The sequence below is a fragment of the Sphingomonas sp. G5 genome (genome assembly GCF_052660795.1).
On record NZ_CP109660.1, the window covers coordinates 57,672 to 113,434 of the forward strand.

58 protein-coding genes (2 of these 58 cut by a window edge) are annotated in these 55,763 nt (G+C 70.1%); 37 read left to right on the forward strand and 21 right to left on the reverse strand.

All coding sequences use genetic code 11. The features are described 5' to 3' along the window. The 4 genes from NE358_RS00270 to argG all read right to left on the reverse strand — a co-directional run. Positions 1-181, reverse strand: partial view of a YhgE/Pip domain-containing protein gene (locus NE358_RS00270; RefSeq protein WP_289940332.1) — the start only. It extends 1,757 nt beyond the left edge of the window; only the first 181 of its 1,938 coding nucleotides appear in the window; it begins with the start codon at positions 179-181; its stop codon lies off the left edge, out of view. Then, complete coding sequence (locus tag NE358_RS00275) at positions 178-792, reverse strand: hypothetical protein (RefSeq protein WP_289940334.1); 615 nt, start codon at positions 790-792, stop codon at positions 178-180. The genes NE358_RS00270 and NE358_RS00275 overlap by 4 nt, the downstream gene beginning before the upstream one ends. After that, on the reverse strand, positions 789-1,394 hold the full coding sequence (locus tag NE358_RS00280) for a TetR/AcrR family transcriptional regulator (RefSeq protein WP_289940336.1): 606 nt from the start codon (positions 1,392-1,394) through the stop codon (positions 789-791). The genes NE358_RS00275 and NE358_RS00280 overlap by 4 nt, the downstream gene beginning before the upstream one ends. A 212-nt stretch (positions 1,395-1,606) precedes the next feature. Continuing rightward, positions 1,607-3,049 (reverse strand): argininosuccinate synthase, encoded by a 1,443-nt coding sequence (argG, locus tag NE358_RS00285; protein ID WP_289940338.1) that lies wholly within the window; start codon positions 3,047-3,049, stop codon positions 1,607-1,609. Positions 3,050-3,157: 108 nt separating this feature from the next. On the opposite strand from argG, the gene NE358_RS00290 reads away from it, so the two are divergent. Further along, the gene (locus NE358_RS00290; RefSeq protein WP_147301867.1) at positions 3,158-4,396 is read left to right on the forward strand and encodes an alpha/beta hydrolase; all 1,239 of its coding nucleotides are present in this window, start codon (positions 3,158-3,160) and stop codon (positions 4,394-4,396) included. A 65-nt stretch (positions 4,397-4,461) separates the two neighbouring features. Here the strand turns inward: NE358_RS00290 and NE358_RS00295 are convergent, their stop codons facing one another. Further along, entirely contained in the window at positions 4,462-5,214 is a 753-nt protein-coding gene (locus NE358_RS00295) for a DeoR/GlpR family DNA-binding transcription regulator (RefSeq protein ID WP_258027892.1), read from the reverse strand. Positions 5,215-5,416: 202 nt separating this feature from the next. Between NE358_RS00295 and NE358_RS00300 the strand changes: the two genes are divergently transcribed. The 6 genes from NE358_RS00300 to NE358_RS00325 all read left to right on the forward strand — a co-directional run bounded on the left by NE358_RS00300 (position 5,417) and on the right by NE358_RS00325 (position 10,954). Further along, positions 5,417-6,568 carry an extracellular solute-binding protein gene (locus NE358_RS00300; protein ID WP_103207332.1) on the forward strand — a complete coding sequence of 384 codons (1,152 nt, stop codon included), beginning with the start codon at positions 5,417-5,419 and terminating at the stop codon, positions 6,566-6,568. A gap of 106 nt (positions 6,569-6,674) precedes the next feature. Next, on the forward strand, positions 6,675-7,514 hold the full coding sequence (locus tag NE358_RS00305; RefSeq protein WP_499318120.1) for an ABC transporter permease: 840 nt from the start codon (positions 6,675-6,677) through the stop codon (positions 7,512-7,514). Continuing rightward, entirely contained in the window at positions 7,514-8,335 is an 822-nt protein-coding gene (locus tag NE358_RS00310) for an ABC transporter permease (protein WP_141376998.1), read from the forward strand. Before NE358_RS00305 ends, NE358_RS00310 begins: the two co-directional genes overlap by 1 nt. 11 nt (positions 8,336-8,346) lie before the next feature. Then, on the forward strand, positions 8,347-9,414 hold the full coding sequence (locus NE358_RS00315) for an ABC transporter ATP-binding protein (RefSeq protein ID WP_499318122.1): 1,068 nt from the start codon (positions 8,347-8,349) through the stop codon (positions 9,412-9,414). After that, positions 9,411-10,130: a glycerophosphodiester phosphodiesterase gene (locus NE358_RS00320; RefSeq protein WP_289940343.1), complete on the forward strand. Its 720-nt coding sequence runs from the start codon at positions 9,411-9,413 to the stop codon at positions 10,128-10,130. The genes NE358_RS00315 and NE358_RS00320 overlap by 4 nt, the downstream gene beginning before the upstream one ends. Next, positions 10,127-10,954, forward strand: a complete 828-nt coding sequence (locus NE358_RS00325; RefSeq protein WP_289940344.1) for an inositol monophosphatase family protein — start codon at positions 10,127-10,129, stop codon at positions 10,952-10,954. Before NE358_RS00320 ends, NE358_RS00325 begins: the two co-directional genes overlap by 4 nt. Here NE358_RS00325 and NE358_RS00330 read toward each other — a convergent pair. Next, on the reverse strand, positions 10,941-11,618 hold the full coding sequence (locus tag NE358_RS00330) for a peptidylprolyl isomerase (RefSeq protein ID WP_103207315.1): 678 nt from the start codon (positions 11,616-11,618) through the stop codon (positions 10,941-10,943). The two genes, NE358_RS00325 and NE358_RS00330, sit on opposite strands and share 14 nt — an antisense overlap. A gap of 31 nt (positions 11,619-11,649) precedes the next feature. Beyond that, positions 11,650-12,375: a Pr6Pr family membrane protein gene (locus NE358_RS00335; RefSeq protein WP_289940345.1), complete on the reverse strand. Its 726-nt coding sequence runs from the start codon at positions 12,373-12,375 to the stop codon at positions 11,650-11,652. A 216-nt stretch (positions 12,376-12,591) separates the two neighbouring features. Here NE358_RS00335 and NE358_RS00340 point away from each other — a divergent pair, with 216 nt between their 5' ends. From NE358_RS00340 to NE358_RS00370, 7 genes are all read left to right on the forward strand, one after another. Continuing rightward, positions 12,592-13,959, forward strand: coding sequence for an ABC transporter substrate-binding protein (locus tag NE358_RS00340; protein ID WP_116239633.1), 1,368 nt, complete (start codon positions 12,592-12,594; stop codon positions 13,957-13,959). A gap of 75 nt (positions 13,960-14,034) precedes the next feature. Next, entirely contained in the window at positions 14,035-14,910 is an 876-nt protein-coding gene (locus NE358_RS00345; RefSeq protein ID WP_103207312.1) for a carbohydrate ABC transporter permease, read from the forward strand. Further along, entirely contained in the window at positions 14,897-15,787 is an 891-nt protein-coding gene (locus tag NE358_RS00350) for a carbohydrate ABC transporter permease (protein WP_103207310.1), read from the forward strand. The genes NE358_RS00345 and NE358_RS00350 overlap by 14 nt, the downstream gene beginning before the upstream one ends. Before the next feature lie 31 nt (positions 15,788-15,818). After that, positions 15,819-16,982: a mandelate racemase/muconate lactonizing enzyme family protein gene (locus NE358_RS00355; protein WP_116239632.1), complete on the forward strand. Its 1,164-nt coding sequence runs from the start codon at positions 15,819-15,821 to the stop codon at positions 16,980-16,982. Positions 16,983-16,992: 10 nt separating this feature from the next. After that, on the forward strand, positions 16,993-17,751 hold the full coding sequence (locus tag NE358_RS00360; RefSeq protein WP_289940347.1) for a FadR/GntR family transcriptional regulator: 759 nt from the start codon (positions 16,993-16,995) through the stop codon (positions 17,749-17,751). A 96-nt stretch (positions 17,752-17,847) separates the two neighbouring features. Then, positions 17,848-19,134, forward strand: a complete 1,287-nt coding sequence (locus NE358_RS00365) for an adenylosuccinate synthase (RefSeq protein WP_141376983.1) — start codon at positions 17,848-17,850, stop codon at positions 19,132-19,134. Further along, entirely contained in the window at positions 19,134-20,336 is a 1,203-nt protein-coding gene (locus NE358_RS00370) for a lactonase family protein (RefSeq protein WP_289940350.1), read from the forward strand. Before NE358_RS00365 ends, NE358_RS00370 begins: the two co-directional genes overlap by 1 nt. A gap of 230 nt (positions 20,337-20,566) precedes the next feature. Here NE358_RS00370 and NE358_RS00375 read toward each other — a convergent pair whose 3' ends face one another. After that, a complete protein-coding gene (locus NE358_RS00375) occupies positions 20,567-21,691 on the reverse strand; it encodes an AI-2E family transporter (protein ID WP_289940352.1) in 1,125 nt (374 codons plus the stop codon). Positions 21,692-21,771: 80 nt separating this feature from the next. Here NE358_RS00375 and NE358_RS00380 point away from each other — a divergent pair, with 80 nt between their 5' ends. The 4 genes from NE358_RS00380 (at position 21,772) to NE358_RS00395 (ending at position 25,842) form a co-directional block, all read left to right on the forward strand. Further along, positions 21,772-22,077 carry a chorismate mutase gene (locus tag NE358_RS00380; protein WP_289940354.1) on the forward strand — a complete coding sequence of 102 codons (306 nt, stop codon included), beginning with the start codon at positions 21,772-21,774 and terminating at the stop codon, positions 22,075-22,077. A 383-nt stretch (positions 22,078-22,460) separates the two neighbouring features. Further along, positions 22,461-23,795 carry a quaternary amine ABC transporter ATP-binding protein gene (locus NE358_RS00385; RefSeq protein WP_103207294.1) on the forward strand — a complete coding sequence of 445 codons (1,335 nt, stop codon included), beginning with the start codon at positions 22,461-22,463 and terminating at the stop codon, positions 23,793-23,795. Beyond that, positions 23,795-24,799 carry an ABC transporter permease gene (locus NE358_RS00390; protein WP_289940356.1) on the forward strand — a complete coding sequence of 335 codons (1,005 nt, stop codon included), beginning with the start codon at positions 23,795-23,797 and terminating at the stop codon, positions 24,797-24,799. The genes NE358_RS00385 and NE358_RS00390 overlap by 1 nt, the downstream gene beginning before the upstream one ends. A gap of 137 nt (positions 24,800-24,936) precedes the next feature. Next, positions 24,937-25,842 carry a glycine betaine ABC transporter substrate-binding protein gene (locus NE358_RS00395; protein WP_141376973.1) on the forward strand — a complete coding sequence of 302 codons (906 nt, stop codon included), beginning with the start codon at positions 24,937-24,939 and terminating at the stop codon, positions 25,840-25,842. 118 nt (positions 25,843-25,960) lie between these two features. On the opposite strand, the gene NE358_RS00400 is transcribed toward NE358_RS00395, so the two are convergent. After that, positions 25,961-26,692, reverse strand: a complete 732-nt coding sequence (locus NE358_RS00400) for a YqjF family protein (RefSeq protein WP_289940357.1) — start codon at positions 26,690-26,692, stop codon at positions 25,961-25,963. Between the two features lie 80 nt (positions 26,693-26,772). Here NE358_RS00400 and NE358_RS00405 point away from each other — a divergent pair, with 80 nt between their 5' ends. Then, positions 26,773-27,000, forward strand: a complete 228-nt coding sequence (locus tag NE358_RS00405; RefSeq protein WP_246078151.1) for a DUF3253 domain-containing protein — start codon at positions 26,773-26,775, stop codon at positions 26,998-27,000. Positions 27,001-27,491: 491 nt separating this feature from the next. On the opposite strand, the gene NE358_RS00410 is transcribed toward NE358_RS00405, so the two are convergent. From NE358_RS00410 to purL, 4 genes are all read right to left on the reverse strand, one after another. Beyond that, on the reverse strand, positions 27,492-28,229 hold the full coding sequence (locus tag NE358_RS00410) for a hypothetical protein (RefSeq protein ID WP_258873542.1): 738 nt from the start codon (positions 28,227-28,229) through the stop codon (positions 27,492-27,494). Between the two features lie 33 nt (positions 28,230-28,262). After that, positions 28,263-29,255, reverse strand: a complete 993-nt coding sequence (locus NE358_RS00415) for a hypothetical protein (RefSeq protein ID WP_141376969.1) — start codon at positions 29,253-29,255, stop codon at positions 28,263-28,265. 144 nt (positions 29,256-29,399) lie between these two features. Then, a complete protein-coding gene (locus NE358_RS00420; protein ID WP_170210666.1) occupies positions 29,400-29,537 on the reverse strand; it encodes a hypothetical protein in 138 nt (45 codons plus the stop codon). Positions 29,538-29,595: 58 nt separating this feature from the next. Further along, complete coding sequence (gene purL / locus NE358_RS00425) at positions 29,596-31,938, reverse strand: phosphoribosylformylglycinamidine synthase subunit PurL (RefSeq protein WP_289940362.1); 2,343 nt, start codon at positions 31,936-31,938, stop codon at positions 29,596-29,598. A gap of 343 nt (positions 31,939-32,281) precedes the next feature. On the opposite strand from purL, the gene NE358_RS00430 reads away from it, so the two are divergent. Then, complete coding sequence (locus NE358_RS00430) at positions 32,282-33,271, forward strand: glycerate kinase (RefSeq protein ID WP_289940366.1); 990 nt, start codon at positions 32,282-32,284, stop codon at positions 33,269-33,271. Positions 33,272-33,485: 214 nt separating this feature from the next. Here NE358_RS00430 and NE358_RS00435 read toward each other — a convergent pair whose 3' ends face one another. Next, entirely contained in the window at positions 33,486-35,810 is a 2,325-nt protein-coding gene (locus tag NE358_RS00435) for an FdhF/YdeP family oxidoreductase (protein WP_103207267.1), read from the reverse strand. Positions 35,811-35,870: 60 nt separating this feature from the next. Next, positions 35,871-36,761: a formate dehydrogenase accessory sulfurtransferase FdhD gene (gene fdhD / locus NE358_RS00440; RefSeq protein ID WP_289940372.1), complete on the reverse strand. Its 891-nt coding sequence runs from the start codon at positions 36,759-36,761 to the stop codon at positions 35,871-35,873. Between the two features lie 310 nt (positions 36,762-37,071). Between fdhD and NE358_RS00445 the strand changes: the two genes are divergently transcribed. The 6 genes from NE358_RS00445 to NE358_RS00470 are packed head-to-tail and all read left to right on the forward strand — an operon-like array spanning position 37,072 to position 40,178. Beyond that, entirely contained in the window at positions 37,072-37,554 is a 483-nt protein-coding gene (locus NE358_RS00445; RefSeq protein ID WP_103207261.1) for an Asp23/Gls24 family envelope stress response protein, read from the forward strand. Continuing rightward, entirely contained in the window at positions 37,551-37,739 is a 189-nt protein-coding gene (locus NE358_RS00450) for a DUF2273 domain-containing protein (protein WP_103207258.1), read from the forward strand. Before NE358_RS00445 ends, NE358_RS00450 begins: the two co-directional genes overlap by 4 nt. Next, positions 37,736-38,128, forward strand: a complete 393-nt coding sequence (locus NE358_RS00455) for an Asp23/Gls24 family envelope stress response protein (RefSeq protein WP_103207256.1) — start codon at positions 37,736-37,738, stop codon at positions 38,126-38,128. The genes NE358_RS00450 and NE358_RS00455 overlap by 4 nt, the downstream gene beginning before the upstream one ends. After that, positions 38,128-38,706: an Asp23/Gls24 family envelope stress response protein gene (locus tag NE358_RS00460; protein ID WP_141376960.1), complete on the forward strand. Its 579-nt coding sequence runs from the start codon at positions 38,128-38,130 to the stop codon at positions 38,704-38,706. Before NE358_RS00455 ends, NE358_RS00460 begins: the two co-directional genes overlap by 1 nt. Then, the gene (locus NE358_RS00465) at positions 38,706-39,293 is read left to right on the forward strand and encodes a hypothetical protein (protein ID WP_103207251.1); all 588 of its coding nucleotides are present in this window, start codon (positions 38,706-38,708) and stop codon (positions 39,291-39,293) included. Before NE358_RS00460 ends, NE358_RS00465 begins: the two co-directional genes overlap by 1 nt. An 18-nt stretch (positions 39,294-39,311) precedes the next feature. Further along, positions 39,312-40,178, forward strand: a complete 867-nt coding sequence (locus NE358_RS00470; RefSeq protein ID WP_289940381.1) for an Asp23/Gls24 family envelope stress response protein — start codon at positions 39,312-39,314, stop codon at positions 40,176-40,178. Positions 40,179-40,247: 69 nt separating this feature from the next. Here NE358_RS00470 and NE358_RS00475 read toward each other — a convergent pair whose 3' ends face one another. Both NE358_RS00475 and NE358_RS00480 read right to left on the reverse strand, forming a co-directional pair. Next, on the reverse strand, positions 40,248-41,462 hold the full coding sequence (locus NE358_RS00475; RefSeq protein WP_289940383.1) for a ricin-type beta-trefoil lectin domain protein: 1,215 nt from the start codon (positions 41,460-41,462) through the stop codon (positions 40,248-40,250). Positions 41,463-41,679: 217 nt separating this feature from the next. Further along, a complete protein-coding gene (locus NE358_RS00480; RefSeq protein WP_289940385.1) occupies positions 41,680-42,174 on the reverse strand; it encodes a DUF1990 domain-containing protein in 495 nt (164 codons plus the stop codon). Positions 42,175-42,256: 82 nt separating this feature from the next. On the opposite strand from NE358_RS00480, the gene NE358_RS00485 reads away from it, so the two are divergent. From NE358_RS00485 to mobA, 3 genes are read left to right on the forward strand one after another with little or no spacing between them, the layout of a single operon-like run. Beyond that, a complete protein-coding gene (locus NE358_RS00485) occupies positions 42,257-42,715 on the forward strand; it encodes a GNAT family N-acetyltransferase (protein WP_103207239.1) in 459 nt (152 codons plus the stop codon). Between the two features lie 49 nt (positions 42,716-42,764). Further along, positions 42,765-43,952 (forward strand): molybdopterin molybdotransferase MoeA, encoded by a 1,188-nt coding sequence (locus NE358_RS00490; RefSeq protein ID WP_116239727.1) that lies wholly within the window; start codon positions 42,765-42,767, stop codon positions 43,950-43,952. Then, positions 43,946-44,521 (forward strand): molybdenum cofactor guanylyltransferase, encoded by a 576-nt coding sequence (mobA, locus tag NE358_RS00495; RefSeq protein ID WP_141376950.1) that lies wholly within the window; start codon positions 43,946-43,948, stop codon positions 44,519-44,521. Before NE358_RS00490 ends, mobA begins: the two co-directional genes overlap by 7 nt. 12 nt (positions 44,522-44,533) lie before the next feature. Here mobA and NE358_RS00500 read toward each other — a convergent pair whose 3' ends face one another. Further along, positions 44,534-45,097 (reverse strand): TetR/AcrR family transcriptional regulator, encoded by a 564-nt coding sequence (locus tag NE358_RS00500; RefSeq protein WP_141376948.1) that lies wholly within the window; start codon positions 45,095-45,097, stop codon positions 44,534-44,536. Between the two features lie 114 nt (positions 45,098-45,211). Between NE358_RS00500 and NE358_RS00505 the strand changes: the two genes are divergently transcribed. Further along, positions 45,212-46,174, forward strand: coding sequence for an alpha/beta hydrolase (locus tag NE358_RS00505; protein ID WP_289940390.1), 963 nt, complete (start codon positions 45,212-45,214; stop codon positions 46,172-46,174). A gap of 185 nt (positions 46,175-46,359) precedes the next feature. Further along, positions 46,360-46,629, forward strand: a complete 270-nt coding sequence (locus NE358_RS00510; protein WP_103207226.1) for a DUF6457 domain-containing protein — start codon at positions 46,360-46,362, stop codon at positions 46,627-46,629. 230 nt (positions 46,630-46,859) lie between these two features. Here NE358_RS00510 and NE358_RS00515 read toward each other — a convergent pair whose 3' ends face one another. Next, complete coding sequence (locus NE358_RS00515) at positions 46,860-48,041, reverse strand: citrate synthase (protein WP_170210665.1); 1,182 nt, start codon at positions 48,039-48,041, stop codon at positions 46,860-46,862. Positions 48,042-48,093: 52 nt separating this feature from the next. Here NE358_RS00515 and NE358_RS00520 point away from each other — a divergent pair, with 52 nt between their 5' ends. The 4 genes from NE358_RS00520 to NE358_RS00535 all read left to right on the forward strand — a co-directional run bounded on the left by NE358_RS00520 (position 48,094) and on the right by NE358_RS00535 (position 52,932). Continuing rightward, positions 48,094-49,176, forward strand: coding sequence for a citrate/2-methylcitrate synthase (locus NE358_RS00520; protein WP_289940394.1), 1,083 nt, complete (start codon positions 48,094-48,096; stop codon positions 49,174-49,176). A 203-nt stretch (positions 49,177-49,379) separates the two neighbouring features. Continuing rightward, complete coding sequence (locus NE358_RS00525; protein WP_499318129.1) at positions 49,380-50,882, forward strand: tyrosine-protein phosphatase; 1,503 nt, start codon at positions 49,380-49,382, stop codon at positions 50,880-50,882. Then, a complete protein-coding gene (locus NE358_RS00530) occupies positions 50,883-51,563 on the forward strand; it encodes a class F sortase (RefSeq protein WP_289940399.1) in 681 nt (226 codons plus the stop codon). A gap of 172 nt (positions 51,564-51,735) precedes the next feature. Then, complete coding sequence (locus NE358_RS00535) at positions 51,736-52,932, forward strand: MFS transporter (RefSeq protein ID WP_141376938.1); 1,197 nt, start codon at positions 51,736-51,738, stop codon at positions 52,930-52,932. A 39-nt stretch (positions 52,933-52,971) separates the two neighbouring features. Here the strand turns inward: NE358_RS00535 and NE358_RS00540 are convergent, their stop codons facing one another. Beyond that, a complete protein-coding gene (locus NE358_RS00540) occupies positions 52,972-53,859 on the reverse strand; it encodes a helix-turn-helix transcriptional regulator (RefSeq protein ID WP_289940405.1) in 888 nt (295 codons plus the stop codon). Between the two features lie 43 nt (positions 53,860-53,902). After that, entirely contained in the window at positions 53,903-54,274 is a 372-nt protein-coding gene (locus NE358_RS00545; RefSeq protein WP_116239615.1) for a hypothetical protein, read from the reverse strand. A gap of 83 nt (positions 54,275-54,357) precedes the next feature. Between NE358_RS00545 and NE358_RS00550 the strand changes: the two genes are divergently transcribed. Together NE358_RS00550 and NE358_RS00555 are read left to right on the forward strand one after the other, a co-directional pair. Next, positions 54,358-55,107, forward strand: coding sequence for a DUF429 domain-containing protein (locus NE358_RS00550; protein ID WP_289940408.1), 750 nt, complete (start codon positions 54,358-54,360; stop codon positions 55,105-55,107). A gap of 9 nt (positions 55,108-55,116) precedes the next feature. Beyond that, positions 55,117-55,763, forward strand: the 5' portion of a protein-coding gene (locus NE358_RS00555; protein WP_289940411.1) for a DUF4241 domain-containing protein. Its footprint extends 427 nt past the window's final position; 647 of the gene's 1,074 nt are visible here — the first part of the coding sequence; its start codon is at positions 55,117-55,119; the stop codon falls past the right edge of the window.

The window sequence follows — 55,763 nt, forward strand, 5'->3', positions numbered from 1 at the left end:
GGTCGTCGACCACGAGAGCGACCGGCACGCTCGAAAGGTTGCCGTACGGGTCCTGGTTGGCCCAGAGGTACAGACCGCCGTACAGGATCGGCACGGCGAGCAGCGCGATCAACGCGATCACCGACATGCGCGTCGAGGTGAGGCGGCGCAGCTCCGCCGTGATCATCTGCGGGATCTTCATCGGGCGGCCTCCACCGTCTCGTCGAGGGCGTCGATCATGGTCCTCGAGGCGTGGCCCGCGACCACGAGCACGGCGTACCCGCGCTCGGCGAACTCCTCGGCGATACGCCACCAGGCGAGCGGTTCGCCGCCGTGGCGGTCTGGGGCGACCAGGACGAGCCCCTCGACGTCTTTGCGCAGGGCTGCGAGTTCGAGCAGCAGGCGCACCCGGGCTGCGGGCTCGACGTTGCCGATGGCCACGTTCGCGAGCGACTCGAGCCCGATGCCCTCGAGCCAGCGCGCGGCGGAGAACGGATTCGGGGCGTGGCCGGCGAACATCAGCTCCTCGGCGACGACCCCGGTGACGGTGACGTTCGACTCGGGTTCCGAGACCACGGGGGCATCGACGAGCGCGACCCGGCGGCGGATGCCCGAGGAGTCGGAGCGACCGTCGAGGGTCACGGTGCCGCTGTCGATCTTCATGCGACCGGATGCCACGAGGCCCAGCACCGTGGGGCGTTGCTCGGTCTCGGCGACGACCAGGGTCGCGCGGCCGGTCTCATACGAGGTCGACGTCTCCGGCAGGGCACTGTGCGCACGGCCCTTCGCGACGGCGTTCAGGACGACTCTCACTGCGCCTCCAGGTCGGGGTGCTGTTCCAGCAGGGCGCGCGCCTCGGTCCACGACAGACCCGCGATGCCCAGGACCGCGCACACCGCGATCGAGCGGGCCGTCGACGAGCCGGCATCCACTCGCGCGACGACCATGCGGCCGGTCTCTTCGAGCAGGCGGGCGAGGGTCGGCGCGGGAAGGTCCGTCCGCAGCTCTCCCGATTCTTGCCCGCGGCGCACGATCTGGTCGATGCGGCGGCGGAGCGGGGCGAGAGCGTCGGAGGTCTCGGCGAGGTGCGCGTCGTCGAGGGCGAGCGCGGCCGCGGCCTGTACGTGGGCGGCTTCGCGCCAGAGCTCGGATGCCAGTCGGGCGAGCGCGACGCGGGAGTCGGCGTCGTCGACGCGATCGGCGATGGCGTTGAAGCGGGTCGCTCCGGCGGCGATGACCTCGCGCACGATGGCGTTGCGGTCGTCGAAGTGCCCGTACAGGGCGCGGCGCGAGAGGCCGGCGCGACGGGCGATCGTGTCGATCGAGGCGCGCGGGTCGTGGCCGATGGCGGCCGTGGCGGCGTCGAGGATGCCGGCGCGGTTCTCGACGGCGTCGCGGCGGGTGGGGGTGCTCACAGGTCGAGTGTACTCTGAAAGTGCACAGGTGTGTGCAACTTATCCCACCCGGGTGCGCGATGCATCGCGCGTGAGGGGTCATTTTCTGTCGCCTCGCGCATCCGCAAGCGACAGTTCTTGACCCCTCACGCGAAGAGCCGCGAGCGCGTCCCGACGCGCAGAGAGCCCGCGGTGCCGAAGGGGCGCCGCGGGCTCTCGTCGAGGTGGTTTGGTCAGTCGGTGCCGGCGTCGAACGCGGCGGACTCGCCCGCCGCATCCGTCGCCTCGGCCAGGCGCTCGCCGTCGGCCGAGAGGGGAGCGGCGGGCTCGATGATCTCCTGCGCCCCGCCGACGGCGACGTCGCCGACGAGCTCGCCGGTGGGCCCTCCTAGCAGGCCCATCGCGGCGTACTGCTCGAGACGCGCGCGCGAGTCGGCGATGTCGAGGTTGCGCATCGTGAGCTGCCCGATGCGGTCGACCGGACCGAAGGCGGCATCGCCGACGCGCTCCATCGAGAGCTTCTCGGGCGAGTACGACATGCCGGATGCCACGGTGTCGAGGATCGTGTAGTCCTCGCCGCGGCGCAGGCGCACGGTGACCGAACCGGTGATGGTCGAACCGACCCACTTCTGGATCGACTCGCGCAGCATGAGCGACTGCGGCTCGAGCCAGCGGCCCTCGTACATGAGGCGACCGAGGCGACGACCCTGCTCGTGGTAGGTGGCGAGGGTGTCTTCGTTCAGGATGCTGTTGACCAGACGCTCGTAGGTCAGGAACAGCAGCGCCATGCCGGGGGCTTCGTAGATGCCGCGCGACTTGGCCTCGATGATGCGGTTCTCGATCTGGTCGCTCATGCCCAGGCCGTGGCGGCCGCCGATGGTGTTCGCCTCGCGCACGAGCTCGACCGGGTCGGCGAAGCGCGTTCCGTTGATGGCGACGGGGCGACCGGCCTCGAACTCGACGGTGACGTCTTCGGTCTCGATCTCGACCGCGGGGTCCCAGAAGCGCACGCCCATGATGGGCTCGACGATCTCGAGCGAGACGTCGAGGTGCTCGAGGGTCTTGGCCTCGTGCGTGGCGCCCCAGATGTTGGCATCCGTCGAATAGGCCTTCTCGACGCTGTCGCGGTAGGGGAAGTCGTGAGCGACGAGCCACTCGCTCATCTCTTTGCGGCCGCCGAGCTCGGTGACGAAGTCGGCGTCGAGCCACGGCTTGTAGATGCGCAGGGCGGGGTTGGCGAGCAGGCCGTAGCGGTAGAACCGCTCGATGTCGTTGCCCTTGTATGTGGAGCCGTCGCCCCAGATGTCGACACCGTCTTCTTTCATCGCGCGCACGAGCAGCGTGCCCGTGACGGCGCGACCGAGCGGCGTGGTGTTGAAGTACGTGCGTCCGCCCGAGCGGATGTGGAAGGCACCGCACGCAAGGGCGACGAAGCCCTCTTCGACCAGTGCCGTCTTGCAGTCGACGAGGCGCGAGACCTCGGCACCGTACTGCGTGGCGCGGCCGGGGATCGACGCGATGTCGTCTTCGTCGTACTGGCCGAGATCGCCGGTGTACGTGCAGGGGACGGCGCCCTTGTCGCGCATCCACGCGACGGCCACCGAGGTGTCGAGACCACCCGAGAAGGCGATGCCGACGCGCTCGCCGACGGGAAGGGACTGCAAGACCTTGGACATGCCCTCGATTCTAGAGCGGAGGGATGCCGTGCCCCGACGTCCGTCCGTGCGACGTGGTCGTCGGTCAGGTCATGGCGTCTCACCACGCGCCGCCGGTACGGTGTGACCGTGAAGACCCCCCGCGACCCGGGAGTGCGGTCCCGCACGGCCCGTGTCATCCTTACCTCTCTCGCCGTCCTCACGATCGGCTACACGGTTCTGGCTCAACTGCTCGCGATCGTCCCGGTGTCGTGGACCATGTGGCTCCTCCAGACGGAGGTGACGCAGTTCGTCGTTCTCGTGATCGGGCTGTTCCGCGACACGCTCGGCATCTGGAACCTCGTCGTCGCGGTCGTCGGTCTCGTCTGCGCGGTCCTCCTCTGGAGGCCGCGGCGCGGCATCCGGCACCTCCCGTTCTGGTTGACCGTCGGCGGGACCGCGGGCACGGTCGGTGTCGTCACCAGCACGGCGCTGCTGGTCGCCTCGATCGGCTCGCTCGGGGTCGGGGTGAGCCCGCTGCTTCCCGCGCTGCCGTTCACCGGTCTCGGCAGTGGCCCGAGCCGCACGGTCACGCTGGGCACGGCGGACACGACCACGCTCCAGGCCGATCTGTACCTGCCCTCGGGCACAGCCCCCCAGGCGGGGTGGCCCGTCGTGGTCTCGATCCACGGTGGCGGGTTCTCGACCGGCACCCGCGGGCCGAACGCGTACACGGGCTTTCTTCCCGAGCACGGTTACGCCGTCCTCGACGTCGACTACCGTCTCGCCTCGTCGACCTTTCACGCGTGGGACACGCAGGTCACCGACATCGGATGCTCTCTCGCCTGGATCGCCGACGACGGACGAGCAGAAAACCTCGATCCCGACCGCATCGCCACGCTGGGACTGTCGTCGGGCGGCAACCTCGCCGTCAACGCGGCGTACATGTCGGCGGACCGCACCCTCACGTCGAGTTGCTCCCCGTCGGGAACCCCGCTGCCCACCGTGCGCGCCGTGATCGCGGGGTACCCCGCGGTCGATTTGACGGGAATCGGGGATGCCACCGCGATCGCCCGCCAGGTCGAGCAGTGGTACATCGGAGGCACTCCCGCCCAGTACCCCGACCGCTACCGCTTCACCGACTCGGCGAACCACATCACGGCGGACTCCCCGCCCACCCTGATCTACCAGGGCACCCGCGACCACCTCGTGCTCGCCGATCGCACCCGCGGCTTCGTCGACCTGCTGACCGAACGCGGCATCGTGAACCGTTACGTCGAGTACCCGGGCATGGAGCACGGCGCCGGCGACACCAACGGCACACTGACCGCTGCCGCCGACGCGAGCCGGCAGCTCGCGCTCGACTGGCTGCAGCGCCACGACGGCTGACGAGGCCGCCGCGCGAGAGCATCGGCGCGCGACCGGCGGAGCACTCGAACCGTGCGGTCCGCGCCTCAGGCGCGGATGACCTCTACGCCTCCGCGCGCCGCTCGGGTCAGCGCCGTCGACTCGACGCGATCGGTGGTCACGATCGTGTCGAAGTCCCCGAGGGAGGCGATGCGGTAGGAACCGCTGCCGGGGAACTTCGACGTGTTCGCGACCAAGATGGAGCGGTCGGCGGCTTCGCGCATGCGGCCCTTGATGGTGGCCTCGTGGGTCAGATCGGTCACCACGGCGCCCTCGTTCTTCACTCCGGTGCTGCTGATGACCGCGATGTCGGCGTGCACGCGCCCCAGGGCCTGCTCGGTGAAGGGGCCGATGAGCGTTCGTGTCTTGCCGCCGACCATGCCGCCGAGGAGCACGAGGCTCGCCACGTCGTCGTCGCCCAGGGCGTCGAGCACGGCGAGGCTGTTGGTGATCACGGTCACCGGCCGACCGCGGAGGTGTCGAGCCAGACGCCGGGTGGTGATCCCGATGTCGAGCAGCACGACCTGACCGTCGACGATGAGGTCGGCGGTGGCTCGGGCGAGGGCTTCCTTCTCGCGCGTGTCGTCGTCGAGCTCCCCGTCCTGGCCCGATTCGGGCGTCCGGGCGATGGTCGCACCGCCGTGCACCCGCCGCAGATGCGCGCGCTGTTCGAGGCGCTCCAAATCTCGACGGATCGTCGTGCCGCTCACGCCGAGCAGACGCGACAGTTCGTCCACGGTGACGCTTCCGACGGCTTCGAGGCGTTCGACGATCGCCGCCTCGCGTTGATGGGTCAGCACGGCCGCTCCTTCAGGGGTCGAACTCAGGTTGGGGGTGCTCACTTTCGCTCAGATTAACGCTCATTGAACGGCTATAGGCGCTCATTTGAAACCTCCAGTCAGGGCTTCGTCGCAAATGAGCGCGCGAGTTAGCGTGACACCGTCGTCCTCGCGCCGCACGGGACGACGCACCCGAACCCCCTTCCTCTCACAGGAGAACCCCGTGAAAAGTCCTCGCCTGATCGCCTCCCTCGCCGCCGTCGCGGCCGTCGGGCTCGCCCTGGCCGGCTGCAGCCAGAGCGGCTCGAACGGCTCGTCGTCCGACGGGTCCGACAAGACCCTCACCGTCTTCCTCAGCGCCGACACCAACATCCAGGACCTCTGGCAGAAGACGCTCATCCCCGCGTTCGAGAAGGACAACCCCGGCTACACGGTCAAAGTCGACTTCGACCTGCACGGCGCACACGACCAGCAGACCGTGGCCAAGCTCACCGCCGCGACGGTGCAGCACCAGGACCCCGGCTACGACCTCGTCGACGCCGGCTTCGTGACCCAGGTCGCGGCATCCGGTCTGCTCACCCCCGTGACCGCCGACCAGGTGCCCGCGCTCTCCGACGTACCCGCAGCTCTCGTGCAGGCCGGCGGCAACGGCGGCGTGCCCTACCGGGGGTCGAGCGTCGTGCTCGCCTACGACACCAAGACGGTCGCCACCCCGCCGAAGACCCTCGCCGACTTGCTCGCGTGGATCACGGCCAACCCCGGTCGCTTCACCTACTGCGCGCCCAGCACGGGCGGCAGCGGCGCCTCGTTCGTGACGACCGTGCTCGACCAGAACATCTCGGCGACCGACCGCACGAAGCTCGCCACCGAGGCCGCCCCCGACCTCGAGAGCGACTGGAGCACCGGGTTCGCCACCCTCGCCGGCCTGAACGCCTCGGTGTACCAGAAGGGCGTCTACCCCAACGGCAACAGCCAGGTGCTCGACCTGCTCTCGAGCGGGCAGATCTCGATGGCGCCCGTGTGGAGCGATCAGTTCGTGACCGGCGTGAAGAACGGCCAGATCCCCTCGAACATCGCCTACACCCAGATCTCGGACCCCTCGTTCACCGGCGGCGCCAGCTACCTCGGCATCCCCGCGGCGTCGCCGCGTCAGGCCGATGCCGAGAAGCTGCTCTCGTGGGTGCTCTCGCCCACGGCCCAGGCGCTCGTCGCCGACAGCATCTCGGGCTACCCGGTGATCTCGCTCGACAAGCTGCCGGCATCGGTGCAGTCCACGTTCAAGGACGCCGACATCGCGAACCTGCGCCCCGGCTACTTCTCGGCCAACGCGGCCGACATGAACAAGGCGTGGGCCCAGAAGGTCCCCGGCAAGTGATGACCGCCGCCACCGCACCGCGGGTGGCGCGCCCGCCGTCCGCCGAGCCCACCCGGCTCGGCGGGCGGCGGCGGCCGGCTTCCTGCTCGCGCTCCCCCCGGTGCTCGTGATCGCCCTGTTCGTGGGCGTGCCGGTGGTGACGGCGCTCGCGTTCAGCGTCGGGTTCACCGGCGGCCTCAACACGGTCATCGCCGCGGTGGGGCAGAACGTCCACCGCGCCGACGGCGCCGTGCCCACGCTCGCCGCCTACGGCGACGTGTTCGGCGCCGACGACTTCTGGCAGAACCTCGGCCTGACGCTCGGCGTCACCCTGGCCAGCACCGCGATCGTGCTCGTGCTCGCCGGCGGCATCGGCCTCTTCCTGCGCCTGCACGGCGGGTTCCTGGCGCGGCTGCTCTCGGCGGTCGCGATCGTGCCACTGTTCATCCCCGTCGTCATCGCGTCGTGGGCGATCCTGACCTTTTACTCGGCCGACGGCTTCCTGACCAGCCTGTTCGCGGCGGTCGGCCTCGACGCGCCGGTGTGGGCGTTCACCCCGGTCGCCGTCGTCATCGGCTCGGCGTGGACGTCGCTGCCCTTCGCCGTGCTCATGATCACGTCGGGTCTGCAGTCGATCCCGGATGCCATGATCGAGGCGGCCCGCGACGCCGGTGCGGGAACGGTCCGCATCGTCCGGACCATCCTCGTGCCCATGAGCGCGGTGCCCATCGTCATCGCCGTGACGTTCACCGCGATCGGGGTGATCGGCTCGTACACCGTGCCGTACTTCACCGGCCCCAATGCGCCGACGATGCTCGGGGTGGCGCTGGCGAACTCGTTCACGTCGTACAACGAGCCGCAGCAGTCGATCGTCATGGCCTTCGTCGTCTTCGCCGCGGCATCCGGGATCGGCGCCCTGTACGTGTGGGCCAACTTCCGCACCGCCCGTCGCGAGGGGAGGGCCTGATGCCCCGGGCGCTCGCCACGGCCCTGCGCACCTCGGCCGCCGTGCTGTTCGCCGTCGTCCTGCTGGTCTTCGTGCTGGGGCCGCTCGTCTGGCTCGGCGCCCACGCCTTCGCCGACACGTGGACCTATCCGCACCTGCTGCCGGACTCGTGGACGCTGCGCTGGTGGTCGACCGTGCTGACCGACCCGCAGCTCGCGTCGTCGATCCAGAGCTCCCTCGCCATCACCCCGATCGTGGTCGTGGTCGCGGCGGTCGTCTGCCTGCCGGCGGCCTACGCGTTCGCGCGGTTCGAGTTCCCCGGGCGGCGAGTGTTCCTGATCGGTCTGTTCGCCACGAACGCGTTCCCCAAGATGGGGCTGTTCGCCACCCTCGCCTCGCTGTACTACGCGCTCGGGCTGATGAACACGGTGGCGGGCGTGGTGATCGTGCAGCTGCTCGGAACGATCGTCTTCATGACGTGGATTCCCGCGGCCGCCTTCGCCTCGGTGCCCCGCTCGCTCGAAGAGGCGGCGCGCGACGCGGGCGCGTCCCGCGTGCGCGTCTTCCTCACCATCACCCTGCGGCTGGCCCTCCCCGGCATCCTGGTGGGCTGCGTGATGGCCTTCCTCGCCGCCTTCGATGAAGCCCAGGGCACCTACCTGGTCGGCGCCCCCGACATCGTGACGATGCCCACCGAGATGTACTCCCTCGTCCTCAACTTCCCCAAGCAGGTCGCCGCGGTGTTCTCGATCCTGCTCGCCATTCCCTCGGTGGTGCTCCTGCTCGCCGTGCGCAAGCACGTCATGGGCGGTCAGCTCGCCGAAGGATTCCAGCTCAAATGAAGGAGCATGCTGTGACCATCGCGGCCGATCCGACCTCGCTCTCACCGTCGCCGGCGGGTTCGTCCGACCCCTCCGCGGGGCTCCGCCTGCGCTCTCTGCGCAAGACCCTGGGTGGGCGGACCATCATCGACGACCTCGACCTCACCGTGCAGCCGGGCGAGCTCGTGTCCCTGCTCGGTCCCTCGGGATGCGGCAAGACGACGACTCTGCGCATGATCGCCGGCTTCCTCGTCCCCGACGCGGGCGGCATTGAGATGGCGGGCCGCGACGTGACCCGGCTCGGGCCCGACAAGAGGCCGAGCGCGATGGTGTTCCAGAACTACGCCCTCTGGCCGCACATGACCGTGGCCAAGAACGTGGCCTACCCGCTGCGTCTGCGCCGCCTCCCGCGCGCCGAGATCGCCGAGCGGGTCGACGCCGTGCTGCAGCTGGTGAACCTGCTGCACCACCGCGACTCGCGCCCGCCGCGCATCTCGGGCGGCGAGCAGCAGCGCGTCGCTCTGGCCCGCGCGCTCGTGCAGGAGCCCGAGGTGCTGCTGCTCGACGAGCCGCTCAGCAACCTCGACGCGAAGCTGCGGGTCAGGGTGCGCGAAGAGATCCGCGACCTGCAGCAGAGGCTCGGCATCACCACGGTCGTCGTGACGCACGACCAGGAGGAGGCCCTGTCGATCTCGGATCGCGTAGCCGTGATGAACGCGGGTCGCGTCGAGCAGTTCAGCGCTCCCGGCGAGCTCTACCGGCGGCCCGAGACAGAGTTCGTGGCGACGTTCATCGGCTCGATGAACCGCCTCGAGGGCGGGTTCGACGGGACGCGCCTCGTTCCGGGCGCCGATGTCGTCGGCATCCGCCCCGAAGACGTCGTCTTCACGCTCGATTCCCGGCCCGGTGCCGTGCCGGCGCGTGTGGAGCGGGTCGTTCCGCACGGGCACTTCCACCGGGTGCGCCTGCGCCGCGAGGACGCGACCCTCGACGCCTTCGTTCCGGGGGAGCCGCCCACGGTGGGGACCAGCGGATACGCCTCGATCGCCTCGGCCCTGGTGTATCGCGACGGCCGTCTCGTCGATGCGGTGTCACGATGACGGCACGCGTCTCGCGCGCCTGCGCCCACAGGGGGGACTCCGGCAGCCTGTGCGAGAACACCCTGCCGGCGATGCGCTCGGCGCTCGCCAAAGGCGCGGCCGTCGTCGAGATCGATGTGCGTCTCACCGCCGACGGCGACGTGGTCGTCCTGCACGACGCCACGTTGGATCGGCTCTGGGGCGACCCGCGCGAGATCGAGGACGTTCGTAGCGTCGAGCTCGTCGCCTTCGGCGACGCCGATCACCGGCCGCCCCTCCTCGCCGAGGTTCTGCCGTTGTTCGCCGACACCGAGAGTCGTCTGGTGATCGACATGGATGCCGCCCGCCCGGCCGCCGCGGCCCACGCGGTCGTCGCGGCCTCGGGCGTCGTCGTCGACTGGTGCGGTCATCTCGAGGCCATGCGCGTCCTCCGTCAGCTGGACGCGGACGCGCGCATCTGGCTGCCGTGGGCGCACGAGCAGCCCCCGGTGTCACTCGACCTGGAGGAGTTGTCGCCGGTGCTGATCAACGCGCCGTTTGCCGTGGTCGACGATCGGTTCGTGAACGCCGTCCACGACCTGGGCCTGCCGGTCACCGCGTGGACGATCGACGACGAGAGCGACCTCGTCCGGGCGATCGAGCTCGGGATCGACACCATCACCACCAATCGCCTCGATCGATTGCAGGCGATGATCGCCACGCGATCGGCATCCGCAACGAAGGAGCAGAGCAGATGACCCCGACAGATCTATCCGCGGCCCGCGAACTGGCGGTGGACCTCGCGCGATGGGCGATCGACGAGACGCGCGCGTACCGGGTGACGGCGGTGCACGCCAAGGCGCATCCGGCCGACCTCGTCACCGAGCTCGATCGCGCCATCGAGAGGCGAGTGCGCGAGGTCGTGCTCGATCGCTTTCCCGACCACGCGTTCGTCGGGGAGGAGTACGGGGGCAGTGCGAGAACCGGTGTTCCGACCTGGTACCTGGATCCCGTCGATGGAACCACCAATCTCGCCAACGGCGTTCCCTGGACGGCCTTCTCGCTCGCGCTCGCCGTCGACGATCAGCCACTCGTCGGCGTCGTCGCGGAGCCCTGGCAGAACGCGGTGTTCGATGCGGTCGCCGGGCAGGGCGCTCGACACGACGGCATCCCGTTGCACCTGCCGGAGCGCGCGGGGCTGCGCGGGGGAGTGGTCGGCACCGAGCTGGCGGGCCACGAGCCCTGGCCCGGGATGGACGGCGTCGCGCTCTCGCTCACGGCGGCGTTCTGCACGCTGCGCGTCATGGGCTCGGGAACGTTGACGCTCCTCGGGCCGGCCGCGGGCCGCGGGTGCGCCGCGCTGGTGCACCGGTTCAGCCCGATCGATCACCTCGCCGCGGTGCTCATCGCCCACGAGGCCGGGGCGGAGGTGCGCGACGAAGACGGTCGCCGATCGCTCTTCCCCCGCCGCGGCGGTGTGCTCGTGGCATCCGGGCTCGTCGCCGACGAGATGTCCGCGGTGTGGTCGCGGGCTCTCGCCCGGTCGGCGTCGGATGCTCGCGCCGCGATCAGCCGATCGTGACGCCGGTGATCGTGACCGGAGTCGCCGGAGCGCCGTCGGCCGCGCCGCCGGCCGTGCCCGCCGCGGCGATCTTCTTGACGACCTCGAGTCCCTCCGGCGACATGGTGCCGAAGACCGTGTAGTTCGGCTGCAGCTTCGTGTCGGCGTAGACGAGGAAGAACTGCGAACCGTTCGTGCCGGGGCCCGCGTTGGCCATCGCGACGGTGCCCGCGGGGTAGGTCTCACTGCCGTCGAGCTCGTCGTCGAAGCGGTAGCCGGGGCCGCCGCGGCCCGTGCCGGTCGGGTCGCCGCACTGCAGGACGAAGATGCCCTGCGTGGTGAGGCGATGGCACTCGGTGTTGGTGAAGTACTGCTGCTGCGCGAGAGAGACGAAGCTCTCGACCGTGCACGGGGTGCGCTCACCGTTCAGGGTGATCGGAATGGCGCCGGCGGAGGTCTCGAGGGTCGCTTCGATCTTTCCGGTGGGGCGCTCCGTTCCCGCGGCCGGCGGGGTGACGTCCGCGGAAGGCTGACCCGATGTCGGGTAGGAGCAGTCGCCCGAAGCGGCGCTCGAGCTCGAGGCACTCGCCGCGGGGGCGGGAGCGGACGTGGTGCCTCCGGCGCAGCCGGCGAGCAGAAGCAGGGCGGAGGCGGCGAGGGCCGCGGAGATCAGTCGAGTGCGCACGCCTCCAGGGTAGGGCGTCGACCTCGACCCGTCAGTGCAGGGGCTGCTTCTGGTGCGCCGGGTCGATCGGCATCCGGATGCCGCGTGCCCGACCGATCGCGACGACACCGAGGGCGAGGGCGATGATGGACACGGCGATGACGACGATGTAGACCGCGACACTGCCCCACCCGCCGGTGTTCGGATCGAGGAAGGGGTAGGGGTACCAGAAGGGTGCGCCCGTCGTCGGGTTGGTGATGAGTGGCGCGCGCAGCAGCGTGTAGACGATCCAGGCGATGGGGAAGATCGCCGCCGCGAACGCCGCCGACCAGGGCAGTCGCCGTCGCGCGGGACCGAGGAGGACGTCGAGGAGCAGGAACAGCGGGCCCCACACGTGCAGGATCTCGTTCGACCAGCCGACCGTCTCGGGCTGCAGGGGGATGCCGCGCAACAGAAGGTTGTAGACGACGCCGGTGACGATCATGTAGGTCGACACGAACGCGAGAGCGGTCGCCAGGGCGGGCGGATCGACGTCGATACGACGACCGCGCGCGAAGAAACGGGCGCCGAGCCATGCGAGCACGACCGCCGACGAGACGTTGGAGAGGATCGTGAAGAAGCTGAAGAAGTTGGCGACCACCGTCGTGACGTCCCGGCCCCGCGCGGCGGCCTCGGCCGTCGACGACACGAACTGTGCGCCCACCGCGACGAGGACGAGTACGGCCACCGCCACGCGCGCCGTGTTCCATCCGATAGCCCACCCGCGCGATTTCTGCATCGCTCCAGGCTAGGGAGGGCCCGGACGCAGGGGGAGGGGTTGCAGCGGCCCCCGGCCATGGGGTCACGCACCGGCGGTCCGTTCCCGGAAGCCCCCGACGGCGACGCAGAAGGCGTTGCCAATTCGTGATCGGAGAGCGTTGGCGAAACATATGACGTATGTTCTATGCTAGCGTACGGTCACCCGACCTCGTCGAAGAAGACAGGAGCTTTCGCAATGCCGCAGCACTTCCCCGGCGCTCGCCGCCGCCTCGCCCTCGCCGGCGGTCTCGCCGTCGTCTCCGCTCTTGCGCTCAGCGCATGCAGCCCCGCCTCGAGCGGCAACGATTCCAGCAGCCCGTACGGCTTCACCGCCGCCGAGCAGGACCCCTCGAGCGCCATCACCGTGTGGGTAGACTCCTCGCGCGAACCCCTCGCCCAGGCTTTCGAGAAGGCCAACCCCGACGTCAAGCTCAACATCGAGACCTACGATGGCGGCTCCGGCGGATCCGGGTCGTTCCAGCAGAAGATCGCGCTGTTCGACCAGTCCGGGGAGGGCTGGCCCGACGTGGTGTTCTCGACGCAGCAGAACGACACCTCCTGGGCGTCCAAAGAGAACAACGGCGTTCAGGCCTTCGCGGCGCCGCTGAACAAGGGCCTCATGGACCAGAGCTTCCTCGACGGTTTCACCACGGGCGCACTCGGACCCATGACCGTCGACGACACGGTCTACGGCCTGCGTAACGACCTCGCACCGGTGGTGTTCTGGTACAACAAGACGCTCTTCGACCAGTTCGGCTACACGATCCCCACCACGTGGGAGGACTACAAGACGCTCAGCGACAAGGTCGCCGCCGAGCACCCCGGCTACATCCTCGGCTCGGTGGGCGACTCCTTCCAGGCGCCCTACGTGTACTACTGGGGTGGTGAGGCGCCGATCTTCCAGGCGTCGGGCGACACGTTCACCTCGAACTTCTCCGACCCGAACTCCGAGAAGGTCACCGACCTCATCGACCACATGCTCGCCAACAAGACGCTCGTCACCGACAGCGTCTTCGGCGCGGACTTCGTCACCAAGTACAAGGACAAGCTGCTCGGCATCCCCGGTCCGGCCTGGTACTCCGGGGCGTTGTTCCAGAACGACAAGAGCCTGAACTACACCGCCGGAACGGTCGGCGTGGGCCAGGCGCTCAGCTGGTCTGACGGTGAGAAGGTCACCGGCAACGTCGGCGGCGGCGTCTGGTACGGCTCGAGCCACTCGAAGAACCTCGATGCCGTCAAGAAGTTCCTCACCTACGTGACCAGCTCCGACGACGCGGTCAAGCTCGCCTCCGGCCTGCCGGCCTACCAGTCGGCGGCGGACGCGTGGCTCAAGGAGCAGGCGGCCAGCAACTTCTACGTCGGCGACTTCCAGAAGAACATCTCCGGAGCCGCGTCGTCGGTCTGGCAGGGCTGGGGTTACCCGAGCTTCAGCATCGAGGCCGCGTTCTCGAAGGTCGTCCTTCCCGCTATCACGGCGGGCAAGACGGTCGCGAGCGTGACCGACGCGTGGAAGACCGAGATGGACAACCAGGCGCAGGTGCAGGGCTACACGGTCGCCAAGTAAGGGTCCGAATCTCTCCACGGGCTGGCCGCGGCTCGACACCGCCGCGGCCAGCCCTCTCCCGAAACGGAAGTGACCATGCTCTCCCTACGTCGAGCCCAATCGACGTTCGCCTACCTGATGATCGGTGGGTACGTCCTCCTGCTCCTGGCCTTCGGGGTCTTCCCGACCCTCTACGCCGCTTTCCTCGCCTTCACCCGGGACGGCGCGTTCGTGTGGTTCGAGAACTTCCAGCGCGTCGTCGCGGACTATCGCTTCCTTCCCGCGGTCGGCCACGTCGCCGCCTTCGTGGCGATCTGGCTCACGAGCCTCATCATCATCGTCGTGATCCTCGCGGTGATCGTCCACGCGATCCGCGTCCGGTGGCTCTCGTCGGCCGCACGGTTCATCTTCTACATCCCCGGCGCGCTCGCCGGAGCCTCGAGCGTGCTGCTCTGGCTCTTCATGCTCGACCCGACGGTCAGCCCGGTCAGCGGCTTCCTCCGGGCTCTGGGCTTCAATACGTTCGTCGACGTGGTCGGAAATGAGGGGAACCTCCCGATCGTCTTCACCGTCATCGCCTTCTGGGCGGGAGCAGGCGGCTGGATCGTCATCATGTACGGCGCCCTCAACAACATCAGCGTCGAGGTCATGGAGGCCGCGCGCATCGATGGCGCCGGTCCCATTGCCACGGCCTGGCACATCCAGATCCCGCTCCTTCGCAAGTGGATCTCGTACATGGCCGTGATGTCGCTCGCCGCCGGCACGCAGCTCTTCGTCGAGCCGCGCGTGCTGTCGCAGGCCAGCAAGGGCGTCGTCGGTCTCGATTACTCGCTGAACCAGGTGGCCTATCTCTACGCCTTCCGGCAGAACGATTTCAACGGGTCGGCCGCCATCTCGCTGCTCCTGCTCGTCGTCGCCGCCGGACTCGCCGCCTTCTTCGTCTTCCGAGGGGGACTCTTTGAACGCGACTAAGCGCACCGTGACCCCGGCCCGCTTCCTGGGCCGCTCCCTGGTCACCGTCGTCATCCTCTTCTTCGCGGTGGTCTTCGGCCTGCCGATCGTGTGGCTGCTGCTCGCGCCCACGAAGTCGTCGACGGAGTTGACGGGCCAGCCGCCCTTCAGCTTCGGCTCCTTCGCGACGATCGCCGACAACTGGGCACGACTCAGTGAGTTCCAGAACGGTGTCATCTGGCAGTGGACCGGAAACGCCGCGCTGTACACCGGCGTGGCTCTCGTGCTGACGCTCCTGGTGACCATCCCCGCCGGCTATGCCCTCGCCATGACGAAGTTCCGCGGACGCGGGGTGCTGCTGATCATCACCCTCGTCGTCATGCTGATCCCGAACACCGCTCTCGTTCTCCCGGTCTTCCTCGAGATGAGCGCGCTCAAGCTGGTCGGTACCCCCTGGGCGGTGATCCTGCCGTTCTCGTTCTTCCCGTTCGGGGTGTACCTGACGTACATCTACTTCACGACGAGCGTTTCGAAGGATCTGCTGAACGCGGCCCGGATCGACGGGGCCAGCGAGCTCCGCGTCTTCACCGCGGTAGCTCTGCCGCTGGCCACCCCCGTGATCGCGCTCGTGGGGTTCTTCAACCTGGTCGGCAACTGGAACAACTACTTCCTCCCCTTCGTCATGGAGCCCGGTCGAAAAGCCCCCATCCAGGTCGGTCTCGCGGAGTTGCTCTCCAACGTGCCGCTGTTCAACCCGACCTCCGCCGCGTCGGTCACTCTCGACCTGCCGGTCATGGCGTTGGCCACCCTCGTCTCGGTCGCCCCGATCCTGATCGTCTTCCTCTTCTCGCAGAGGTTCTTGGTCGAGGGCATGACGGCCGGCGGGACGAAGGAATAAGCCCGCTTCGCGGGACGAAAGAAGTACACGCATGAAGATCACCGGCTACCGGCTCATCAATACAACCCTCGACTGGGGTCGTCCCGTGGGCGACGTCAACGGCTTCATCGACTCCGGAGTCACGGCCCTCCCGATCGTCGTCGTCGAGACCGACGAGGGCATCGAGGGCATCGGAATGGGCATGCACGACGGCATCCCGCAACTGTTCGAGGCCGTCGAGGGCGAAGATCCCCGTGCGACCTCGGCTCTGTACGACCGCATGATCGCGCGCATGTTCAAGATCGGCCACGGCGGCGCCGTGTTCGGTGGCATCGGAGCGCTCGACAGCGCCTTCTGGGACATCAAGGCGAAGGCCGCCGGCCAGCCGCTCTGGCGACTTCTGGGCGGTCGCGACCGCTTCGTTCCCGGGTACGCCTCGGGCCTGGATATCGCCCTCGACTCCGACGGTCTGACCGCCTATTACGCCGACATGAGCGATCGTGGATTCACGGCCGCGAAGCTCAAGGGCGGACGCGATGTGCGGCTCGACGCCGATCGTCTCGCGCTCACCCGCGATCTCCTCGGCCGCGCGACCGACGAACCGCTGGTCATGCTCGACGCGAACGAATCATGGAACCTGCCCCAGGCGGTGCGGTACATCCGCCACCTCGAAGAGACCGTCGAACTGTCCTGGATCGAAGAGCCGCTGCGTCGGTGGGACGCACAGGGACTCCGCCGGCTGCGCGACAGCATCGCCCCGGCGGTGGCGACCGGCGAGAACCTCACGGGACTGGAGCAGTACCGTCAGCTCTTCGACGCGCAGGCGGTCGACATCGTGCAGTCCTCGGCGGTGTGGGGCGTCACGCACGCCCTTCGCGTGGCGATCGCCTCGCACGCGAGGGATCTCCCGGTCAGCCCGATCGGCATGACGTCGAACTACGCCGTGGCGAACGTCGCGACGTCGCTGCCGAACCATCTCCTCACCGAGGTCACGACGCCTCGTGCCCCCGAGGGCGTCATCCTGGATTGCGAGATCGCCGACGGCGGACTCGTGCTCGGCGATCAGCCGGGTGGCGGTGTCGCTCTCGACACGGCGGTGCTCGACGGATCGACGGACTTCGTGTGGGGCGGTGCCGGCGGGCCGCATGTGCGCAGCAGCCGCGCAGGGCTGGAACTGGGCGTCCGGCTCCCGCCCCGGGAGCCATCGCCGGAGTAAAGTGCTCACCATGCCTTCCGCCCCCATCGACGCGCAGCTCGCGAATCCGAGAAGGGGCCAGATCGACCGCATCGGTGTGCGGGTGCTCGAAGAGCTCGTCGAGATGATCGTCACGGGCGCAGTGGCGGTCGGCGAATTCCTGCCCCCCGAGCAGGCGCTGTGCGACGAGTTCGGCGTGAGCCGCACCGTCATTCGCGAGTGCATCAAACGGATCCAGGAAAAGGGCCTGGTCGTCGTCGCCCAGGGGCGCGGCACCCAGGTGCGCCACTTCAACGACTGGAACGTGCTCGACCCCGATGTGTTCGACGCGTTGGTGCGCCATGACGAATCCCTGGGCGTGCTCGACGAGGTGAGCGTCGTCCGAGCGGCCCTCGAAGGCGTCATGGCCGGCGAAGTGGCGAGCACCGGTAGCCCCGAATCCCTGATCCTCATCCGCGGACACCTCGAGGACATGCGGCGCCTGCAGGACGACAACCCGGCCTTCCTCGAGGCCGACAAGGACTTCCATCTCGCCACCATGTCGGCCAGCCGCAACCGCATCGCGGCGACCATCGCGCGTTCGTTCTTCGTGCGACCCCGGCAGTCGCTGCGCTGGGAAGGGAACAACCCCGAAGACGCCGTCGAGCGCACGCTGGCGGAGCACGAGCGGGTGTTCGCCGCCATGGAGGAGGGAGACCCCACCGCCGCGCGCGTCGCCATGGAGGAGCACATCCTCGGTTCGTGGCGTCGACGCCGTCTCCCCGACGGCGACCACCACCTGCACCCCTGACGCGTCGCCCGCTGCGCCCCGTCCGCTCCGCGCGGGCGTGTCTCACCCGCTCGATAGGATGGGGTGTACCGCCGGAATCAGACGCGAGGAGCGCACATGCCCGGAATCGTGATCGTCGGCGTCCAGTGGGGCGACGAAGGCAAGGGCAAGGCCACCGATCTGCTCGGTGAACGAACCGACTGGGTGGTGAAGTTCAACGGCGGCAACAACGCCGGGCACACCGTCGTCATCGGCAACGAGAAGTACGCGCTGCACCTGCTGCCCAGCGGCATCCTGTCTCCGGGTGTCACCCCCGTCATCGGCAACGGTGTCGTCGTCGACCTCGAGGTGCTCTTCAACGAGCTCGAGGCTCTCAACGCGCGCGGTCTCGACACGAGCCGCCTCAAGATCAGTGCCAACGCGCACATCATCACGCAGTACCACCGCACCCTCGACAAGGTCACCGAGCGCTTCCTCGGCAAGCGCATGATCGGCACCACCGGCCGTGGAATCGGCCCGGCGTACGCCGACAAGATCAACCGCGTCGGCATCCGCGTGCAGGACCTCTTCGATGAGAACATCCTGCGGCAGAAGGTCGAGGGTGCCCTCGACCAGAAGAACCACCTGCTGGTGAAGATCTTCAACCGCCGCTCGATCACGGCCGACGAGATCGTCGAAGACCTGCTGTCGTACGCCGAGCGCGTGCGCCCCATGGTGGCCGACACGTCGCTGCTGCTGAACGACGCGCTCGAAGCGGGCGACGTCGTCGTCTTCGAGGGTGGCCAGGCCACCATGCTCGACGTCGACCACGGTACCTACCCCTTCGTCACCTCCTCCTCGGCGACCGCCGGCGGCGCGTCGACCGGCTCGGGAGTGGGCCCCAATCGGCTCGATCGGATCGTCGGCATCGTCAAGGCGTACACGACCCGCGTCGGCTCGGGTCCGTTCCCGACCGAGTTGTTCGACGAGAGCGGCGACTGGCTGCGCTCCCGTGGCTTCGAGTTCGGTACGACCACCGGTCGTCCCCGCCGAGTCGGGTGGTACGACGCACCCATCACGCGGTACGCCACGCGCATCAACGGCATCACCGATCTGGTGCTGACCAAGCTCGACATCCTCGGCGGTCTCGAACAGATCCCCGTGTGCGTCGCCTATGACGTCGACGGCGAGCGGTTCGACGATCTGCCGGTGAACCAGACCGACTTCCACCATGCGAAGCCGATCCTCGAGTACTACCCCGGCTGGAGCGAAGACATCTCCACCGCCCGCACGTTCGACGACCTGCCGCAGAACGCGCAGGACTACGTGCTGGCGCTCGAGAAGATGAGCGGCACGCGCATCTCGGTCATCGGCGTGGGCCCGGCTCGCGACCAGGTGATCGTGCGACACGACCTCATCGACTGATGCGTTTCTGGGTCGGTGCCTACGCCCCGGACAACGGGTCGGCGGAGGGCATCGGCATCCTGCAGGCGGGGGAGCGCGACGCGCTCGGCGCCGGTGGCCCCCTCGGCATGGTCGCGACCGCGGCCGAGGTGCCCGGATCGCCGTCGTGGGTGGCCGCCCATCCCTCGAACGACGACATCCTGTATGCCGCCGTGGAGTTCGACGGCACGGTCCAAGCGTTCCGCCGATCGAGTGAGACGCGGCTGTCCCCCCTCGGCCCGCCCGTCGAGGCCGGCGGAGCGGTGTGCCACGTCGCGGTCTCGCCCGACGCCTCGTTCTTGATCGCGAGCTGTTGGGGCGACGGGCGAGTCGTCCGCATGGCGCTGGATGCGCAGGGGCGGCCGTCGCGTCCGGTCGTCTCCGCCGAGGCCGACGATCCCTACGGGGCATCCTCGGAGCAGGGCAGCGTGTCTACCGGCGCCCGGGTCTCGGGCGCGGTCGTCCCCGACCTCGCCGCCGCGGCGCGTGCGCTCCGCGAGGCCGCGGGCGAGGAGTACGCGCACCTCATCCCGGCGTATGACGACGTCCCCCTCACCGATGCGGAATCGGAAGAGGCTGCGGCCGGTGCACGCGTCTCGCGCGCCCATCAGGCGGTGTTCCTGGCCAACGGCCTCGTGGCCACGACAGACATGGGGTTCGACCTCGTGCGCTTCTGGAGCGCGAACGAGGGCGGCTTGATCCTGGTGCAGGAGGTCGCGCTTCCGAAGGGCAGCGGACCCCGCCACGGACTCTGGCATCCATCGGGCCACCTCTACGTCGTCACCGAGCTGAGCTGCGAGGTCTTCGTCTTGGCGCCCGACCGTGCGGGGCGCTGGCACGTGGTCTCGGGCCAACCGCTGCTCGGCACCCTTCCCACCGACACGGCGGCGGAGCTCTCGATGAGCCGCGACGGGACGACGCTGTACGCGGGCGTCCGCGGCAGCGACACCGTGGGCGTGTTGTCCGTTCGCGGGCACGGCGAAGAGGTGCAGTTGCTCGCCCTCGCCGAGACGGGCACGCACTGGCCGCGCCACCACCTCGTCGTCGACGACACCCTCCTCGTGGCGGGTCAGCTGGCGCACGAGATCGTGTCGCTGTCGCTCGACACCCGCACCGGTGTTCCGGGCCGGGTTCGCCACCGCACCCCGTCGCCGTCGCCGACGCGCCTGCTGCCGATGCGCTGAGCGAGTGCGTGCGGCCCGCGCGCGATTGCGCCCCGCGGCGGTCTGCGTGGGATACGGCGTTCACGAGCGTGGCGTCTCCGCGTGGACCGTCACCGCCGGGGAGGGTCCGGCGGCGGTGCCCATCACGCGGGTCGAGCACGCATAAACGCGATCCGCGCTCGTAAACGCGGGGACAGCGCGTTTATGGGTGCAAAAGGCGTTTATGCGTGGGGGTGCGGCGCTGCGCCGCTCTACTTTTTGGCGTCCTGCCGCGGGATGACGATCTGCTTGACGATCAGCAGCACGGAGGCGGTCACGGGGATCGCCACGAGCGCTCCGAGCAAGCCGAGCAGCGTGCCGCCGACGAGTGCGCCGATGACGACCAGAGCGCCCGGGATCGAGATGGTGCGGTTCATCACCCGGGGGGTGAGAATATATGCCTCGATCTGCATGTACACCAGGTAGACGATGGCGAAGATGAGGCCCGCGGTCGGGCTGACGATGAGGGTGAACACGGTGGCCGTCGCCCAGAACAGCACCGAGCCGACCAGCGGGATCAGCGTGATGCCGAACGCCAGAGCGGCGAGCAGCGCCGCGAAGGGCTGACCGAGGATGGTCAGCACGATGAAGCCGAAGACGGCGTTGCACAGCGCCAGCACGACCATTCCGGCGAGGTAGCCACCGACGGAGTCGGTGATCTGACCCGTCATATCGGCGACCGTTTCCCGGCTCCGGGCGGGAGTGAGGCGTACGAGCGAGTTCTTCATCTTGGGCAGGGATGCCAGGAAGTACAGGCTCAGCACCAGCACGATGATCGCGCCCGAGACGAAGGCGCCGATGTTCACGCCGACCTGCAGGAGTCCGCCGCCGATCGCGGCGATGTTGGCGGGGTTCGTGGCGAAGCCCTGCACCTCTTTGAGGACGTCACCGAGGCTGTCGCCGAAGTTGCTCTCGACCCACCGCACGGCGTCGCTGTCGATCAGGTCGTTCACGAAGGTCGGGATGTCGCCGACGAACTGCTCGACCTGCCGGACGACCGGCGGGATGAGCAACCACAGAGCCCCGGCCAGGATGACGGCGAGCCCGCCGAACACGATCACGATCGACCAGGCCCGTGCCAGTCCACGGCGCACCAGGAAGCGCACCAGGGGATCGAGGGCGAGAGCCACGAAGAGGGCGATCGCGATGTAGACGAGCACGGTCGAGAGGCTCGAGAGCGCGAGTCCGAGAAGGATCGCGGTCAGCCCACCGAGGGTCAGGAAGAACCCGGCCGCGTAGGGGCGGGAGACGGCCGACCAGACCGGCTTGTCGCGCGAGGTGGTGGCCCCGGCATCTGCGCCTTCGGCGGTGGGGTCGGGGCGCGTGGATCGGCTCATGCTCACACTGTAGGACTCGCTGAGAGTCGTCCTCGCAGGCTGGCGCCGAACGGTAGGGTCGGAGCGATTGAGGAGGACACATGACCGAGGCCGATCCTTCGACGATTCTGCAGGGGCTGCGCGGCAGTATCGACAACATCGACGCCGCCCTGATCTTCCTGCTGGCGGAGCGCTTCCGCTGCACGAAGCAAGTCGGGGTGCTGAAAGCGAAGTACGGGATGCCGGCATCCGACCCCTCCCGTGAAGAGCAGCAGATCGCCCGGCTCATGCAGTTGGCCGAACAGGCCGACCTCGACCCCGCCTTCGCCGAGAAGTGGTTCAACTTCGTCGTGGCGGAGGTCATCCGTCACCACCGGTCGGCGGCCGCAGAGCCCGCCGCCGACTGACGCGCGGCCTCGAACCGCGCACCGGCGCGGTCGCTGCGACACGCCCGGGCTGACAACTCACGCGTGGCGGCGGAAAGGGGCAACGGTGCCTCGTCCACGCGCGCACGCGTGCCACACGGCATGCGGGATCGCAAGGCCGCGAGCGATTTGCCAGGGAATCCGTCAGCGTGAAACGTTTGTAGAGGCCCGATCACGGGCCGCCCACCCGACCAGTCCGCGGTCGCCGGTGACGACTCGGGGGAGTCGGCCCGGTGAGCGTACGGTCGGCGGCCTGAGCGCCGGATCCGATATCCGACGCTGACGTGCTCCACCCCCGGAGAGCGCCGACGGCTGCCACCCGGGCGTGACCGCTGCGGCCACCCGAGGCCGCTGAGGTGCACACAGTGACCCATCCGCCTGCCTCTGCGGCGCCCGCTTCCACGGCGCCCGCTCTCGCCGCCAAGAATCTCTTCAAGGTCTTCGGCCGCGCCCCTCAGGCCGCCGTCGACAAGCTCCGCTCCGGCGCCCGACGCGAAGACGTGGCCGACGACGGGACCGCCGCCGTCATCGACGCCAGCTTCGAGGTACAGCCGGGCGAGATCTTCGTCATCATGGGCCTCTCCGGTTCCGGCAAGTCCACGATCATCCGCATGCTCAACGGCCTGCACGAGGCCACCGCCGGAACCGTCGAGGTGAAGGGCGATGCCCTCACCGGCGTCGGCGCCTCGCGCCTGCGGTCGCTCCGGCGCGATCGCCTCGCGATGGTCTTCCAGCACTTCGCGCTCCTGCCGCACCGCACGGTCGCGGCGAATGTCGCGTACCCCCTCGAGCTCCGCGGCGTCGGCAAGACCGAGCGCCTCGCCAAGGCGAACGAGATCCTCGCGCTCGTCGGACTCGAGGGCTGGGGCGACAAGCTCCCCTCCGCACTCTCGGGCGGAATGCAGCAGCGCGTGGGCATCGCCCGTGCGCTCGCCGCCGACACCGACATCCTGCTGATGGACGAGGCGTTCAGCGCCCTCGACCCCCTCATCCGTCGAGAGATGCAGGAGCAGCTGCTCGAGCTGCAGCGGACGCTGAAGAAGACCATCGTCTTCATCACGCACGACCTCAACGAGGCGATGTTCCTCGGCGACCGCATCGCCGTCATGCGCGACGGCCGCATCGTGCAGATCGGTACGCCCGAAGACATCCTCACCGACCCGGCGAACGATTACGTCGAGCAGTTCGTGCAGGACGTCGACCGTGCCCGCGTGCTCACCGCCGGCAACGTCATGGAGCGCCCGCGTCCGCGCGTCGACGCCTCCGCCGGACCCCGCACGGCGCTGCGCCAGATGCGCGACGCCTACATGTCGGCCGTCTACGTCACCGATCGCGACCGCAAGCCGCTCGGCATCATCACCGACCGCGACGCCATCAAGCTCGTCCGCGCCGGCGAGAACTCGCTGCTCGGCAAGCTCAAGCCGCTCCCGCAGAGCGTCGGCGTCGACGACGTGCTGATGAACCTGTTCGTGCCGTCGGTCGAATCACCCCTTCCTCTCGCCGTCCTCGACGCCGACGGTCGCCTCGCCGGAGTCATCCCGCGCGTGACCCTGCTCGCCGCTCTCGGCCCCGGTCCCACCGCCACCGAGGAGCTCACCGTGCTGCCCCAGCCCCTTCCCTCCGCCGAGATCGACGCGGCGCTCGACGGGACCCCCGCCGACGCCGGGGTCACGGCATCCGAGACCGAGGGGGTGCGCTGATGAACGGTTTCCGTATCCCGGTCGGCTCCTGGGTGGATGCCGGCGTGGACTGGGTCCGCGACAACCTCTCGGGCCTGTTCGACGTCGTCGCCCTGGTCGTGCGCTTCCTCGTCGGCGGGCTCAGCGACGTACTGCTCGCCGCTCCCATCGTCGTGGTCATCGTCATCGCGGCCGCCCTCGCGTGGCTGCTGCGCTCGTGGAAGCTCGCCCTGGGAACAGTGATCGGTTTCGCCCTCATCCTCGCGATGGGCCAGTGGGTCACCGCGATGCAGACGCTGGCGCTCGTTCTCGTGGCCACCATCGTGGCCGTGGCGATCTCGGTGCCGTTGGGGATCTGGTCGGCACGCAACGCCACCGTCCGCGCGGTGCTCAAGCCGATCCTCGACTTCATGCAGACGATGCCCGCCTTCGTCTACCTGATCCCGGCGATCACGTTCTTCAGCATCGGTGTAGTACCCGGCGTGGTCTCCACCGTCATCTTCGCTCTGCCCCCGGGGGTGCGTCTGACCGAGCTCGGCATCCGCGGGGTCGACTCCGAGACCGTCGAGGCGGGACACGCGTTCGGGGCCACCCCCGGGCAGATCCTCCGCGGCATCCAGCTCCCGCTCGCGATGCCCACGATCATGGCGGGCGTCAACCAGGTCATCATGCTCGCGCTGTCGATGGCGGTCGTGGCCGGCATCGTCGGAGCCGACGGCCTGGGTAAAGAGGTCGTGCAGTCGATCTCGACCGTCAACCTGCCCAAGGGCGTCGAGGCGGGCCTGAGCGTCGTCGTCCTCGCCGTGTACCTCGACCGGCTCACCGCGGCCCTCGGCAACCGGGCCGACAACCGCGGTTCGTTGCTGGGCGTGCTGGCTCGGCGCCGGGCCGCGCGTTCCGCCGCGGCCGTCGCCGCCGGAGCCACTGCGGCGTCGCGCGTCGACACCACCTCGGCGGATGTCGCGAGCGAGGCCGAGCGTGAGAAGGCCTCGCCGCGTCGCGCGCCGGTGTCGTCGGGGCGCTGAGTCCCGGCATCCCTCCCTCGTTCTCCGGCGCGAGGGGTCGATTTCCGTCGCACAGGCGAGCTCTCGGCGACAGCGAACGACCCCTCACCCGGGGAAGCACCCACGGAATCACATACGAAACGGAAGAGAACACAGTAATGAACAAGCGACACCTCACCTCCGCCCTCGCCCTCGGCGCCGCGGGCGCCCTGCTGCTCGGCGGCTGCGCGAGCGGCAACATGGCCGAAGGCGGCTCGGGCGACGGCGGCGAGAAGGGCACGATCACCCTCGGCTTCCTGCCCTCGTGGACCGACGGGCTCAGCACCGCGTACCTGCTCGAAGACCAGCTCGGCAAGCTCGGCTACAAGGTCGAGATGCAGACCCTCACCGAGGCGGGTCCGCTCTACACCGGTCTCGCCCAGGGCGACGTCGACATCTACCCTTCGGCTTGGCCCGAGCTGACGCACAAGTCGTACATGGACCGCTACGGCGACAAGATCGAAGACCTGGGCGCGTACTACGACAACGCCAAGCTGACCATCGCGGTGCCCAGCTACGTCGACATCGACTCGATCGACCAGCTCAAGGGCAACGCCGCGCGCTTCGACGGCCGCATCTACGGCATCGAGCCGGGTGCCGGCCTCACCACCCAGACGCAGGAGACCATGCTTCCCGGCTACGGCCTCGACGGCGAGTTCGAGCTGGTGACCTCCTCGACCGCGGCGATGCTCACCGAGCTCGACAACGCGATCGCGGCGAAGAAGGACATCGCCGTGACGCTGTGGCGTCCGTTCTGGGCCAATGACGCCTACGACGTCAAAGACCTCGAAGACCCGCAGGGCCTCATGGGCGACCCCGAGGCCCTCCACTTCCTCGGCACCTCGGGCTTCGAAGAGAAGTACCCGGATGCCGCTGAGTTGATCAAGGGCATCCAGCTCGACGACGAGCAGTACGGCTCGCTCGAAGACCTCGTGGTCAACGAGTACGGCGAGGGCCGCGAGGCCGAGGCCGTGGACGCCTGGCTCGAGAAGAACCCCTCGGCGTTCTCGACGCAGCGCGACTGACCTCTCACACGACGACGCCCCCTTCGCCCTCGCGGTGGAGGGGGCGTCGTCGTGGGGCACGGGCAGGCGGTGCCGCGAACCCGTGAGGAGTCGTCGGCGAGGCCCGTTGGCCGCGGGCTCACCCGATCGCGTGAGTTCTCGTGAAACGCGTGATGAAGCCGGGGTGGTCGGCGGGCATCGCCAGCACTGAGTCGGGGGTGCGTCCGGCGAGCTGGGGGAAGCCGGAGTCGGCGACGAGGCCGTCGTCGAGGACGTCGAGCTCGGCGGTGACCAGCGGCCAGGGCTCGTGCGCGTTGGCGGCCCAGATCGTGCGGCCGAGGTGCCGCTCGTGGAAGCCCCAGCGCGCGGTGAGAAAGCGCGACAGGGGCGTGTCGACCGTGTCGGTGCCGAGTGCGGCCCGCACCCGGGTTCCCGGATGCCGACCCCCGTGACGCCGTGACCGGAACTCGATGCGAGCCCCCTCGGTACGCACTCCCGTCCGGGCCCACCGATACGGCAGGCCGAACAGGGCGCGAGCGGCGAGGACGGGAGCGAGGTGCTCGGCCTCGAGCGTGCGGAAGACGACCCCGCGGCGACCCTCGTCGTCGACGGCGTACGTGCGCACGTTGATCTCGGTGAAGGTGCCCAACAGCGGTACCGGTGGCAGCGGCAGGAACCGGAACTCGCTCAGCACGAACGGCACGAGGCCCACCCAGGCGGAGCCGTCGTGCACGTCGGGGCGGGTCCCCGGTGGGAGGAGCCGCGCCACCTCGCCCGGATCGACGCGCCAGTGCACGAAGACGGCACGGCTCCAGCGCTGCGCGATGACGGCGCGTCCGGGCAGGTCAGGGGCGTGGCGCTCGGTGATCACCGGGCCATTGTGGCCCCGTCGCCTCGGCGCGGAGGGACACTGGACAGATGGTCCCGTCATCTGGTGCAGACCCTCGGCTCGTGGCATCCATCCGCGAACTGCTCGCGGCGCGCGACGCCGGCAAGACGATCTGCCCGTCCGAGGCCGCGCGCGCGGTCGGCGGCGAGGACTGGCGCGAGCTCATGCAGCCGGCACGCGACGCCGCGCATTCGCTGGTCGAGCGGGGAGAGGTCGAGGTCACGCAGAAGGGCGAGGTGGTCGACGTGACCACCGCCCGGGGGCCGGTACGGATTCGTCGCGTGCGCTGAGACGGCTGCTGTGGCCGCCGCAGAATCGGAGATTCGTACCGGAATCGGATGCCAGCGACCTTGGCATCCGATTCTGCGGCAATTTTCCGGTTCTGCGGTGCGGTGCGGTGCGGCGGGGCGGGTGCTCGCTGAGGCGCCCGTGTTCGGCAGCTCGAGGCGGGGCCGAGTCGGGAGATGGACCCGGTGGTGGGGCGCCCCACCCATCGCAGAATCGGAGATTCGCACCGGAATCGGATGCCACGGGGTCTCGGAATCCGATTCTGGTTCGGTGTTCCGATTCTGCGGGTGGTGCGGGTGGTCGCGCGCGGGTGTCGCTGAGGGCGCGGGTTTCTCAGATCGCGACGCGTTCGTGAGGTGGTGAGGTTGCCGCGGGCGCATCGTCCGTCGTGAAATCGGATATTGTCACCGGAATCGGATGCCAGAGGGCGCGGCATCCGATTCTGCTGCGGTGTTCCGACTTCGGGGCGCATCGGCCCCGGAGGCGGGCACGGTCAGGCGGCGGAGCCGGGCGCGGTCTCGGCCGGGGGCGCGGATGCCGGGGGCGCGGTCGCTGCCCGCGGGAGTTCGAGAGCCACCTTCTTCTCGAGCACGTCGACGGCCTCGTCGGACAGCAGGATCAGCCCGTCGAGCTCCTCACGGACGCGTTTGTACGCGAGCTGGCGTTCGCTCGGTGTGGCGGCCTGGTCGGTCGCGACGGTGAGCAGCTGCTTGGCGGTGTCGAGGCGTTTGCGCTCGTCGGGGGTGAAGGCGGCGTCCTTGACACGTCGGGCGTCGCGCTCGGCGACGTCGAAGGCGACCTCGTAGTCGGTGACGGCGTCGCGATACTCTCGCAGCCGTTCGGGAGTGAGCGTCTCGCCGTCGTCGGGGCGAAGGTTGTCGGCGGCCTTCTTCGCCCGCAGGAAAGCGGCGGTGAGCGGCTGGCGTCCGTCGCTCATCGCGGGATAGGTGATGAGCTTCGACGCGTCGAGTTCGTACTCGAGCCAGCGGTGGGTGACGGCGTCCTGTGCCGCGACGACGCGCTGCTGTCCGTCGGTGGGGGCCGCAAGGGGGGTGGCGCTGGCGGCGGTCGCGCCGCCCTGTGCGCGGATCAGCTCGAGTTGTTCGCGGTGGCGTCGCCGCGCGGTGACCTCGCGGTGCTTCACCCGTGCGTTGATGGCGCCCATCGTCATTCCGAAGAGGGGGAAGACGAGCCACCAATAGCTGCCGGCGAAGGTCCAGAAGTGATCCACGGCGTCATGCTACGCCGCTCTCCCCAGCGGTTCTCACAAAGGCGATGTCGGCGGCCGATCGCGTGCGGGAGGCGGCCACACCGAGCCGTTCCGCGGCCGCGAATCACCGGCATCCGGGGTCTTCTTCTGGGCTCGTCTGGCGCCTCGCTCGCTCCAGCTGCGAGCGGCCGCTCGGCCCATCGACTCCATCGAGCGGGCGAGGGCGCGCTGAGCCGTCTCGGCCAGGTCGGATGCCACACGCGTCCACGCGTCGTCGCTCTGGGTGTTCGGCTGCTCGCGGTCGCCGCGACGGGCCGCCCGCTCGGCGCGGTCGAAGGCGTGGGCGGTGCGGCGCACGGCGTCGCGATAGGCGAGGAAGTCGGCCGGCTCGAGCCGCGTCTGCACCGAGGCCGGACGCAGCCACTGCGCCTTCTCGTGCGCGCGCAGGAAATCCGCCAGCAGGGGCGAGCGGGAGTCGCTCATCTGCGGGAAGTCGATGGCGAGGCCGGGGTCGGTCTCGTAGGCCATCCACCGGGCGAGGATCGCATCGTGCTCGGCCAGCAGACGGGCGACGGGAAGCGGTGCGCTGCCCGAGCGGATCGCCGGGAGCATGGCCTTTGCGGCTTTGACTCCCGCGCGGCGGGCACGTACCTCGGCCATCGCGGCACGCAGATCTCGTTGTGCATCGGTCAGGCGGCCGCGCGCGGCGGATACCGCGTCGGACGACACCCGGGATGCCGCCCGCTCGGCCTGGGCGCGGACTACCTCGGCGTCGGCGACCTTGACGTCGGCGCGTCCGCGGGTGACGGCGGTGCGCGCGACCTGGAGGTCGAGCACGGCGGCGTCGAGTTCGAGGCGGCGTGCGGCGGCTTTGCCGAGGGGACGCGTTGACCAGGCGCGGACGGCTCGACCGGTCGTGGTCGTCGCACCGGCGGGAAGCGCATGCTGGCGCGAACGGCGCACGCCGAGCCAACCGACGGTGCCCGCACCGGCCGCTGCCGGGCCGATCCACCACCAGTCGACCAGAAGGGCCATCAGCGGTTCCACGGTCCCCATGCTATGCCGGGCCTCCGACAGCAGGCTGGGCGTCGGGCCGGAATCCGCAGCCGTGGGCCGGGTGCGCCGGCGCCGGGGGCGCCTGTTGCCGCCCCGGCGACAGAAGGCGACCCCGACTGCCGGGGACCGAGGGACTCAGCCGAGGATCAGCGAGATCACCGTGGCACCGCCGCCGGTGAGCACGAGGGCGCCGATCACGACCCACGCGGTGATCTTGACGCGCTTCTGACGCTTGTCGCTGAACACGGTCATGTCGTCGTCGTCATCGGTCATCGCGCGTCTCCTCTCGGCGGTGCGGTGCGGTGCGGTCCGGTGCCCCGGGTCTGAGGCCTCAGGCCGCCGGCTCCGAGACGGTGGGTCCGAAGACCGCGGGGAGCGTCTCGGTCGACAGGCGACGCAGCTCCGAGACGGCGACGGTGAAGACGTCCTGGATCTCGAGGGCGGCCTCGGTGCCGGGCTCGACGTCGGTCACGCCGATGCGCAGCACCGGGTAGCCGCGGCCGTCGCACAATCCGCGGAACTTCACGTCCTCTTCGCGCGGAACGCTCACCAGCACGCGGCCGGTCGACTCGCTGAACAGGGCGGCCGTGGCATCCACGCCGTCGCGCTCCATGAGCTCGGTCAGCCAGACGCGAGCGCCGACGCCGAAGCGCAGGACGCCCTCGGCGAGGGCCTGAGCGAGACCGCCCGATGACAGGTCGTGCGCGCTCGAGACGAGCGACTGCGAGCCCGCGGCCTGCAGCAGCTCGGCGAGCTTGCGCTCCTGGGCGAGGTCGACCTTCGGCGGGCGACCGCCGAGGTGGTCGTGGATCGTGCCGGCCCACTGCGAACCGTCGAGCTCGTCGGCGGTGATGCCGAGCAGGTAGAGGTTCTCGCCGGCATCCTGCCATCCGCTCGGGATGCGCGCGGCGACGTCGTCGATGATGCCCAGGACGCCCACGACGGGGGTCGGGTGGATCGGCTGGTCGCCGGTCTGGTTGTAGAACGAGACGTTTCCGCCCGTGACCGGGATGCCGAGCTCGAGGCATCCATCGCTCAGACCCTCGACGGCCTGGCTGAACTGCCACATGACCTCGGGGTTCTCGGGGCTGCCGAAGTTGAGGCAGTCGGTGACGGCGGTGGGCACCGCACCCGTGACGGCGACGTTGCGGTACGCCTCGGCCAGCGCCAGCTTCGCGCCGTTGTAGGGGTCGAGCTGGTTGTAGCGGCCGTTGCAGTCGGTCGCGATCGCGAAGCCGAGGCCGGTCTCTTCGTCGACGCGGATCATGCCGGCGTCATCGGGGAAGCTCAGCGCGGTGTTGCCGAGCACGTAGTAGTCGTACTGGTTCGTGATCCACGAGGTGTCGGCGAGGTTCGGGCTCGCGACGAGGGTCGTGAACTGGTCGCGCAACACATCGTTGTCGGTCGTGCGAGGCAGTTTCGTTGCGGAGTCGGCCTGAAGGGCGTCGATCCACGTGGGGTACGCGACAGGGCGCTCGTAGACGGGGCCGTCGACCGCGACGGTCGAGGGGTCGACGTCGACGATGCGCTCGCCGTACCAGTCGATGACGAGCCGGCCGTCGCCGGTGACCTCGCCCAGCACGCTCGTCTCGACGTCCCACTTGCCGACGACGGCGAGGAAGGCGTCGAGCTTCTCGGGCGCGACGATCGCCATCATGCGCTCCTGGCTCTCGCTCATGAGGATCTCCTCGGGCGTGAGCGAGGGGTCGCGCAGCAGCACCTTTGAGAGCTCGACTCTCATGCCGCTGTCGCCGTTGGCGGCGAGCTCGCTCGTGGCGCACGAGATGCCCGCGGCACCGAGGTCTTGGATCGCCTCGACCAGATCGTCCTTGTACAGCTCGAGGCAGCACTCGATGAGCACCTTCTCGGCGAACGGGTCGCCCACCTGCACCGCGGGACGCTTGGTGGGTCCGCCGTCGGCGAAGGTGTCGGATGCCAGGATGCTGGCGCCGCCGATGCCGTCGCCACCCGTGCGGGCACCGAACAGCACGACCTTGTTGCCGACGCCCGTGGCATTGGCGAGCTTGATGTCTTCGTGACGCATGACGCCGACCGCGAGGGCGTTGACGAGCGGGTTGCCCTGGTAGACGGCGTCGAAGACCGTCTCGCCGCCGATGTTGGGCAGGCCCAGGCAGTTGCCGTAGAACGAGATGCCGCTGGTCACGCCGTGCACGACGCGCGGGGTGTCGGGGTGGTCGATCGCGCCGAAACGCAGCTGGTCCATGACCGCCACGGGTCGTGCGCCCATCGAGATGATGTCGCGCACGATGCCGCCGACGCCCGTGGCCGCGCCCTGGAAGGGTTCGATGTAGCTGGGGTGGTTGTGCGACTCGACCTTGAAGGTGACCGCCCAGCCGTCGCCCACGTCGACGACGCCGGCGTTCTGGCCCATTCCGACCATGAGGCGGGTCTTCATCTCGTCGCTGACCTTCTGGCCGAACTGGCGCAGGTAGATCTTGCTCGACTTGTACGAGCAGTGCTCGCTCCACATGACCGAGTACATCGCCAACTCACCGCTGGTGGGGCGGCGGCCCAGAATCTCGCGGATCTGGGCGTACTCGTCGCTCTTGAGGCCGAGGGCGCCGTACGGCTGTTCTTTCTCGGGCGTGGCGATCGCGTTCTCGACGGTATCGGCGAGAGCCGTGCGGGCGGCGGAGGGGTTCGGGGTGGTCACGCGGCTGAGCTCCAAGAATCGCAGGGGCCGGACGCCAGTCAGTCTAGTTGGGTGGTCCGACGCGGCAGGGCGGTGGGTCGTCGGGAAACGTGCCCGTGACATGCCGGCGCTAGCGTGACCTGCATGTACGAAGACTTCGGACGCTGACGAGCCCACGGCCTCGCGCGACCGATCAGCCTGTACGGCTGCGGGAGGGGGGTGCGCGCGCGCCGTCGTCGCGCACCCCCCTCCGCCTCGTACCGGACACGCTCGCGGCTCTGCGGTCACCGCTCGACCGCGGGCACGGGATGATGGGGACGGGCCGGGGCTCTGCCTCCCCGTCCCGGAACGGCACAGCATGCGCGTGGTCATCGCCCCCGACAAGTTCAAGGGCACGCTGACCGCGCGTGAGGCGGCGGATGCCATGGCCCTCGCCGTGCGCGACAGGTGGTCCGGCGCCGAGATCGCGATCGTGCCGATGGCCGACGGCGGAGACGGTACCCTCGACGCCCTCGGCGGGGCGAACGTCTACGACGAGGTGACCGGACCGCTCGGCGAACCCGTGCGCGCCGCCTGGCGGCTCGACGGTCGAGCCGCCGTGATCGAGGCGGCGGCGGCATCCGGGCTCCTCCTGGCCGGGGGAGCGGACGCGAACGATCCCTGGGCCGCCACCACCCGTGGCGTCGGCGAGCTCATCGCGCGCGCTCTCGAGGCGGGATCGACACGGGTGGTCGTGGGCAGCGGGGGTGTCGCCTCCACCGACGGCGGGCGCGGCGCGATCGAGGCGTTGAACGCTCACGTGCCCTTCGCTCCCGGGCGGGTGACGGTGCTCACGGACACGACGACGACGTTCGCTCACGCGGCGACGGTCTTCGCTCCGCAGAAGGGCGCGGCCCCCGAGCTCGTCGCCCGCCTGACGGAGCGACTGAGGACGGATGCCGAGGAGTGGGCGGCGCGCTTCGGTGCCGACGTCGCCGATGTTCCCCGGTCGGGGGCGGCGGGCGGTCTCTCGGGCGCTCTGCTCGCCGCCGGTGCTGAGGTCGTGGACGGTGCGGCGTACGTCGCGCACGCGCTCGGGCTGACCGAGGCGCTCGCGGTCTCCGACCTCGCCCTCACCGGCGAGGGCGCCTTCGACGCGACGAGTACCGCGGGCAAGGGCCCGGGACACGTCCTCGCCCTCGCCGCCCGTCTCCGCGTCCCCGCGGTCGTCATCGCGGGGGTCGTCACCGCGGATGCCGTCGGCTCGCGCGTCTTCTCCATGAGCGAGGTCCTCGGCGCCGAGCGCGCTCTCGGCGACGCCGCCGACGCGCTCCGCGTCACGACGACGCAAGCCCTCTGGCAGCTCGACCTCTGAGCCGCCGCGATGAGACGACGTCGGCGTCGGCGTCGGGTGGACGCGCAGCGCCTGCACCGTCGCTCGGGTCCGACGCCGGGAGTCCGATCTTCTCCCGAGGTCCGTGAACCGACGAGGGGCGATCGCGGGGATCGGATGAACGCAGGATCGGATGCCGCGGAATCACTCGTCCGATTTCGGCGCGATTCTCCGACTCTGTCGTGCGAACCCCGCGTCAGCCTCCGGTCTTCGCGATCCGCACCCGGATGTCCTTCATCAGCGGCTGATCGCTCTGGCGGCTGTAGTCGTCGGGGCCGAGCAGCACGTTCAGCTCGGGGAAATAGCCGGCGGCGCTACCACGCGGGGTGTCGTACTCCAGCGCGCGGAACGCGGTGACGCTGCGCACCGACCCGTCGCGCGAGGTGGCGACGATGTCGACGAGGTCGCCCTCGGCGATGCCGCGCTCCTTCATGTCGCGCCGGTTCATAAACACCAGCTCGCGGATGTTGCGGACGCCCCGGTAGCGGTCGTCGGCCGAGTAGATCGTGGTGTTCCACTGATCGTGCGAGCGCATGGTCTGCAGTACCAGCACGTCGGCCTCTGCGGGGATGACGTCGGGCAGCTCGGCATCCGAGAACTCCGCCTTGCCGGACGGCGTCTGGAAGTCGCGCTCACGGGCGGGTTGGGGGATACGGAAGCCGTACTGCTGGCGCACGAGCTCGTTGAAGCGCTCGAACCCGGGCAGCGCCTTGGCCATCGTGTCGCGGATGCGGTCGTAGTCGCCGACGTACCACTCCCATGGCGTGCCCGAGTCGGGCATGGTCGCCCGCGCGATGCGCGCGATGATCTCGGGCTCGCTGAGCAGGTGGGGCGACGCGGGCTTGCGGGAGCCGAGTGAGAGCATGACGGAGCTCATGGCGTCCTCGGTCGAGATCGACTGCGGGCCGGACTCCTGCTCGTCGCGCTCGGTGCGGCCGAGGCAGGGGAGGATGAGCGCCTTCTTGCCGTGCGTGAGGTGACTGCGGTTGAGTTTGGTGCTCACGTGCGCGGTCAGCTCGCACCGGCTCATGCCCTCGGCGGTGAGCGCGGTGTCGGGGGCGGCGCGCACGAAGTTACCCCCCATGCCGAGGAAGACCTTAAGATCGCCGCGGTGCAGGGCCGCCACCGTGTGCACGGTGTCGAGACCGGGCTCGCGGGGCGAGGTGATGCCGCAGACCTCGTCGAGCTTCGCGAGCCAGTCCTCGGTGGGCTTGTGGTTGATGCCGCACGTGCGGTTGCCCTGGACGTTGCTGTGACCGCGCACGGGAGAGGGACCCGTGCCCTTGCGGCCGACGTTGCCGCGCAGCAGCAGCAGGTTGACGATCTCGCGCACGGTGTCGACGCCGTGCTGGTGCTGGCTCACGCCCAGGCACCAGCTGATGACGCACGCCTTCGAGGCGAGGTAGACGGCGGCGGCTGCGCGGATCTCGGCCTCGGTGAGACCCGCCTGCTCGACCAGTTCGTCCCAGGTCGTGGCCTCGACGAGCGCGCGGTAAGCGTCGAGCCCGCTCGTGTACCGGTCGAGGAACGCCTGATCGAGGGCGCTCGGGTCGGTCTCGGACGCCTCGAAGACGACCTTGGCCATACCGCGGATCAGCGCGAGGTCGCCGCCCGGGCGCACCTGCAGGTTCATCGTGCTGGTCGGAGTCGAATGGAAGGTCGCCATGTCGACGATCTCGTGCGGAACGATCGTGCGGGTGCCGGCGACCTCGCGCAGAGGGTTGACGTGCACGATCTGCGCCCCGCGGTCGATGGCCTCGGCGAGGCTCGTCAACATGCGCGGCGCGTTCGAGGCGGCGTTCACCCCGAGGATGAACAGCGCGTCGGCGTTCTCCCAGTCCTCGAGGTCGGCGGTGCCCTTGCCCGTGGCGAGGGATGCCGTGAGCCCGCGGCCGGAGCCCTCGTGACACATGTTCGAGCAGTCGGGGAGATTGTTCGTCCCGAGTTCGCGCGCGAACAGCTGGTAGAGGAAGGACGCCTCGTTGCTCAGGCGACCCGAGGTGTAGAACGCGGCCTGGTCGGGGGAGTCCATCGCCGTGAGCTCGTGGGCGATCAGGCGGAACGCGTCGTTCCACGAGATCGGCACGTAGTGATCGGTCTCGGCGTCGTAGACCATGGGGCCGACGAGGCGACCCGCGTCCTCGAGCTCGAAGTCGCTCCACTGGGACAGCTCGCTCACGGAGTGCTCGGCGAAGAACTCCTTGCCGACGCGCTTGTGGGTCATCTCCCACGTGACGTGCTTGATGCCGTTCTCGCAGATGTCGAGGGTCACGCCCTTGTCGTCGGGCCACGCGCACCCGGGGCAGTCGAAGCCGCTCTTGGGGTGGTTCATCGTGAACATCGCCTTGGTGCCGGCGACCGGTTGGCGCTGCTCGAGCAGCACCTTACCGACGGTCAGAGCGGCGCCCCAGCCGGCGGCCGGGTGCTCGTAGGGCCCGGTACTCGACCACTCGCCGTCGACCCGTGGGCCGAGGCCTCCCTGGCGCGGTTCCTCGGTCATCAGTCCGAACGATTCACCCATGTTCACCCTCCGTGGATTCCGGCGTCGAGTCGATGGCATCCACACACCGCCCGCCTATCGTCAGCGTACGCTCGTCATCTTTTCGGCGGAGGGGGTTGTGGATGCCGGGGCCTCGGGGACACGGACGCGGTCGGCGCGCGTGTAGAGGTTCATACTGTTGCCGCGCACGAAGGCGGCGAGGGTCAGCCCGGCGCGCTCGGCGAGTTCGATCGCGAGAGACGACGGCGCCGAGACGGCGGAGAGCATCGGGATGCCGGCCATGACGGCTTTCTGCACGAGCTCGAAGCTGACGCGGCCCGAGACCTGCAGCACCGTGTCGCGGAGGGGGAGTCGGTCGTTCAACAGGGCCCAGCCCACGACCTTGTCGACGGCGTTGTGTCGCCCGACGTCTTCGCGGGCGACGAGCAGCTCGCCGGTCGCGGCGTCGAACAGGGCGGCGCCGTGCAGGCCGCCGGTCTTGTCGAACGTCTTCTGCTGCTCGCGGAGGCGATCGGGGAACGCCGCGACCTCGTGCGCCGACACCGAGAGGGGATCGGTGGAGACGTCGTACGTCGACACCTTCTCGACCGCCTCGATCGAGGCCGTGCCGCACACCCCGCACGAGCTCGTCGTATAGAACGAGCGCGCGATGTCGGGGGAAGGAAGAGCCACGCCCGGGGCCAGGGTGAGGTCGAGCACGTTGTAGGTGTTGCCGTCGGCGCCGCCGGTACCCGGCCCGCCGCAGTGGATCGCACGGGCGAAGTCCTCACCGCGGCTGATCACGCCCTCGGACACGAGGAAACCCGCCGCGAGCTCGACGTCGTGACCGGGCGTGCGCATCGTGACGGCCAACGGCGAGCCCGCGACGCGGATCTCGAGCGGTTCTTCGACCGCGACGGCATCCGGCCGCTGGCGGTTCGCGCCGTCGAGAGTGATGCGCGTCACTCGACGCGAGGCGGTGAGGCGGCCCATGTCAGGGCCGCGCCGAGGAGCAGAAGGGGGTCATGGGTCGAGCGTACGCCGGGCCTCCGACGTCGCGGGCGGGCGATCGAGGCGCGATGTCGACCGGATTCTCCGGACGGGGATGCCGGGCCGACCACGTCGTCGGGACGCGTCCCGCCGCGGAATCTCGTGGGAGATGGCCATCCGCATTCCCGCGGAGACAGATTCGCCGGACTTTTTCACGTCCGGCGTGACGATTCCTGCCCCCGGTACGTCTGAGTCATGTAGGCCGAAGCGCCCACCCCGGACACCCGGGTCCAGACATTCGAAAGGCACGGACATGGCTGAGAACGCCCCCACCACCCCCGCTGCGCAGAACGTCCCCCAGTCGGCGTCGCGCGTGAACCGTCCGCTCAACGGCCGCGGCCAGGACGCTCCCGTCGAGGGCAAGACCTCGATCGCCGAGGGCGTCGTCGCCAAGGTCGCCGGCATCGCGACCCGTGAGGTCGCCGGTGTGTACGCCCTGGGTGGCGGCGGAGCCCGCGCGCTCGGCGCCATCCGTGACGCGATCAACGCCACCGACCTGACGCAGGGCGTCAAGGTCGAGGTGGGCGAGACGCAGGCCGCCGCCGACATCACGATCGTCGTCGAGTACGGCGCCCCGATCCAGGAGGTCGCCGACCAGGTGCGCTCGCGCGTCGCCGGTGCCATCACCCGCCTCGTCGGCCTCGAGGTCGTCGAAGTCAACGTCGACGTGAACGACGTCCACATCCCGGGCGACGACAACAACGACGACGACAGCAACGAAAAGCGCGTCCAGTGAGCGCCTCCACCAAGGGCGCTCTCGCCGGCCTGGTACTGGCCCTCAGCGCTCTGATCTTCGGCTTCTGGGGCTTCATCCTCGTCGCCCTCTTCATGGCGATCGGCGTGGTCGTCGCTCGCATCACGGCGGGTGAACTCGACTTCGGCAACATCGTCAACGCCTTCAAGGGTCGGAGCACATCGTGACCACCGTCACCGCTTCCCCCGGGGTCGGCAACCGCACCACGGTTGCCGGCCCCGGCCTCCCCGCCGGTCGGGTGTCCATCTCCGACCGCGTACTGCAGAAGACGGCCGAGCGGGCCGCCGCCGACATCGTCGGTGTGGATGCCAAGAGCGTCCGCGTCGAGATCGTCTCGGCCCGCGACACCGCGGCGGTGCGCGTGACGACCCCGTTCCCCGTCCCCCGCCTCGACGACACCGAGGCCGTGCGCGCCGCGACTCCCGTGCTGGAGGCCGCGCGCGTCGCGCAGACCGAGCTGCGTTCGCGTCTGACCCACTTGTTCGGCCGCGAGATCTCGCGCGTCGACCTCACCATCTCGGGCGCTACCGCCCCTCAGCGAAAGCGAGTGCTGTGATGACTGACACCGTGCTCCGCACCGTCGTGCGTCGCGAGACCCACTCGCCCCGCACCGTGGCGATGCTCGTCGTGGTCGTGCTGCTGCTGCTCGTCCTCGCGTACGCCGCGGTCGAGATCATCCTCGACCTTGCCGGGGCCCAGCCCCTGCTGGCTTCCCCGGGTGAGGCGCTGAACGCCGTGGTCGCGGCGCCCACCGCTCTCATGCCGGCCGCCTTCATCGGCGGCGGGGTCGTCCTGGCCATCGTCGGACTCATCGTGCTCGTTCTGGCTCTCAAGCCCGGCCGCCTCTCGCGCCACGAGATGTCGTGGGGGGAGCGTGCCGTCGTCGTGGACAACGGCGTCGTGGCATCCGCCCTCGCTCAGCACCTCAGCAACGAATCGGGCATCGCGCGGGACGACATCGTCGTCGGCGTCGCCCACCGCTCCGTCGACGTGACGGTGCGGCCCCCGGTCGGCATCCCGGTCGACGAGGCGCAGCTGCGCCGCATCGTCGACGAGGAAGTCACCTCGTACAAGCTCTCGCCCGCCGTGCGCACCCACCTGCGCGTGCAGCGTCCCGACACCAAGGAGTCCTGATGAACGCGACGCGACGCGGTCTGAACCGCTTCCTGCTCTTCCTGGTCGCCCTGGTGCTGCTGGGCCTGGGCGCTCTCGCCCTCGTCGTGGGGCTCCTCCCGGGCGGTACCGGCACATGGGGCTCCGTCATGGGCGGCTTCCAGGGCTGGCTCGAGTCGCTGGGTCGTGAGTCCGCCGGCTGGGGCGCCGTCGCTGCGATCGTGGTGCTGGCCGTCATCCTCATCCTGATCGCCTCGGCCGCCGTGCGCGGTCGTCGTCAGGCCCCGCTGCAGTCCACCGGCAGTGCGAACGACGAGGGACGCATCACCGTCACCGACGGCTTCGCCTCCGAGGCACTGAAGAACGCGCTGGGCGAGCGTGACGAGATCCTCTCGTCTCGCATCACCGCCGGTGAGGTCGGAAAGCAGTCCGTGCTGCACGTGGCGGTCACCCCGCGTCAGAACACCTCGCCCCGTGAGGTCGCCGAGCACGTCGACACGCTGGTGACGAACCTTGCCGCGCTCACGGGCCAGAACCTGCGCGCCTACATCTCGATCCACTCGGGTCTGCGCGCGAAACTCGCGCGCGACAACACCCGCGTTCACTGACACCCACGAGGAGACGTGATGTCCATCACCGATGCGACCATCGACCCGCCCGACCTCGACGCGGCGGCGACGCTCGCGGCGACCGCCGCCGGTTCCGTTCCTGGCGTCCACGCTCTCGGCAGCTTGATCGGACGGGCGTCGGACGCCGTCCGTGAACGCGTCGGCCTGGCGAGCACCGCACCCGGCGTCAAGATCGACACCGACCGTGCCGGCTCGGTCACTGCGACCATCTCGCTGGTCGTCGATTATCCCCACAAGCTGCGCGCGGTGGCGGGCGACGTGCGCACCGCGGTGGTCTCGGCTCTCGAGCCGCTCGGCCGCGGCACGATCGAGGTCGACGTCGTCGTGACCGGCGTCTTCGGTCCCTTCGACCGTGATGTGGTCGCCGAAGCCGAGGAGAAAGCGGATGCCGTCGCCGCCCGCGCGTCGGACGTGGCCGATGAGGTGAAGGCCAAAGCGCAGGACGTCGCGGATCGCACGTCGACCGCCGTCGATGATGCGCGCGAGAGGTCGAAGGATCTCGCGGCCAGTGCCTCGGAGACCGTCGATGCCGCCGTCGCCAAGACGAAGGACGTCGCCGCCGGGGCCGCGGCCGCCGTGGACGAGACCATCCGCCAAGCGCGTGAGCGTGTGACCACGGCCGACGCGGAGTCGGACATCGATGCCGCGGATCGCCTGACCGACGGCCTCGAGCCCGAGCGTCCGCGTGCCTCCGACGAAGATCGGGGCGACGATCGTGCCGACGTGAGCGACGTCGTCGCCGAGGCGCTCGAGGATGCGGCGATCGACATCGCGATCGCCGCCGACGAGGTGCGCGCCGACGAGAAGACCCCGGCGGTCGACGACGTGCAGTCGGTTGTTGAGGAGGAGCGCCCCCGCGGCTGACGACACCGATGCGGAAGGGCGACCCGGCTTCGGCCGAGTCGCCCTTCCTGCTGCATCAGTCGATGGTCGTCAGAACGACCACTGCTGATTCCACGCGCCCGTGCAGGTGTCGATGACCTGCTGTGTCCCGGAGCTCGTCGACCCGTTCGGGTCGGTCAGGCAGAGTCCCGAGCTCGGGTTGTAGACCGTTTTGTCGTCACGCAGAACCCACCACTGGTAGCCCAGATCGTTGCAGGACCAGAGTTGCACCACGCTGCCGGGACTGCTGCCCTTCACGTCGAGGCACTTCCCGTTCGAGCGGAATGTTCCGTCGGACCAAGAGCTCCATGTCTGATTCGACGACGAGTCGCAGGTCTGGAGCTCAACGGGGGTGTAGTTGGCACTGGAGCCGCCTCGGAGCCCCAAGCACATGGCCAGCGAACCCGGACCGCCGAACGTGACCGAACCCAGCTGTGTCGCTGTCGTCGACGCCTGTTTGCTCACGGCTCCCGATACCCACGACTGCACGGCGTACGTCACCGAGTAGGTGAGGGTACCCGAAGGAGCGCAGCGCGCGATCTTGTTCGCTGTCGTGCCACTGGCGCACGTGAGCTTGTTCGCACCGTCGTCGATCGTGATGTTCGTCGCGGTACGGACCGGTGATGTGTAAGACGTGGTCGATGTGTTGCCGTTTCCGATGGTGGAGACACCGTTCACGAGGTTGGCTCCCCATCCCCACAGAGCGCCGCTCGACGTCACGCCGTACGTCTGAGAGCCGCCGTCGACGACGTCTGCGAAGTTCGGGATGTCGCTTCCCGACGCGATGACGGCGGAGCTGCTTGAGGTCGTGCTTCCGTTGCCGAGCTGCCCGGATGCGTTCAGGCCGGCGCTGGACAGGGTGCCGTCGGCGGCCATCGCGCTGACATGCGATCCGCCGACCGACACCTTGATGAACTCCTGCGAGCCCAGCCCTTTGAAGGGCACCGGTGTGGACACCGTGTCGCTGGTCGAGCCGTTGCCGAGCTGCCCGTCGGTATTCCTCCCCCAGCCCCACACCGAGTTGTTGTTGAGCAGAGCCGCGACGGTCGTCCCGTTGGATGACAGCTGCGTGGCGTACAGACCCGTGCGGAAGGTCACCTGCACGAAGTCGGCCGACGCGGAGTCCGTGGATCCGGTCCCCAGCTGGCCGTAGTTGTTCGATCCGCGACACCAGACGGAGCCGTCGGATGCCAGTACGCAGAACCCCTTCGTGATCTGGACGATCTTGCGCCCGCCCGAAGAACTGGCTCTCCCGAACAGGCTCATGCCCCGCTGCGGCCAGCTGCCGAGCGAGCCCGTCGCGGTCGCCGCGGCTGGCGTCGTCTTCGGCCGATAGGAGAGCGCACGGAAGATGCCGGCGCCCCGCCCACTCGACTCAGCGGCAGCGCGAGGGCAGGGCAAAAGCGATCTCGAGCGGAACGGACGTCACGGCGTATTCGACCTTCTGGCGCGAGAGGCGGCGGTGCTCTCGAGGGAGAGCGCTTCAGCGCGGGTCGAGCGCGCGGAGGTACCGTCTCGTCATCCAGGCCTGCACCGCGCGACCCAGCGGGGCGCCGATGCGCGTGAACCAGCGTCCGGGCGCCGAGAACGCGGTGATGGCGAAGACGACCTCCCCCGTCGGGGCGAGCGTCAGGGTGAATCGTTCTTCCCCGCGCTCCGGGTGCCCCGGGAGGGTGCCGTAGGCGAAACCGGCGACGGTATTGGTGCGGTCGGCCCACACGACGAGGCAGGGAATGCGGACGCTCAGGATGCCGACCCCCAATCGCATCGTCACGCGTGTGCCCTCGCGCATCGGCGTCTCGGACGCCTCGACCCGGGCTCCCGCGCGCCGTTGCGCCTCACCGGCGAGAAGGGCATCGGCGGCCGTCGCGAAGACCTCCGGACCGCGCCCGATCACCCGTCGAACGCGCACGTGGTGATACCCGGGCGGCATCCGACCGGCGGTCGCGCCGACCTCGTCGTATGTCAGCTCGTCCATGCGCCCACGGTAGAGGGGTGAGAGGTGGCGCGGTCCGGGGTTGTGCCGACGGAATGTCGGAGGAGGCTGCGAAGATGGCTGCATGATCGAGTTCCGAGACGCGCGCCGGGCCGACATCGACGCGATGGTCGACGTGCAGAACGCGATCCATCGCGCGGGACTGCGATCGTCGCAGTCCGACGCGGCGTTCGTCGAGGAGCGGTATTTCGACCCCGAGCACTCGATCGCCTGCACCGTGGCGGACCGCGACGGCGTGGTGGTCGGCTTCCAGTCCCTGAAGCGCGCCTGGCCCGGCAACCCCTACGGGGTCGACGAGGGCTGGGGCATCATCGGCACGCACATCGACCCCGAGGTAGGGCGTAGCGGGATCGGCCGCAGCCTCTTCGCGAGGACCCTCGCGGCGGCGGAGGCCGCGGGCCTGCGCCACATCGACGCGACCATCGGCGCCGACAACGCGCCCGCCCTGGCGTACTACGCCGCGATGGGGTTCGCGCCCTATCGCGACGGCGTTGAAGCGATCCCGCACCGCCTCGACCTCTGACCCGCGCCTACGCTGAGGGCATGCCCTTCTCCCCCCGCGGATGGACCGTGTGATCGACGTCGCCGAGCACCTCGCCGCCGTTCTCGAGCAGGTCGTTCCGCTCGCCCCCGAAGCCCGGGCGGTGGCCGCTGCCCGCGGTCGAGTGCTGCGGCATCCCGTGTTCGCGAATGTCGACGTCCCGGGCTTCGACAGCTCGGCGATGGACGGGTTCGCCGTGCGCGACCTCGGCGCACCCGCCACTCTGCGCGTGGTCGCCGATCTGCCCGCGGGCACCGACCTCGATCCGGGGGTGGATGCCGGCGAAGCCGCGCGCATCATGACGGGGGCGCCCGTGCCGACCGACGCGACGGCGATCGTCCCGTTCGAAGACACCGAGGGCGGGCTCGCCGGCGGGCTCGACGCGGTCACGGTGCTCATCGCTCCCCGCGGGCCCGGGGCGCACATCCGGCATCGCGGCTCGGACGTGCGGGAGGGTGAACTCGTCGTCCCCGAGGGCGTGCGTCTGACCGCCGCCCGGCTCGGCGCGATCGCGGCCGCCGGGGTGGGAACGGTCTCGGTGTCGCGCGCGTCGCGGGTGGCGGTGGTGTCGACGGGCTCGGAACTGCAGCCCGCGGGCCATCCGCTCCGCCGCGGTCAGATCCCCGAATCGAACAGCGTGCTGCTGGCCGGTCTGGCCGAGGAGTCCGGGGCCGAGATCGTGCTGCGCGCGAGCGTCGGCGACGAGGGCCACGGACCACGTCGGGCCATCGCTGCCGCCGAAGCAGCGGGGGCCGACATCGTGGTGTTCTCGGGAGGGGTGAGCGCGGGTGCGTACGAGGTCGTGAAGAACACCCTCGGCGACCTCATGCGTTTCGACCGGGTGCGCATGCAGCCGGGTAAGCCGCAGGGCTTCGGCCGCACCCCCGCCGGCACGCTGCTGTTCGGTCTGCCCGGCAATCCCGTGAGCGCCGCGGTCTCGTTCGAGTTATTCGTGCGTCCGGCCGTCCGTGCTCTCGAGGGCGACGCCGACCTGGGGCGCGAGACGTTGCGCGTCGCGCTTTCCGAGGGGCGCCGGGCCCGGCCGGGCCGCGTGCAGTACGTGCCGGTGCGCCTCGACCGCTCCGACCCCGCCCGATGGGTTGCGACTCCCACCTCCCACGGAACGCGCGGACTCGGTGACGCCGACGGTCTCGCCGTCATCCCGCCGAGCGAGAGAGACGTCGCGGCCGGGGAGCTCGTCACGGTCACGCGATGGTGAGCGTCGATGCCATCCTCTTGGCCGGGGGGAGGGCCTCACGACTGGGCGGGGCGACGAAGCCGCTCGTGCGCGTGGGTGGGCAGACGCTGCTGCGTACGGCGGTGGACGCGGTCCGAGCCGCCGGTGCTCGACGCGTCGTCGTCGTCGCCCCCGTTCTCGACGATGCGCTCGAGGTGACCTGGACGCGAGAAGAGCCGCCCTTCGGCGGCCCGGTCGCCGCGATCATCGCCGCCCTCGGCCACGTGGATGCCACGGAGGTCTTCGTCGTCGCCTGCGATCTTCCGACCGCTGGTCCGGCGGTGGCGCTTCTGGGCGATCCGGTCCCCGACGCTGCGGACGGGGTGTGCCTCGACGACGGTCGACGCCAGTGGCTCATCGGCCGTTACCGGGCCGCGGCGCTGCGGGCTGCGGCATCCGGTGTCTTCGAGGGTGGGCGCGACGCGTCCATGCGGGCGCTCCTGGGCGGGCTGAGGGTGGAGCCGGTGCCGGCCGACCCCGCGTTGACGCGCGATATCGACACCTGGGAAGACCTGCGAGAGGTGGCATCGGAAGGGCCTTCGGCGACCTGACGAGAGGGGTCGTCAGCTCGCTCCGTGTGCGAAGGCGGCGTCGATGAGTGTCGATGCGGCCGCGCGCGCGGTGCCCGCGGCCTCGGGCGTCCCGGCGATCGCGGCGGTGGTCTGGGCGCCCTCGGCGAGGATGGCGAGCTGGGGAGCGAGGAAGGCCGGAGCCCCCGCCGCCTCGACGAGCTTCGCGACGTATCGCTGGAAATCGGCCTTGTGTGCGCGCACCGCGCGGGCGACGCCGGGGTTGGCGGCTCCCAATTCGCCGAAGGCGTTGATGAAGCCGCAGCCTCGGAAGTCCGCCTCGTCGAACCAGTGCGCGAGGTAGTCGTAGACCGCCAGCAGCCGTTCGCGAGGGTCGTCGATGCGCTCGACGGCGTCGGTCACCCCGTCGGTCCACGTGCCGTGGCGCTTGTCGAGGACCGCGACGATCAGGTCGTCTTTTGCGGGGAACTCCTTGTAGAGGGCTCGGAGCGAAACGCCGGCGGTGTCTCGCACGGCATCCATCCCCACCTGACCGATGCCCCGCCCGTAATAGAGGGCGTCGGCGGCATCGACGATGCGGTCGCGGGTCTCGGTCATGTCCTCAGTCTAGTTGACGCGAGAACGATCGTTCTCTATGGTGAGGAGCGAAGGTGAGAACGATCGTTCTCACCCGTCGCTTCGCAGAACCGTCGTCAAGAAGGAGCCCCGACCATGTCCGGAAACCCGCACGAGATCGCCCTCGAACCCGCCGCGCAGCAGTTCGTGGATGCCACCAGCGAACCGCCCTTCCTCTACCAGCTGCTGCCGGCCGAGGGGCGCGCCGCCGTCGACGGCGTTCAGGACGATCCCATCTTCAAGCCCGAGATCGACGAGGAATGGATCGAGGTCGCGGGTGGTCCGAGCGGCTCGGTGAAGGTCCGCATCGTCCGCCCGCGGGGTGCGAGCGGTGTGCTGCCCGTCGTGATCTACATCCACGGCGCAGGGTGGGTCTTCGGCGACGCGCACACGCACGACCGTCTCGTGCGCGACCTCGCGGTGGGAACCGGAGCCGCGGTCGTCTTCCCCGAATACGACCGCTCACCCGAGGTGCGGTACCCCCACGCGATCGAGCAGGTGTGGGCGACCGCCCAGTGGATCGTCGCCGAAGGGGCGTCGAAGGGCCTCGACGCCTCACGCGTCGCGGTTGCGGGCGACTCGGTGGGCGGCAACATGTCGGCCGCCCTCACCCTGCTCGCCAAGGAGCGCGGCGGTGTCGACCTCGCCGCGCAGGTGCTGTTCTACCCGGTGACCGACGCGGCCTTCGATACCGAGTCGTACCACCGCTTCGCGGAGGGCTACTTCCTGTCGCGCGACGGCATGAAGTGGTTCTGGGACCAGTACACGACCAGCGAAGACGACCGCGCCCAGATCACGGCGTCGCCGCTGCGCGCCACGCTCGATCAGCTCGCGGGACTCCCGCAAGCGCTCGTCATCACGGCCGAGGCCGACGTGCTCCGCGACGAGGGCGAGGCCTACGCCGCGAAGCTCCGTCAGGCGGGCGTGCCCACCACCGCCGTCCGCTACCAGGGCATCGTGCACGACTTCGTGATGGTGAACGCGCTCCACGACACGTACGCGGCGCAGGCGGCGGTCGCTCAGGCCGTCGCCTTCCTGTCGAAGGCGCTCGCGGCGTAATGCCGGCCGGCCCGGGCTGTGCTGTGGAGCATGGTCCGGGCGGACGGTCGTCAGGACGCGTTCGGTAAACGGCGAACCCGCGTGGTCGACAGCGGCGTGTGTAGCGGTCTCGGTGGCTCGTCCTCGGATGCCACCTCCTTCGGGCCGAGTCGTGGGACGATCTCCCCACGGCCCGAGGAGGAACCATGACCGAGTCCCGCACGCTGCCCCCCGAAGCGCTGAACGACTGGAGCGCCGCTCTCGCGGAGCGCTTCGGTCTGGCGGAGGGCGACATCCCCATCTCTCTGATCCTCGACCTCGCGCGCGACGTCGCCAACGGTGTCGCCCGGCCCGCGGCCCCACTCAGCGCCTTCGTCGCCGGTCTCGTCGCCGGTCGGGCGGGCGGCTCACCCGCCGACACTGAGGCCGCCGTGGCGGCGGTGGTGCAGATGGCGCGCGAGTGGGAGAACCGCTGATCGGGCGCCCGTATCGCTGATCGGGCGTCGTCGGCCGCGGCACCGAGCGGCGCTCACGGGGATCGCTCGGGACCCGGCGAGCGTCGCCGGCCGGTGTCACTCGAAGAGGCCCGAGGTGGGCGCGCAGCCCGTCGTGCTCGCGACCGCGGCCGCGAGAAGAGCGATCGCCAGATATCGACGCATCACCTATCGACTTTCGTTCGGTGGGGGAAACGGGCTGAGGCGAGCGGTCACGGCCCCACATACTCCCCGCGAGGACGCAGCCGCATGGCCTGCTCGGCGTACTCCGCGGCGATGTGCGCGATCCACCCGACAACCCGCCCGAGCACGAAGATCGTGCCCGCCGCGTCCTCGGGGAGGCGGGCCCCGGATGCCAGTGCCGCCAGCGCCAGGTCCACGTTGGGCCGCAACCCCGCACGGTCGGCGACGACGTCGGACAGCCGCCGCACGGCATCCATCGTCCCTTCCCCGTCGGGCAGTGCGACCAGGAGCGGAAACAGGGCCGCGGCCCGATCGTCGCCCCCGGCGTAGAGCGGATGACCGAAGCCGGGGATGCCGTTGCCCTCGTGCAGCGCATCGACCAGCGCCCGCTCGGGTTCTTGCCCGCGCCGCACGCGCGTGAGCAGGCGGGCGGTGCGGGTCGCCGCGGAGATGTGCAGGGGCGAGTCGGCCGCGCCGAGCGCGGCGCTGACGGCGGCGTATCCGTCGGCGCGGGCCGAGGCCGCGACCCGCGCGGCGAAGGTCGACACCGCGAGATCGTGGTCGATCAGCAGGACGAGCGCGGCGTTGACGGCGGCGATGGTCGCCGGGTCGGTCGGCGCGTTCCAGACGCTGACCAACGACCGCGCGATGTCGGCGTCGGGGCGGCCGCCGAGCGCGACGGGAAGACCGGTGAGGAGCGTCCACCCGATGCGGTGGGCCGACGCGGTCGACGCGTCGTAGCGCAGCGGATCGTCGGCGGCGAAGCCGGTCAGGGCGGCGCGCAGGCGGTCCATCGACCCCGCGTGCAGAGGGAGGGCCTCGACCATCGCGCGCGCGCTGCCGATCGCCGGGTCGGGAGCGTCCACGCGCTCCTCGTCCCACAGCCAGGCCACGACCTCGGCGAACGGGCGATCCATCAGGTCGCGGGCGCGTCGGCCCCGGTACAGCAGTTCGTCGTCCTCGATGTCGGCGACGTCGGTCTGTACGACACCGAGGGGCATGCCGGTCGTCGGATGGGTCGGCATCCGAGTGGCCGTCCGGCGACGACCGGCGGCGAAGGCTTCGACCTCGAGCGCATCGAAGGTGGAGCCGTGGGACTCGCGCTCGCGGCGAAGGAGTCCGCGCGAGACGTAGGCGTAGACGGTCTCGGGCTTCACACCGAGCCGAGCGGCCACCTGTGCGGCGGAAAGGCGGGGGAGGGGAGCGCTCATCTTGATCCGATCAACGTTGACGCTGTCGTCGTCATGTTCGCACACTGAGCGCATGAGCGACCTGATCGATGTGCCCCGCGGACTGAACGGCGTCGTCGCGGCCGAGACGACCATCAGCGATGTCGACGGCGACGCCGGCGTCTACCACTACCGGGGCTCCTCCGCGGTGGAGCTGGCGCGCACGCGTTCCTTCGAGGACGTCTGGCAGCTACTGGTGGTGGGGGAACTCCCGGATGCCACGACCCGAGCCGCCTTCGCCGCGCGCGTCGCGAATGTCCAGGCCGACCCCGCCCTGCCCGGGCTGATCGCCGCGGTCACGGCACGCACCGATCAGCCGCTCGCGGCGCTCCGCGCGGTGTGGACGCTCGCGGCATCCGCTCGCTCGTCCGCGGCGCTGTACGACCTCGATTCCGATGCGCGGCTCGACGAGGCGATCGCCTTCGCCGCCCTGGCCCCGCTCGCTCTCGCGCCCGGGGCGGCGGGCGGTCGCGGCGTGGTGGCCGACTACCTCGAGCGCGTGACCGGGACGGTTCCCGACGACGCCCACGTCCGCGCGCTGTCGGCCTACCTGGTCGCGGCGATGGACCACGGCTTCAACGCCTCGACCTTCACGGCCCGGGTCATCGCCTCGACGGGGGCCGACATGGCATCCTGCCTCTCCGGCGCGCTCGGCGCGCTCTCGGGGCCGCTGCACGGCGGAGCCCCGGCCCGCGCCCTCGACAGTCTCGACCGCGCGGACGACGACCCCGCCGCCTGGATCGCGGGAGAGCTCGATGCGGGACGCAGACTGATGGGCTTCGGGCACGCGGTGTACCGCACGGCCGATCCGCGCTCCGAGCTGCTGCGCGAGGTCGCGCGCGGCCTCGGCGGCGACCGCGTGACCCAGGCGCTGGCCTTCCAAGAAGAGGCCGAGCGTCAGCTCGCACAGCGCCGGCCCGAGCGCCCGCTGCACGCCAACGTCGAGTTCTACGCCGCGGTGGTGATGGAGCAGTGCGGTATCCCGCGCGCGATGTTCACCCCCACCTTCGCCCTCGCCCGCACGATCGGATGGACCGCGCACGTGCTCGAGCAAGCGCGGGACCCGAAGATCATCCGACCGACGGCGCGGTATGTGGGGCGGGTACTCGTCGGCTGAGGCGAGTCGGGTGCGGGTGCACAGATAAGGGCTTCTCCGCCGATTCATCGCCTCCTCAGGACAACATCCTCAGAGTCCGTTCGGTACAGGTTCGCTCGCGTTCTCGGGTTCGTCACCCGGGGTTGGGACGGTCGCCTTCGGCTCACCCGCCCACTCGAACGGGTGCCGCCGCCCACCCCCATCTCCGACCCCTGAGGATGACAGTGACTACCCGTTCCCGCCGCGTGACATCCGCGCGCTTGCTCTCCGCCGCCCTGGCCGTCGCCGCGACCCTCGGCTCCCTCGGCTTCGGTGCGACCGCCGCCCAGGCGGCGACCAACCCGCAGCTGCAGCCTGCCCTGACCGCACAGGATCACGCCATCACCGATGTGCCCGGCCTCGTCAACGGCCGCGAGCTCGGGTCCTTCGTCGGTGCCGGCGCGCAGATCGTCGATGCTCCGCGTCTGCTTCGCACGGAGTCGCTCGACAAGGTCACCTCTGCCGGCGCCCAGACCCTCGCGAGCAAGTACCACGTCGACCTCGTCATCGACCTGCGCACCCCCGCGCAGGTGTCGGCGAAGCCCGACGTCACGGTCCCCGGCGCCCAGTACGTGAACATCTCGATGTTCGGCAACGACGGGGACTACAGCGATGACACGGCGATGTACCACGACCTCGTCGACAAGGGATATGTCAGCCCCTCGTCGCCCGGCGTCATGATCGGCGCCTACGCCCAGATCCTCCGGCTGATGTCGGCCCACACCACCGGGACCGTCCTCATCCACTGCTCGCACGGCATGGACCGCACCGGCACCGTGATGGACCTGCTGTACCGCATCCTGGGGGTCGGCAGCTCCGACATCCTCCACGACTATCTGCTGTCGAACACGCAGCTCGGCGTCACCTGGGCCACTCCCGCGCTGCTGCAGGGCACGTTCGAGGCGGACGTCGCGAAGAAGTACGGCGGCCTCGACGCCTACATCTCTCAGACCATCGGCGTGACACCGACCGAGGCCACCGCTCTGCGCTCCCGCTTCCTCGTCTCGAATGACGCAACCGCCTCGAGCATCAGCGTCGGGGGTGTCGGCGTTCCCCTGGACACCGCCGCCGACACCGGTGGCGCGGTCGTGACCGCCCCGATCGCGACGCTCTCGGCATCCGACGTGCGGGTGACGACCTCGAGCGCTGCGGCTACCTCGGCGGTCACCGTGTCGGGCCAGACGGCCACCGTCACGGTGACGGCCGAAGACGGCACCACGATGAAGACCTACACGATCACCGTCGCTCTCCCCACCATCGCGCTCGCGCAGGGAACGAACATCGCGGCAGGCTCGACGGTGCACGTGACCGGCGCGGGCTTCGTCGCCGGGGCAGGCTACGACGTGGTCGTGCACTCCACGCCCACGGTCATCGGCCACCTCACTGCCGCCGGCGACGGCTCGATCACCGCTGACGTGATGCTGCCGGCATCGCTGGCGACGGGGGCGCACACGCTGTTCTTGGCGGATGCCAACGGCAACGCCGTGAGCGCTCCCCTGTCCGTGACGGTGCCCGCGGCCACCGCTACCGCCGCGAGCACCGGCTCCGCCGGTCCCTCGGTGGCAACCGGGGGGACGGTGATCGCACAGCCCGCGCCGTGGCCGTGGATCGCCCTGGGCGGCCTCGGTCTGGTGCTGCTGGCCCTCGTCGGCGTGACGCGCCGCGCGCGCTCGCGCTTCGGACGCTGAATGAACCGGTTTCTCCGGTCTCTGCGGCGGTGGCGGCGGGGAGACATCCTCGCCGCCACCGCGGTGGCCGCCGCCCTGGGGCTGATCGTGACCGCGGGCATCGCGCTCGGCCCGTTCTTCGCGCCTCCCCCGGCCTCGGCGGGTGACGATGGCCCCTCGGCGGCGCAGCACGATCTCGCGGGCAATCCCGTGCAGCTCGACGGGCCCGACCCGGTGCCGAGCGCATCCGCGACGCCGGAGGGCGTCGGCAGATTCACCGCACCGTCGGTGGGACTCGACGTCCCGCTCGGAGCCATGAACGTCGTCGATGGCGTCCTGCAGCCGCCCGGCTTCACCTCGGCGTACTGGGTGCGCAACCTCGGGGTCTCGCCCGACTGGGCGGACGCGGGCACCGTGTTCGTCGTGATGCACTCCCTGCGCGGGGGCGGCGTCGGCCCGGGCAACGCGCTCATCGACGTGGACGCAGCCCGGGCGCGGATCGCGGTCGGGGCCGACATCTCGGTCGCCGACGTGCACTATCGCGTCGATCGAACGCAGGTCGTGGACAAGACCGCCATCGGGAGCGAGGCCGACGTGTGGGCGAACACCGCGGGCAGGCTTGTCGTCGTCACCTGCCTCCAGCGATCCGACGGTCTCCCCTCGACCGAGAATCTCGTGATCGAGGCCCGGAGAGTCACCTGAACCGAGCAAGGGGCGCCGGAGCCGCCTCTCGGCGGTCTCGCCCATCGGGAGCGAACGCGGCGGACAGGATCGCGGGCCTCTCGCGAGCACCCGCGCGGAGGCCCGGACGAATGGTCGGATGCCGCGGACGATCGGTCGGGCGAGGGCGGCGGCGCTGCACGAGCATCGGAACATGACCACGACCGCTCCCGTTCCGACCTCGCTCTCCGCCCCGCCCTCGATGCGGTACGGCGGCCTCATCGTCGTGATGCTGCTCAGCTTCTTGCTCGTCACGGCGGAGTTCCTCCCGAACGGCGTCCTCACCGAGATGGCCGCCTCACTCGGCATCACCCCGGGCCAAGCCGGCCAGACCGTCACGGTCACGGCCCTGGCCGGTCTGCTCGTCGCCCCGACGGTAGGCCTGCTGCTGCCCCGGCTCGACCGTCGCACGCTGCTCGTCCTGGCGGCGGCCGCGGCCGCGCTCTCGAGCCTCGTGGTCGCGATCGTGCCGAGCCTGGTCGCCATCCTCATCGCCCGGTTCCTGCTGGGGGCAGCGATCAGCTCGTTCTGGTCGATGTCGATCACTGTGGCGGCACGCCTGTCGAGCCCCGAACGCATCGGCCGCGCCGTCATGTTCGGCTCCGCGGGGCTGTCGCTGGCCACCGTGGCGGGCGTCCCCCTCGGTGTCGCGCTGAGCGAGGCGCTCGACTGGCGGCTCGCGTTCCTGCTCGTGGCTGTGGCGACCGCGACGGTCGGCATCGCGGTGCGCGTCGTGCTGCCGCCCGTCCCGGCGGCAGCCGCGTCGAGCCTCGGCATCCTGGTCGACACCCTCCGTCGCCGGGGTGTGGCGGGTGGCATGGTCGGTCACGTGCTCGTCGTCCTCGGCCACTTCCTCGCCTACACCTACGTGCGTCTGTCGCTCGAGCGCATCCCCGACGTGGAAGCGGGCACCATCGTGCTGCTGCTGGCCCTGTTCGGGGTCGGCGGGTTCGTGGGGAACATCCTCGTCGGGATCATCGTCGACCGCGCCTTCGCGCGTCTGGCCGTCGTCGGTCCGCTGGTCATCGCGCTCGCCGTGGCCACCGTGGTCCTGCTCCCCTCGGCGGTGGGGGCGGTTGCGGCCGCCGTCCTGGTCTGGGGCTTCTTCTTCTCGTCGTGGCTGATCATCGTGAACACCTGGGTCGGGCACCGCATGCCCGACCGCCTCGAGGCGGGCGGCAGCCTCATCGTCACCGGCTTCCAGCTCGCGATCACCATCGCGGCCGGCCTCGGCGGCCTGCTCGTGGACGCCGCGGGAGTCGTGACGGTGGACGCCATCGGCATCCTGCTGCTCGTGATCGGCGCCGTGCTGTTCGGCCTCTCCCTGCGCCGGCGTTCCCTCGCGGGCTGACGACCACGACCCCGTCGCTACCGATGGAGCGGCGGGGTCTCAGGCGATGAGCGACCGACGAGCGCTGCGCCACTCCGACGGGGCGACCCCGGCATGACGCCGGAACGCGCGGCGGAATCCCTCGTCGGAGGCGTAGCCCAGAGCCCGCGAGGTCTCCGAGACGGGGGTCCCCGCATCGAGAAGGTCTTCCGCGCGGCGCATCCGCACCGCCGTCACGTACGACGCGGGTGAGGTGCCGAACACCTCGCGGAACCGTGCGGCGAATACCGAGCGCGACATCGCGCCGAGCGCCGCGAGCTGATCGATCGTCCACTCGCGACCGGGGTCGTCATCGACGGCGGCCGCCACGCGGGCGAGGAACGGGTCGGCGGTGCGCGGCGGCCATGACGCGTCCTGCTCGGACGCCGCCCACGCGCGCAGCGCCGACAGCAGAACAGTCGTCACCATGAGCTTGCAGATGGTCTCGTCGCCGTGGCGGTCGAGGGCGGCCCCCGGCGCGGGGACGCCGAGATGGGCGGCGAGACCGGCCGCAGCGGGCTCGGCGCGGGCGAAGCCGCTGACGAACACCACCGGCGGCAGGGCGCGGGTGTGCACGGTCGCGACGACCTCGAGGGGGACGACGGTCACCTCGGCGCCGGACTGCGACGCCAGCTCGAGGGGGTGGCATCCGAGCGAGATGAACGCGTCTCCCGTGAGCAGGGTGCGCCCGCCCTCGACCGTCGTCGCCGCGCCGGACGGTGCGTTGACCGAGCATCCCGCTCGCGCGGCGCTGACACCGGTGAGTTCGCCCGAGCGGACGTACACGATCGCCGCTTCCCCGCGTGACAGCGTCACCCTCTCGCCCGCCGATAACGACTGTCGCCAGGCGTGTCCGGGGTGGACGTCGATGTTCGACAGAGCGCTCTCGAGCGCGGCGCGTGACGTCATGAGAGCGGAAACCCCGCTCGTCTCGGCGCTATTCCGCGCCGCGTCAGCCCAAGAGCTCGAGGCCGCTGAACAGTCCGATCGTCACGGAGAGCAGACCCGCCGCCACCCCCGCGATGAACCCCGCCGCGGCGAGCTCGCGCGCCATGCGGGCGTTCAGGCTCACGATGCCGCAGACGAACGAGATCACGGCGAGCACCCACATGCCGATCTGGATCCACATGAGGTTGTCGACGTCGGCGATGGCGCTCGCCGTCGCGACGAAGAGGTACCAGGCGATGACGATGACGCCGGTCACGATCGCGACGACGGACGCGATCCTCAGGTCGCCTTTCGGTGTGGGAGGAGCGGGCGGCTCGTCGCGCGGCGGGATGTCGACGGCCGGTTCCAGCGAATCGGGGAGGTCGTCGTCTGCCATGTCTCGATCCTCCCAGGTCGCGAGGCCTTTCGGCGAGGTCTTGACGGGCCTCGCCGCGGGCGACCGCGCCTAGGCTCGAGGAGATGAGAACCGTCGGAGTCGACCTCGCCGCCGGAGCCCCCGGCACGGCCCTCGCCGAGATGCGCTGGGCCGATGGCGCGGCCCGCCTCACGCGGCTCGAGATCGGGATCCAGGATGCCGACATCGTGGCATCCGTCGCTTCTGGCGACGCGTGGCTCGGGGTGGACTGCCCGCTCGGCTGGCCCGACGCGTTCGTCGACTTCGTGCAAGCGCACCACGCCGAGGCGGACCCCGCGCTCGGCCCGGTCGACGGAGGGGCGGAGTGGCGCCGCTCGCTCGTCTATCGCCACACCGACCACGTCGTGCGCGAACGCATCGGGCGCTGGCCGCTGAGCGTCTCGACCGACCGACTGGGCGTGACGGCGCTGCGCGGCGCGGGACTGCTGCGGCGGTTGGCCGAGGCCGGATTCCCGGTCGATCGCGCGGCCGAAGGGCGCCTGTTCGAGGTGTATCCCGGCGGTTCGCTGCGCCTCTGGGGCTTCGACACGAGCGGGTATCGAGTGGATGCCACCCGCCGGGCGCTCCTGTTCGACGCCCTGACCGAGCGGGCACCGTGGCTCGACGTCGGCGGGTTCGCTCCCCTGGCGATCGCGAAGGCCGACGCCTTCGACGCCGTCATCGCCGCTCTGGCCACTCGCGCTGGAGCCCTCGGATCGTTCGAGCGCCCGGCATCCGGAATGCTCCCCATCGTTCGGCGCGAGGGGTGGGTCGTGCTGCCGGACGGGGCCCTCGACACGCTGGCGGCGACATAGGCTGGCGCCATGTGGGGCGATCGCGGGGCGAAAGCGGCGGAGAAGCGCGTGCAGCGCTTCCTCGAGGATTACGACATGCAATGGCGGCGTGTAGCGCCCGTCTTCGCGGATCGTTCCACGCGGCGGGACGAGTTCTCGCAGTGGCGAGAACTCGTCGTCCCGCTGACACGTGATCACGTGGTGGGGGAGCACGTCCGCTTGGACTCCTCGTTCGGTACGCCGCCGGGCTACGGGGTCGCGGTGGAACGGATCGTGCGTTCCGAGGTCGAGGGCGATCGCGCGTTCGTCCTGACCGAGATGATCGACTCGCCGACGCGTCAGAAGCACGAGTACGTTCTCGAGCGCGAAGGGCGCGGGTGGAAGATCAGCGCCATCGAACAGCACTTCGACGACCCCCGCACCCCCTTCGCCGATGCGGCACAGGCCCGGGCGCTCGCCGCCGACGCGGCACCGGACGCCTCTCTCGACGAGGTGCCCGACGAACAGCGAACCCTCGACGAGGTGCGCAACTTCACCGAGCGCTCGGTCGTGCACCGGCGCAGCGGAGAGGAGTCGGAGGTACGCGTCTCGCCCGCGGGAACCCTGGTGACGACGTCGGGTGTGCTTGCCGTGCTCGACTTCGGATACGACAACGACGACGCGCGACCCCTGGCCCG

Coding starts and splice junctions, on each gene's coding strand:
- NE358_RS00325 (WP_289940344.1), top strand. CDS start 10,127: ATGACCCCGACAGATCTATCCGCGGCCCGCGAACTGGCGGTGGACCTC.
- NE358_RS00310 (WP_141376998.1), top strand. CDS start 7,514: ATGCCCCGGGCGCTCGCCACGGCCCTGCGCACCTCGGCCGCCGTGCTG.
- NE358_RS00420 (WP_170210666.1), bottom strand. CDS start 29,537: ATGACCGATGACGACGACGACATGACCGTGTTCAGCGACAAGCGTCAG.
- NE358_RS00550 (WP_289940408.1), top strand. CDS start 54,358: ATGAGAACCGTCGGAGTCGACCTCGCCGCCGGAGCCCCCGGCACGGCC.
- NE358_RS00500 (WP_141376948.1), bottom strand. CDS start 45,097: ATGACCGAGACCCGCGACCGCATCGTCGATGCCGCCGACGCCCTCTAT.
- NE358_RS00470 (WP_289940381.1), top strand. CDS start 39,312: ATGTCCATCACCGATGCGACCATCGACCCGCCCGACCTCGACGCGGCG.
- NE358_RS00465 (WP_103207251.1), top strand. CDS start 38,706: ATGAACGCGACGCGACGCGGTCTGAACCGCTTCCTGCTCTTCCTGGTC.
- NE358_RS00460 (WP_141376960.1), top strand. CDS start 38,128: ATGACTGACACCGTGCTCCGCACCGTCGTGCGTCGCGAGACCCACTCG.
- NE358_RS00515 (WP_170210665.1), bottom strand. CDS start 48,041: ATGAGCGCTCCCCTCCCCCGCCTTTCCGCCGCACAGGTGGCCGCTCGG.
- NE358_RS00535 (WP_141376938.1), top strand. CDS start 51,736: ATGACCACGACCGCTCCCGTTCCGACCTCGCTCTCCGCCCCGCCCTCG.
- NE358_RS00530 (WP_289940399.1), top strand. CDS start 50,883: ATGAACCGGTTTCTCCGGTCTCTGCGGCGGTGGCGGCGGGGAGACATC.
- fdhD (WP_289940372.1), bottom strand. CDS start 36,761: ATGGGCCGCCTCACCGCCTCGCGTCGAGTGACGCGCATCACTCTCGAC.
- NE358_RS00340 (WP_116239633.1), top strand. CDS start 12,592: ATGCCGCAGCACTTCCCCGGCGCTCGCCGCCGCCTCGCCCTCGCCGGC.
- NE358_RS00395 (WP_141376973.1), top strand. CDS start 24,937: ATGAACAAGCGACACCTCACCTCCGCCCTCGCCCTCGGCGCCGCGGGC.
- NE358_RS00345 (WP_103207312.1), top strand. CDS start 14,035: ATGCTCTCCCTACGTCGAGCCCAATCGACGTTCGCCTACCTGATGATC.
- NE358_RS00505 (WP_289940390.1), top strand. CDS start 45,212: ATGTCCGGAAACCCGCACGAGATCGCCCTCGAACCCGCCGCGCAGCAG.
- NE358_RS00335 (WP_289940345.1), bottom strand. CDS start 12,375: ATGCAGAAATCGCGCGGGTGGGCTATCGGATGGAACACGGCGCGCGTG.
- NE358_RS00360 (WP_289940347.1), top strand. CDS start 16,993: ATGCCTTCCGCCCCCATCGACGCGCAGCTCGCGAATCCGAGAAGGGGC.
- NE358_RS00380 (WP_289940354.1), top strand. CDS start 21,772: ATGACCGAGGCCGATCCTTCGACGATTCTGCAGGGGCTGCGCGGCAGT.
- NE358_RS00365 (WP_141376983.1), top strand. CDS start 17,848: ATGCCCGGAATCGTGATCGTCGGCGTCCAGTGGGGCGACGAAGGCAAG.
- NE358_RS00510 (WP_103207226.1), top strand. CDS start 46,360: ATGACCGAGTCCCGCACGCTGCCCCCCGAAGCGCTGAACGACTGGAGC.
- NE358_RS00520 (WP_289940394.1), top strand. CDS start 48,094: ATGAGCGACCTGATCGATGTGCCCCGCGGACTGAACGGCGTCGTCGCG.
- NE358_RS00435 (WP_103207267.1), bottom strand. CDS start 35,810: ATGGGTGAATCGTTCGGACTGATGACCGAGGAACCGCGCCAGGGAGGC.
- NE358_RS00540 (WP_289940405.1), bottom strand. CDS start 53,859: ATGACGTCACGCGCCGCGCTCGAGAGCGCTCTGTCGAACATCGACGTC.
- NE358_RS00355 (WP_116239632.1), top strand. CDS start 15,819: ATGAAGATCACCGGCTACCGGCTCATCAATACAACCCTCGACTGGGGT.
- mobA (WP_141376950.1), top strand. CDS start 43,946: ATGGTGAGCGTCGATGCCATCCTCTTGGCCGGGGGGAGGGCCTCACGA.
- NE358_RS00320 (WP_289940343.1), top strand. CDS start 9,411: ATGACGGCACGCGTCTCGCGCGCCTGCGCCCACAGGGGGGACTCCGGC.
- NE358_RS00375 (WP_289940352.1), bottom strand. CDS start 21,691: ATGAGCCGATCCACGCGCCCCGACCCCACCGCCGAAGGCGCAGATGCC.
- NE358_RS00485 (WP_103207239.1), top strand. CDS start 42,257: ATGATCGAGTTCCGAGACGCGCGCCGGGCCGACATCGACGCGATGGTC.
- NE358_RS00445 (WP_103207261.1), top strand. CDS start 37,072: ATGGCTGAGAACGCCCCCACCACCCCCGCTGCGCAGAACGTCCCCCAG.
- NE358_RS00390 (WP_289940356.1), top strand. CDS start 23,795: ATGAACGGTTTCCGTATCCCGGTCGGCTCCTGGGTGGATGCCGGCGTG.
- argG (WP_289940338.1), bottom strand. CDS start 3,049: ATGTCCAAGGTCTTGCAGTCCCTTCCCGTCGGCGAGCGCGTCGGCATC.
- NE358_RS00545 (WP_116239615.1), bottom strand. CDS start 54,274: ATGGCAGACGACGACCTCCCCGATTCGCTGGAACCGGCCGTCGACATC.
- NE358_RS00480 (WP_289940385.1), bottom strand. CDS start 42,174: ATGGACGAGCTGACATACGACGAGGTCGGCGCGACCGCCGGTCGGATG.
- NE358_RS00370 (WP_289940350.1), top strand. CDS start 19,134: ATGCGTTTCTGGGTCGGTGCCTACGCCCCGGACAACGGGTCGGCGGAG.
- NE358_RS00475 (WP_289940383.1), bottom strand. CDS start 41,462: ATGAGCCTGTTCGGGAGAGCCAGTTCTTCGGGCGGGCGCAAGATCGTC.